Below are 52823 nucleotides of genomic sequence, written 5' to 3'. Positions count from 1 at the left end.
TACGCCGCGATCGCCGCGGTGCTGCTGTGGGCGGTCGCGCGGCGGGTGCGCACCCGCCGCGCGACCGCCCACAGCAGCACCGCGGCGATCGCGGCGTAGAAGGCGTAGTCGACGTAGTGCCCGTACTGCTCCACGAGCTCGTACTGGGTGCCCAGGGCCATCCCGAGGCCGATGAGCAGCGCGTTCCACAGACCGCTGCCGGCGACGGTGAACAGCGAGAACTTCAGCAGGCTCATCCGCGCCGCCCCGGCGGGCAGGGAGATGAGGCTGCGGACACCGGGCACGAACCGGCCGGTGAACACCGCCGCCCCCTCGTGGCGGTGGAACCACTCGGCGGACTTCGTGACGTCCGAGGCGTCCATCAGCGGGACGCGGCCGGCGATGCGCGCCGCCCGGTCCAGGCCGATCACCTTGCCCACCCAGTACAGGACGAGCGAGCCCAGGTACGACCCGAGGGTCGACAGCGCGAACACCGCCACCAGGTTGATCGACCCGGTCTGGACGAGGAAACCGGCCAGCGGCAGCACGATCTCGCTGGGGATGGGCGGGAAGACCACCTCCGCGAAGCTCAGCAGCCCGACCCCGGGGGCGCCCAGGGCGTCGACGGTGTCGAGGACGAACCCGGTCAGGCCGCCCGTCTCAGCGACAGCGGTCTCGGCCGTGGTGCTCATGCGGGGGAGTCCTCCGGTGGTGTGGGGGAAGGGGGCGGGAACGGCGGGCGCACGTCGACGTCCCGCAGAACGCTCGAGCCGGCGCAGAAGTGCCGCGCCTCGGCGTCCAGCACCAGCCGCGCCGGGGCCGCCCCGCCCGACAGCGCCCGCACGAGGGGCTGCTCGGGCAGCTCGGCCTGGGAGGCGACCAGCAGGGCGTTGCCGTAGCGGCGGCCGCGGAACACGCCCGGCTCGGCCAGCACCGCCGCGTGCGCGAACACCTCGAAGGCGGTGGCGAGCTCGGCGCGCGAGTTCGGCATCGGCGGCCGGTCGGCCAGGTTCGCGATCCACAGCCCGCCCGGGGCCAGGACGCGGTCGACCTCGCGCAGGAACTCCACCGTCCGCAGGTGCCCGGGCACCTGGTCGCCGGCGAAGGCGTCCCGGACCAGGACGTCCTGGGTGCCGTCGGGGACCGGCGCCAGCCCGGCGCGGGCGTCGGCCACCTTCAGCTTGAACCCGGCCGCGCCCGCCGCGCCGAAGCTGCGCCGGACCACCTCGACGAGCCGGGCGTCGACCTCCAGGACGAGCTGGCGCGAGCCGGGCCGGGTCGCGGCCAGGTAGCGGGGGAACGCGCACCCGGCCCCGCCGAGGTGGACGGCGCGCAGCGGCCCGTCGTCCCGGACGGCGTCCAGGACGGCCGCCGTCCACTGGTGGTACTCGAAGACCAGGTTCGTCGGGTCGGCCACGTCGACGTAGGAGCTCGGGACGCCGTTGACGACGACCGTCCAGCCGTCGGGGTCGTCCCGGTCCTGCTCCAGGCGCACCGTCCCGGTGGAGATGGCCTCCTCGCCCTCCACGGGCCGCGCGGCCGGGAGCGCGGGTCGGCGGCGGCGGGCGGGGGAGGAGCGGTCGGGCACCGGTCGATCCAACCAGGTGACGGCGTCCCCGGCCGCCCCGCGGCGGCCGTCCCGGGCGGGACTGAAGTTCCCGGGCCGGTCTGCCGAGGTACTGAGCATGTCCACCTTCCTGGAGATGTGCCTGCTCGCCCTGTTCGTGGTGCCCTTCCTGCGCGACCGCCGCGCCCTGCGCCGCAGCGTCGACGCGAACCGCTTCCCGCAGCTGGACCGCCCGCCGGTGGCCGCCGGGCAGCGCCTGCCGCGGCCGTGGGCGCGCCGCCGCTACGTCGACGCCGGGGTGGCCGAGGTCGCGCAGTACCTGAGCGAGCAGCGCAACGCCCGCTGACGCCGTCGTCCCCGTCGTCCCCGTCGTCCCCGTCGTCCCTGGGTGCGCGCGGCGGCGGAACGGTTAGCGTCGTGGTGTGAGCCCCGACCTCCCCCGCGACGACGCCACGTCCCCCGCCACGACCTCCGGCACCCCGGAGGGGTCCGCCCTGGACCGGCGCGCCGCCGACCTCGTCCAGCGCCTGCTGGCCGTCGGCATCGACGGTCTCGGCCCCTTCGACGGCGCGGCGGAGGTCGCCGCCGCCGCCCGGGAGCACCACCCCAGCGCCGAGTCGGCGATCCACGCGGTCCAGCGCCAGCACACCCGGCTCGTGGCCGGCAACGGGTTCGTCACGGGCCTGGGCGGGTTGCTGACCCTGCCGGTGGCCCTGCCCGCCAACGTCTTCGGGTTCCACGTCCTGGCGGTGCGCGCCGTGGCGGCGATGGCCGAGCTGCGCGGCTACGACACCAGCCGGCCCGAGGTGCGCTCGGCGATCCTGCTGACGCTCGTCGGCGCCGACGCCACCGACGTCCTCAAGGCGGCGGGTCTGCCCACCGGCGGCCGGCTGACCGGCCGGCTCACCGGCCTGCTGACCTCCCGCGTCCCCGCTCCGGTGCTGATGCTGGTCAACAAGGGCGTCGGGTTCCGGATCATCGCGCGCTTCGGCACCCAGGGCCTGCTGCGCCTGCCGCAGCGGGCGCTGCCGGTCGTCGGGGGAGCCGTCGGCGCGGGGGTCGACACCGTGATGTTCCGCCGCATCGCCAAGGCCGCCGAGCACGCGCTGCCGCCGCGCGCGGCGCAGACCCCGTGACCGGCCGCCGGTGAGACGGGCCCTGCGGGCGGTGCCCGCCGTGGACGCCCGCACCGCCGTCCGCCTGCGGCTGCTGCCCGCCATGGTGCGCGACGCCGCGGCCGGGCGCTGGACCGGTCCGGGGCGGCGACGGCTCGCCGCGGCGGCCCTGGGGACGGTGTACCTGCTCTCACCCGTCGACGCCGTCCCCGAGCTGTGGACCCCGCTGCTGGGTCTGGTGGACGACGGTCTCGTCGCGGCGTTCGTCGCCGCCTCCGTCCGCACCGCCACCCAGGACTACGCCCGGGCCCGCCGCGAGCACGGCGACCAGGCCCGGCGTCCCCGTCCCCACAGGGGACGCGCCGGCTGAGGACGGGCCCGGCCTGTGGACGGTGCGGGCCGGCGCGGACCGGGCCCGCCGAGGGTGGGGCCCGTGACCTCCCCGCACGAGCCGCCCACCGCGACCTCCCTCCGCGCCCACGGCCCGCAGGAGCTCGTCGCCCTCGTCCCGTACTGCCTCGGGTTCCACCCCGCCGACAGCCTCGTCGCCCTCGAGTTCGGGACCCCGGGCCCCGGCGGCGGGCGCCCGCTCAGCGGCGGGCTGCGCGTCGACCTGCCGGTCTCGCCGGCTCCCGGCGACGTCGCCGCCGCGACCGGCCCGCTGCTGGCCGTGCTGCGCCGGGACGTGCGGCCGGGCTCGCAGGTGCACCTGCTCGTCCTCGACCCCGACGCCCGGCTGCGCGAGGGCGTCCTGACCCCCGGGGACCGGGCCGCGGCGACCGTCCGCCACGTCCTGGCCGACCTCGGAGGCGGTCCGGCGGGCCCGGCCCCGGCGGAGGTCCTGCTCGTCACCGCCGACCGCTGGCGTTCCCTCACCTGCCACCGGCCCTGCTGCCCGCCGGGCGGCGCCCCGCGCGACGGCGCGGGAGCCGGGCGCGTGACCGCCGAGGCCGTCGGGCGCGGCCTGGCCCCCGCCGCCGACCGCGCCGGGGTCCTGCCGCCGACGGCGCCGCACGGGCCCGAGCGGCTGGCCGCGGCGGCCGCGGCCCGCCGCCGCGCCCGGCGCGCACCGGCCGGGCCCGCCCTCGTCGCCGCCTTCGACGCCGCCGTCGAGGCGCGGCTGGGCTCACGGGTGGCGCAGGTACCGGACGCGGCGTGGTGCGGGCGGGTGCTGGCGGGGCTGGCCGACACCGGCGTGCGGGACGCGGTGCTGCTCAGCGGTGCCCGCGGCCCGGTGACCGAGCGGGCCCGCGCCGCGGTGCTGCACCCCGGCCGGGCCCCGGGGGCCGCGGGCGGTGACGCCGTGGACCTGATCGACCGCGCCCTCGCCGAGGAGCTCGACCCGGTCCGGGCCTCGGCGGCGGCGGCCGTGGCCGTCGACGTCGCCCGGCACGCCGTGGACCGGTCCGCGGCGGGGGCCTGGGCCGTCGCGGCGTGGTTGCACTGGCAGTGCGGGGCGTCCGCGCCCGCCGGCGGGTGCGCGCAGCGGGCGCTGGAGCTCGACCCGTCGCACCGGCTGGCCGGTCTGGTCGGGCAGGCCGTCCGGCTCGGCCTCCGGCCGAGCCGGTGAGGTCGCCCTGGGTGGCGCGTAGTACGGTCACGCATCGTCTACGACGTTGGAGGTTTGCGGCATGGGGATCGTCGTCGGGTACGTGGCCAACCCCGAGGGGCGGGCCGCGCTGGAGCGGGCCGGTGAGGCCGCCGAGCAGCTCGCCACGTCGCTGGTCGTGGTGCACAGCCGGCGTCCGGGCCGGGAGGTCGACGCCGAGGACGCCGAGCAGCTGGCCGCGGTCCACGAGCGGGTGCGCGCCCGGCTGAGCGCCGCGGGCCTGGAGGCGCAGCTGCGGGAGGTCCCCGACTCCGACGACCCGGCCGACGACCTGATCACCGCGGCGGAGGAGACCGGGGCCTCGCTCATCGTCATCGGCCTGCGCCGGCGGACCCCGGTCGGCAAGCTCATCCTCGGGGCCAGCGCGCAGCGCATCCTGCTCGACGCCCCGTGCCCCGTGCTGGCCGTCAAGCCCGAGGACTGACCATCCCCACGACGCCGCGCGAGTGGTGTCGCGCCGCTCCGACCGCCGATCCGTGCAAGAATCGTGGTTTGTCTCCCACGTGGGCATAAGCTCGAGCCCGCCGGTGTTGACGTTGTCGGCTGCTGCCCGCGCAGCCCGTTCCGCCCACGACGAAAGGCAGTCCGTGTCGTCGGTACCGACCTCCCGGCCGCTCCCGCCAGAGTTCGCTTCCGCTCCCTTCCAGGAGCTCCTGCAGCACGGAACCACCCACGGCTACGTCGACGCGCAGTCGGTCCGGGTCGCCTGCGAGGACGCCCAGCTGCCCGTGCAGCGGATGAAGGCGGTCCTGCGCGCCCTCGACGACAACGGGATCACCGTCAAGGTGCCCGAAGCCGCTCCCAAGCGCGCCGTGGCGGCGGCCTCGGCGCGCCGCGCCACCTCCACGGCCACGGCCACCAAGACCGCCCGCCCGGCCGCCAAGCGCGCCGCCGCGCCGGTCGACGGTGAGGACGGTGCCGCCACGGCCAAGCCCGCCGTCAAGGCGGCCAAGGCCCCGGTCAAGGCGGCCGCCAAGAAGGCCGCCGCCAAGCCGGCGGTCAAGGCGACCGCCAAGACCGCCGCCAAGGCCAAGGACGACGAGGGCGACGAACCCGTCGAGGACCTCACCGAGGACCTCAAGGACGACCTCAAGGACGACGACCTCGCCGTCGAGGAGGACGCGGTCGCCGACCCGGCCGAGGCGTCGGAGACGACCGCCAAGAAGACCGGCGGCGCGTTCGTCCTGCGCGACGACGACGAGGACGACGCCCCGGCCCAGCAGGTGTCGACGGCGGGGGCCACGGCCGACCCGGTCAAGGACTACCTGAAGCAGATCGGCAAGGTCGCCCTCCTCAACGCCGAGCAGGAGGTCGAGCTCGCCAAGCGCATCGAGGCCGGCCTGTTCGCCGAGGAGAAGCTGCACTCCGGCGACGACATCGACCCCATCTTCAAGCGCGAGCTGTGGTGGATCAGCGAGGACGGCCGCCGGGCCAAGAACCACCTCCTCGAGGCCAACCTGCGTCTGGTCGTCTCGCTCGCCAAGCGCTACACCGGCCGCGGGATGCTGTTCCTGGACCTGATCCAGGAGGGCAACCTCGGCCTGATCCGCGCGGTCGAGAAGTTCGACTACACCAAGGGCTACAAGTTCTCGACGTACGCGACGTGGTGGATCCGCCAGGCCATCACCCGCGCGATGGCCGACCAGGCCCGCACCATCCGCATCCCGGTGCACATGGTCGAGGTCATCAACAAGCTCGCCCGCGTCCAGCGGCAGATGCTGCAGGACCTGGGCCGCGAGCCCACTCCGGAGGAGCTCGCCAAGGAGCTCGACATGACCCCGGAGAAGGTCGTCGAGGTCCAGAAGTACGGCCGCGAGCCCATCTCGCTGCACACGCCCCTGGGCGAGGACGGCGACTCCGAGTTCGGCGACCTGATCGAGGACTCCGAGGCGGTCGTCCCGGCCGACGCGGTGAGCTTCACCCTCCTGCAGGAGCAGCTGCACTCGGTCCTGGACACCCTGTCCGAGCGCGAGGCCGGCGTGGTCTCGATGCGCTTCGGCCTGACCGACGGCCAGCCCAAGACGCTCGACGAGATCGGCAAGGTCTACGGCGTGACCCGCGAGCGGATCCGCCAGATCGAGTCCAAGACGATGTCGAAGCTGCGTCACCCGTCGCGTTCGCAGGTCCTGCGCGACTACCTGGACTGACGGCACCACCGCGCGCGACGGCCCGGCCGGGGACGACCCCGGCTGGGCCGTCGCGCGTTCGTCACCCGGTGGCCCGCTGCCACCGGGCGGCGAGGGTGCCGAAGGCGGCCCGCAGCGGGGCGGGGGAGACGTCGCGGACCTCGGCGTCGAAGCGGGCGATCGCCCCGGCCAGGGAGATCCACGACCACGAGCCGAGGACGAGGCGGCAGGTCCGGTCGTCCAGCGGCTCGACCGTGCCGTCCCCGGCGAGCTCGGCGACCTCGGCCGCGGGCCGTGCGAGGACGACCCGGCCGGTGCAGGGCCAGGCGTCCCGGCTCGTCGAGCCCTTGAACCGGGCCTCGACGAAGGTCGCGGGGTCCCCGCCGGGGACCGGCCGGGGCGTGAACCGCGGCCCGGTGGGCACCTTGAGCGTGATCCGGTCCAGGCGGAAGGTCCGCCAGTCGTCGCGGTCGAGGTCCCAGGCGAGCAGGTACCAGCGGCCGGCGCGGTGCAGCAGGTGGTGCGGTTCGGCCCGCCGCGGCGCGTCGCGCAGGTCGAAGCGCAGGACCGCGCGGGCGCGGACGGCGTCCCCGACGGCCAGCAGGACGGCGGGGTCGACCCCGGTCCCGCCGCGACCGGCGAAGGTGGCCTCCGACAGCGCCTCGACGCGGTGCCGCAGCCGGGCCGGCAGCACCTGCCCGACGGTGGTCAGGGCCCGGGCCGCCCCGTCCCCGATCCCGCCGCCCTCGGCGGCCGCGATCCGCAGGGCCACGGTGAGGGCCACGGCCTGCTCGTCGTCGAACAGCAGGGGAGGCAGGTCCTCGCCGGCGTCCAGCCGGTAGCCGCCGTCCGGACCCTTCGTGGAGGTGACGGGGTAGCCGAGCTCACGCAGGCGCTCCACGTCGCGGCGGACGGTGCGCGGGCTGACCTCGAGGCGCTCGGCCAGGACCTGCCCGGGCCAGTCGCGGCGGGCCTGCAGCAGCGACAGCAGCGCCAGGAGACGTCCGGGGGGTGTGCTCACGAGGTCGAGCATCGCGCGAGAAGAGGTCAGGACCTGACCGCTGCACCCGGGATGGTCGTCGGTGTCCCCCGGGAGCACCCGGGGACACCCAGCGATCGGAGGAGCCACCGTGCCCATCACGACCACCACGCACCTCAACTTCCGCGGCCGGGCCGAGGAGGCCCTGCGGTTCTACGGCGCCGTCTTCGGGGCCGAGCCCGTGATCGTCACCTACGGTCAGGCGCACGACCCGCAGGGCGAGCCTGAGCACGTCGTGTGGGGTGAGGTGCGTGCCGCGAGCGGGTTCCACGTCATGGCCTACGACGTGCAGACCGACCGGGACTTCGACCCCGGCCGGCACGCCGTCTACGTCTCGCTGCGCTGCGACACCGCCGAGGAGGTCACCGCGGCCTACGAGGGCCTGGCCCGGGGAGCCGTCCACGTCCGGACGCCGCTGGGACCCTCGCCGTTCTCCCCGCTGTACGGGATGCTCACCGACCGGTTCGGCGTCACCTGGGTGGTGGACCAGCAGGTCGCGTTCAGCGCAGGCTGAGCGCCCCGGCGACCACGACCCCGGTCGCCACCAGCCCCGCGGCCCCCTCGATCGCCACGCTCAGGCCGACGTTCTTCAGCGCGACCACCGTCGAGCCCCAGGCCCGGCGGGCCCGGTCGGGGGTCGCGGTGGTGCCCAGGAGCTCGCCGAGGAACACCCCGAGCACGAACCCGAGGGGCAGTCCCAGCACCGGGACGACGAAGAACCCGACGACCCCGAGCAGGCCGCCGAGCAGGAGGGTGGTCCGCCGGATGCCCGCCCGGGTCATCCGGCGGCCGGGCAGCAGGTACATCGCGACCTGCCCGCCGGCCAGCAGGACGGCCGCGGCGGCGAAGAACCACCAGGCGGCACCGCCGGTGCCGATCGCCCACACCAGGGCGGCCACGGCGATGAGGACGGTCCCGGGCAGGACCGGGACGACGATCCCGACCAGCCCGACGGCCAGGGCGACCGCGACGACGACGAGCCCGGCGTCACCCACGGTGACTCCGGGCTCGTCGGCCGTGCGGCGTGATCGTGATCAGCGCTCGTCGGGGGCCGCGGTGGACGACGTGGTCGCGAGCTTCTGCGACTCGTCGTGGATGTCGGCGCCCGCGGCGCGCAGGGCCTGACCGTGCTCGCGGCCGTGGTGAGCGCAGAAGAGGAGCTCACCACCGGCGGAGAGCACGACCCTGACGTAGGCCTGCGCACCGCACCGGTCGCACCGGTCCGAGGCGGTCATCGGGGCGTTGCTGCTGAGGGTGGTCATGGCGGTGGTCATTCCGCGACTCCTTCCGGGTCGTGCACGCTGGCGGGCAGCTGCTGCTCCCACCGGACACTCTTCCCCAACCGTCGCCCGGGCGCGCGCGTTCCCACGCCGTCGGAGCAACGCGTTCGCTCGTAGCGGAGGTGGCGTCGCTCACACCGGCGCGACAGGCGCCTGCGCCGTCGTGTCGGTGCCCCCACGTACCCTGCCCGGGTGACTCCCCCCAGCTCCGCCTCGTCCAACGGGTCCGCCGGGACCTCCGGCGAGGAGAAGTACACCGCCGCCAACCTCCTCGTCCTCGAGGGGCTCGAGGCGGTCCGCAAGCGTCCCGGCATGTACATCGGCTCCACGGACTCCCGGGGCCTCATGCACTGCCTGTGGGAGATCATCGACAACTCCGTCGACGAGGCGCTGGGCGGTCACTGCTCCAACATCACCGTGATCCTGCACCCGGACGGGTCGGTGGAGGTCCACGACGACGGCCGCGGCATCCCGGTCGACGTGGAGAAGCGCACGGGCCTGTCGGGGGTGGAGGTCGTCTTCACGCACCTGCACGCCGGTGGGAAGTTCGGCGGCGGGTCCTACTCGGCCTCCGGCGGTCTGCACGGCGTCGGCGCCTCGGTCGTCAACGCCCTGTCGTCCCGGCTCGACGTCGAGGTCGACCGCGGCGGCAAGACGTACGCGGCGAGCTTCCGGCGCGGGACCCCGGGGCACTACGACGGCGACGGGCCGGACGCGCCGTTCACGCCCGCCACGGGGTTGCGGGTCGTGGGCCGCGCCAAGCGCGGGGTGACCGGGACCCGGGTGCGGTACTGGGCCGACGGCCAGGTGTTCCTCAAGGACGCGAGGTTCTCCCACGAGGACCTGACCGCGCGCGCCCGGCAGACGTCCTTCCTCGTGCCCGGCCTGCGCATCGTCATCCGCGACGAGCGGACGGGTGAGCCGAGCGAGGAGGTCTTCCAGCACGACGGCGGCATCAGCGAGTACGCCGACTTCCTCACCCCGGACGCGCCGGTCACCTCGGTGTGGCGCCTGCAGGGCGAGGACGTCTTCACCGAGACGGTTCCGGTCCTCGACGAGTCCGGCCACATGAGCATGCAGGACGTCGAGCGCCGCTGCGCCGTGGACATCGCGCTGCGCTGGGGGACCGGCTACGAGCCGACCGTCCGGACCTTCGTCAACATCATCGCCACGCCCAAGGGCGGCTCGCACCTGTCGGGCTTCGAGCAGGGGCTGTACGCCGCGGTGAAGAAGCAGGTGGACGCCCAGGCGCGCCGGCTGAAGGTCGGCCGGGACGAGAAGCTGGAGAAGGACGACATCCTGGCCGGGATGACGGCGGTGGTGACCGTCCGGCTGGCCGAGCCGCAGTTCGAGGGCCAGACCAAGGAGGTCCTGGGGACGGCGGCGGTGCGCGCGATCGTCCGCAAGGTCGTCGAGGTCCGCCTCGGGGAGTTCCTCACCAGCCCGCGCCGGGACGAGAAGGCGCAGGCCACGGCGGTGCTCGACAAGGTCGTCACGGAGATGAAGTCGCGCATCTCCGCGCGGCTGCACAAGGAGACCCAGCGCCGCAAGAACGCGCTGGAGAGCTCCTCGCTGCCGCCGAAGCTGAAGGATTGCCGGTCCGACGACGTCGCGAACACCGAGCTGTTCCTCGTCGAGGGCGACTCGGCGCTGGGCACGGCGATGGGGGCGCGGGACTCGGAGTACCAGGCGCTGCTGCCGCTGCGCGGCAAGATCCTGAACGTCCAGAAGGCCTCGGTCACGGACATGCTGAAGAACGCCGAGTGCGCCGCGATCATCCAGGTCGTCGGCGGGGGGTCGGGGCGCAGCTTCGACCTCGACGCGGTGCGCTACGGCAAGATCGTGCTGATGACGGACGCCGACGTCGACGGCGCGCACATCCGCACGCTGCTGCTGACGCTGTTCTTCCGCTACATGCGCCCGCTCATCGACGCCGGGCGGGTCTTCGCGGCCGTCCCGCCGCTGCACCGGCTGGAGGTGACGCAGTCCGGGCGCAAGGGCAAGGAGGTGATCTACACGTACTCCGACGCCGAGCTGCGGAGGGTGACCGCCGACCTGCAGAAGCGGGGCCGCACGTACAAGGAGCCCCAGCGGTACAAGGGGCTGGGGGAGATGGACGAGGACCAGCTCGCCGAGACCACGATGGAGCGCCAGCACCGGACGCTGCGCCGGGTCACGGTGTCCGACGGCGCCGTGGCCGAGCGGGTCTTCGAGCTGCTCATGGGCAACGACGTCGCCCCGCGCAAGGACTTCATCATCGCGGGGGCCGAGAAGCTGGACCGCGACCGCATCGACGCCTGACCCCTCGAACCCGCCGGGCCTCCCGCACCCGGTTGAACCCCCGGTCCGACCTCTCGGGCCGGGGGTTCCGCGTGTGCGGGCCCCGGATGTCCGTTCGTGTCCGTTGTGTTGACTTCGTGTCCGAATCGGGCGTACAACTGTCCCCAGCACGCGGAGACGACGACGTCGGTTCAGGAGTCAGACCATGTACGCACCGGAGCGGCACCAGGCCATCCTCGACGCGGCGCGCAGCGCCGGCCGGGTGGAGGTCACCGCCCTGGCGGACGTGTTCGACGTGACCCCCGAGACGATCCGCCGCGACCTGACCGTCCTGGAACGGCGCGGTGTCCTGCGCCGCGTGCACGGCGGCGCCATCCCCCTCGAGCGCCTCGGCGCCGAGCTCGCCGTGCCCGAGCGGCAGGACGTCGCCGGCGCCGAGAAGGACCGCATCGCCAAGACCGCGCTGGCCGAGCTGCCCGAGGCCGGGACCCTCCTCGTCGACGCCGGGACCACCACCGCCCGGTTCGCCGAGCTGCTGCCGACCGACCGCGAGCTCACCGTCGTCACGCACGCCCTGCCGGTCGCGCAGATCGTCGCGAACCGGCCCAACCTCACCCTGCACCTGGTCGGGGGCACCGTCCGCGGCCGGACGCTGGCCGCCGTCGGCGGCTGGGCCGAGCGCGCCCTCGCCGAGGTCTTCGCCGACGTCGCCTTCCTCGGCACCAACGCCCTGACCGTCGAGCGCGGGCTCACCACCCCCGACCTCGCCGAGGCCGCCGTCAAGCGCGCCCTCATCTCCTCGGCCCGGCGCACCGTCGTCCTGGCCGACCACACCAAGTTCGGCCGCGACGACTTCGCCCACGTCGCAGACCTGGAGGCCGTCGACACCGTGATCACCGACACCGCCACCGACCCCGACCTCCTCGGCGAGGTCGAGGCCGCCGGACCCCGGGTGGTGAGGGCGTGAGGTTCCTGACCGTCACCCCCAACCCCAGCGTCGACCACACGGTCGAGCTCACCGAGCTCACCCGCGGCGAGGTCCACCGCGCCCTCGCCGGTTCGGTCGAGGCCGGCGGCAAGGGCGTCAACGTCGCCCGCGTCCTGGCCCGGCACGGCCACGACACCACCGCCGTCCTGCCCTCGGGCGGGATCGACGGGAACCGGCTGGAGGCGCTGCTGGAACCGCAGCGGGTCCGCGCCGTGACCGTCGCCATCGCCGGGACGATCCGCACGAACACCACCGTCGTCGAGCGCGACGGGACGACGACCAAGCTCAACGAACCCGGCCCCGAACTCACTCCCGCCGACGTGGACGCGTTGCACCGCAGCGTGGTCGCCGAGCTGGCGACCCGCCCCGACTGGTTCGTCACCAGCGGGTCGCTGCCGCCCGGTGCCCCCGGCGACCTGCACGCGACGTTCGTGCGGGCCGCCCGGGCGGCCGGGGTCCGCACCGCCGTCGACACCAGCGGAACCGCGCTGGCCGCCGCCGTCGACGCCGCCCCGGACGTCCTCAAACCCAACGAGGACGAACTGGCCGAACTCCTCGGCCGCGAACTGCACACCGTCGGCGACGTCGTGGCCGCCGCCGGTGAACTGCGCGCCCGCGGGGTCGGCGAGGTGCTCGTCAGCCTCGGCGGCGCCGGTGCCCTGCTGGTCGGCGACGGGGGCACCGTGTGGGCCGGGGGGCCGACCCTCGTCCCGCTGAGCACCGTGGGAGCCGGCGACTGCACGCTCGCGGGTTTCCTGCACGCCCGGGGCGGCGCCGCGCAGCGGCTCGCCACGGCCGTGGCCTGGGGGCGCGCCGCCGTCCTGCTCCCCGGCAGCACCGTCCCCGGACCCCCGGGCACCACCACCGCGGCGCAGGCCGTGCGCACCCTGGAAGACCCCCACCCCGACACCCTCGTGAAGGACCTTCAGCGATGACCGATCTCACCGCCCCCGAACTCGTCCTCGTCGACCTGCGGGCCGCTGACCGCGTCGACGCGACGCGCCAGCTCGCGCAGACCCTGGTCGACGCCGGCCGGGTCACCGACCTGGAGGGTTTCCTCGCCGACGTCGCCGCCCGCGAGGAGCAGATGGCCACCGGGATCCCCGGCGGCATCGGCCTGCCGCACGCCCGCTCGGCGGCCGTCACGGTGCCGAGCCTGGCGATCGGCCGGGTCGTGAACGGGACGGGCATCGACTGGGGCGCCCCCGACGGCCCGGCCAACCTGGTGTTCCTCATCGCCGCGCCCGCCGAGGGCGAGGCCGACCACCTGACGATCCTGGCCGCCCTGGCCCGCAAGCTCGTGCACGTCTCCTTCCGCCAGTCCCTGCTCGAGGCCCCCGACGCCGCCGCCGTCGCCTCGACCGTCCTGGAAGAGGTGTACGGACGATGAAGTTCGTCGCGATCACCAGCTGCCCCACGGGCATCGCCCACACGTACATGGCCGCCGAGGCCCTCGAGGTCGCCGGCCGCGAGGCCGGGCACGAGGTCCAGGTCGAGACGCAGGGGGCGGCGGGATCCGCCCCGTTCGACCCGGCCGTCATCGCCGCCGCCGACGGCGTCATCTACGCCGCCGACCTCGAGGTCCGCGACAAGGACCGGTTCGCCGGGCTGCCGTTCGTCGACGTCGGGGTGAAGAAGGCCGTCGCCGACGCCCCCGGCGTCGTGGCCGCCGCGGTCGCCGCCGTCGAGGCCGCGCCGAAGGGGGCCACGCCGGCGCCGGCCGCCGGCCCGGCCCCGGCCACCAAGGTCACCTCGAACGCGGGCGTGGGCACCCGGGTCCGGCAGTGGCTCATGACCGGGGTCAGCTACATGATCCCGTTCGTCGCCGCCGGCGGGATCATGATCGCGCTCGCCTTCCTCATCGGGGGCTACACGATCAACACGGTCACCGCCGCCGACCTCATCGAGGGTTTCGACCCCGCCTCCGGCCACGACTGGGCCGGGCTCCTGTTCGTCCTGGGCGGTTCCGCCTTCGGGTTCCTCGTGCCGGTCCTGGCCGGGTTCATCGCCTTCGGCATCGCCGACCGGCCCGGCCTGGCGCCCGGTTTCGTCGGCGGCACCATCGCCGTCGCCGTCGGCGCGGGGTTCCTCGGCGGTCTGGTCGCCGGTTTCCTCGGCGGGTTCGTCGCCCTGGGCCTGGCCCGGCTGAAGGTCCCGAACGCCGTCCGCGGCATCATGCCCGTCGTCGTGATCCCGCTGGTGGCGACGTTCCTCACCGCCGGCGCGATGCTGGTCGTCCTGGGCCGGCCGATCGCCTGGCTCATGGACCAGCTCACCGACGGGCTGAACTCGTTGTCCGGCAGCGGGATCGTCCTGCTCGGCGTCATCCTCGGGGTCATGATGGCCGCCGACCTCGGCGGGCCGATCAACAAGGTCGCGTACACGTTCGCCACCACCGGCCTGGCCACCGTCGCCACCGCCTCCGGCAGCCCCGTCGAGCTGAAGGTCATGGCCGCGGTCATGGCGGCCGGCATGACCCCGCCGCTGGGCATCGCCCTGGCCACGTTCGTCCGCAAGACCCTGTTCACCGAGGCCGAGCGGCAGAACGGCAAGGCCGCGGTCCTGCTCGGGGCGTTCTTCATCACCGAGGGCGCGATCCCGTTCGCCGCGGCGGCCCCGCTGCGCATCATCCCCGCCGCGATGATCGGCTCGGGCGTCACCGGCGGCCTGGTGATGGCCTTCGGCAACACCCTGCGCGCCCCGCACGGCGGCGTCGTCGTCTTCGGCCTCGTCGGCCAGCCGCTGCTGTACCTGCTCGCCATCGTCCTCGGCACCGTCGTCACCGCCGCCGCCGTCGTCCTGCTCAAGGGTCTGCACCGCAAGGCCCCCCAGGTCCAGGACACCGCCGCCACCACCACCCAGCCCGCCACCGTCTGAGGAGAAACCCCGTGCCCGCCACCCGCACCGCCGTCGTCGCCTCCCGCGTCGGCCTGCACGCCCGCCCCGCCTCGCTGTTCGTCCAGGCCGCCGCGGCCACCGGGCTGCCCGTGACCATCGCCGTCGGTGACGGCGACCCGGTCGACGCCCGCAGCATCCTCATGGTCATGGGCCTGGGCGCCAAGCACGGCGACCAGGTCACCCTGACCGCCGAGGGGGAGGGCGCCGACGCGGCGCTGGAGTCCCTCGCGACGCTGGTCGAGACCGACCACGATGCCTGAGCTGTCCGGGGTCGGCGTCGGGACGGGCGCCGCGGTGGGGACGGCCGTCGTCCTCGCCCCGCCCGCCCGCCCGCCGGCCGCCGAGCCCGCCGACCCCGGCGCCGGGCCCCGGGTGCGCGAGGCGTTCGAGGCGGTGGCCGCGACCCTGCGTGAGCGCGCGGCCTCGGCCGGCGGCACGACGGCCGAGGTGCTGCAGGCCACCGCGCTGATGGCCGCCGACCCCGGGCTGCTCGCCGTCGTCGACCAGCGCCTGGCCGCCGGGTCGGGCCCGGCGACCGCGGTCGACGAGGCCGTCGAGCAGTTCTGCGCCGTCCTGGCCGCCTCCGGGCCCTACCTGGCCGAGCGCGTCACCGACCTGCGCGACGTCCGCGACCGCGTCGTCGCCCGGGTCCTGGGCCTGCCCGAACCGGGCGTGCCGCGCCTGAGCGAGCCGTCGGTCGTCGTGGCCCGCGACCTGGCCCCGGCCGACACCGCCGCGCTGGACCTGTCCCTGGTCGTCGGGATCGTCACCGAGCTCGGCGGCCCGACGAGCCACACCGCGATCATCGCGGCCCAGTTCGGCATCCCCTGCCTCGTGCGGGTGCCGGGGGCGACCGACGTCGCCGCGGGCACCACGGTGGCGCTGGACGCCCGGGCCGGGACGCTGGTCCCGGACCCGCCGGCGGACCTGCGCGAGGCCGTCGCCGCGCGCCGCGCCGCCCGCGAGGCGCTCGCGGCCTCCGCCGGGGGCCCCGGCCGCACGGCCGACGGCACCGCGGTGCAGCTGCTGGCCAACGTCGGGACCCTCGAGGACGCCGAACGCGCTGCGGCGCAGGACGTCGAGGGCGTCGGTTTGTTCCGCACCGAGGTCCTGTTCCTGGACCGGGCCGACGCCCCGACGCTGCAGGAGCAGACCGAGGCGTACGCCCGGGTGCTCACGGCGTTCGGCGACCGCAAGGTCGTCGTCCGCACGCTGGACGCCGGCGCCGACAAACCGCTCGCCTTCGTCGACGTCGCGGCCGAGGAGAACCCCGCCCTGGGCGTGCGCGGGCTGCGCACCGCCCGACGGCACCCGGACCTGCTGGACACCCAGCTGCGCGCCCTGGCCGCGGCCGCGGAGCGGACCGGGACGCAGCCGTGGGTCATGGCCCCGATGGTCTCCACGCCCGCCGAGGCCGCGCAGTTCGCGCAGCAGGCCCGGCGGGCCGGTCTGAGCACGGTCGGGGCGATGGTCGAGGTCCCCGCCGCGGCCCTGCGGGCGCAGCAGCTGGTGGCCGCCGGCCTGGACTTCGTGAGCCTGGGCACCAACGACCTCACCCAGTACACGATGGCCGCCGACCGCCTCGAGGGCGACCTCGCCGACCTGCTCGACCCGTGGCAGCCGGCGGTGCTGCAGCTCGTCGAGGCCACCGGGCGGGTGGACGTCCCGGTGGGGGTGTGCGGCGAGGCCGCGCGCGACCCGCTGCTGGCCCTCGTGCTCGTCGGCCTCGGGGTGCGGAGCCTGTCGATGGCCCCGGCGGCCGTCCCGGCGGTCCGCCACGCCCTGGCCCGGACCGACCTGGGGACGTGCCGGGAGATGGCGCGCGCGGCGCTGGCGGCCGACTCGGCCACCGCGGCGCGCGACGCGGCGGCGCGTTCGGCCGATCCCGAGGTCCTCGCGTTGTAACCTCGCAGCAGGATCCCTCGGCGGGACGTCCCCCCGGCCTCGCCGAGGGATCCGCAGGAACTACCCGGAGGTGCGCTGGTGGCCAGGGTCGTCGTGACCACCGCGGGCGGGGTGCGCGGCCGGGCCGCCGAGCGCGGGGTGGTGAGTTTCCGCGGCGTCCCCTACGCCGCACCGCCGACGGGGTTGCGCCGGTTCGCCGCCCCCGTCCCGCCGGAGCCGTGGCGCGGGGTGCGCGAGGCCCGCGACCCCTCGCCCGTCGCCCCCCAGGACCCCCGTTCCGGCTACGGCTGGACGCACACCGCCGGGGACGACCACCTCACCGTCGACGTCCACGTCCCCGCCGACCTCCCGCGCGGCCTGCCGGTCCTGGTGTGGATCCACGGCGGCGGCTGGGTCTCGGGGTCGGCGTCGGCCCCCGGGTACCACCCGGCCGCCTGGGTGCGGCGGGGTTTCGTCGTCGTCGCCATGAACTACCGCCTGGGGTTCGAGGGTTTCGGCGCGGTGCCCGGGGCCCCGGACAACCGGGGGATCCTCGACCAGATCGCGGCGCTGCGCTGGGTGGCGGAGAACGTCCGTGCCTTCGGCGGCGACCCCGACCGGGTCACGATCGCCGGGCAGTCCGCCGGGGCCGCCTCGGTGGCCGCGCTGATGTGCGCACCCGCGGCCCGCGGGCTGTTCTCGCGGGCCATCGCGGCGAGCATCACGGGGGAGACGTACACGCAGCGGCAGGCGGCCGACGTCGCCGCCCGCGTCGCCCGGGCGGCCCGGGTCCCGGCCACCCGGGAGGGTTTCGCCGGGCTGCCGCCGGTGCGCCTGCTCGCGGCCTCCGACGCCGTCGCCCAGGACCTCGCCGCCGACCCCGCGGCCGGGCCGCGCGGCGCGGTCCCGCTGCTGTACCACCCCGTCGTGGACGGGGAGGTCGTGCGGGGGCCGTTCATGCAGGGCCCGCACGCCGGGGGCGACCCGGGCGTCGACCTGCTCGTGCAGACCGTCGCCGACGAGTGGACGCTGTTCTCCCGCAGCGGTTTCGCGCCCGTCGCGCAGGACTTCGCGCAGGTCGCCGAGTTCGCCGCGGCCGTCGGCCTGCCGGCCGCGGCGGTCGACCGGTACCGCGAGCTGCTGCCCGGCGCCGACCCCGGTGCCCTCGGCGACGCGCTGCTGTCCGACGCCCTGTTCGCCGAACCGTCCCGCCGGTTCGCCCGCGCCCACACCGCCCGCGGCGGCCGCACCCACCTGGCCCGGTTCACCTGGCGCTCCCCGGTGCTCGGCGGCCGGTTCGGCGCCACCCACGGCCTCGACGTGCCGTTCGCGTTCGGGAACCCGCAGGCGATGGAGCTGTTCCTGCACGCCGTCCCGGTGCTGCCGCTGGCCCGCCGGGTCCCGGGCCTGGGGAGCCGGGTGCGGGGGCTGTTCCCGACCCCGGCCGCCGCGGCGTTGTCGCGCCGGGTCGTCGCGGCCTGGACGGGGTTCGCCGCCGACGGCGACCCCGGGTGGCCGCGGATCTCCGAGGCCGGGGTGCCCGTCCACGTCTGGGGTTCGCGCGACACCCTCGAACGGACCCCCGACGCGCGCGAGCGGATCTGGGCCGACGTGGAGTTCCGGCCCTTCGACGGGCCCGGGACCGGCCCGTAGAGCCCGTGGCGGGGACGTCGCCGCGGCCCGTCGAGCCGGTCGCCCTGGCTCGCGGACCCGGTACCCCGTAGCGTCGGCGGATGAGCGACACCGCGACCGGGCCCGACGAGGAACTGGCCCCCGCCCTGGCCCGGCGACTGTCCTCCGAGTCCGCCGAGGTGCGCCGCGCCGTCGCGGTGCTGGGGGAGCTGCTGTCCGGGGGCAGCCGCAGCACCTCGACGGCCAACGGGTTCGTCGAGACCCACCTGGGACTGCCGCACACCTCGCTGGTCTCCGAGCGCGTGGACCTGACCAACACCCGGGCCGTCTCCGTCGGGGCGGCGCTGGCCGACCTCGTCGAGGCCCACGACGCGGCCCTCGGACCCGTCGAGGACGACGAACCCCCCACGTGGCAACGGATCGACCTGCTCGACGAGCACGTCTCCGTGCCCACCTCGGCGGCCGCGTTCTTCCCCGCCGGCACGGCCAGCACCGCCGACGTCGTGGTGCAGCTGGCCGAGCACGAGTACGAACCGCAGCCGGCCTCGCTGCGTGTCCTGTCCCGCCCCGGCGACCACGGCGCGGCGCGGACCGTCGCGGACGCGCTGCTGGCCACCGCGCGCCGCGACAAGGGTTTCTACCGGGGCCGGGTCCTGCACGCCGACGCCCACCTGCCGCTGAAGCTCAAGCCCACCGCGCTGGGCCCCGGCGGCCGCGACGACCTCGTGCTCCCGGCGCACGTGTGGACGGAGATCGACGCCAACGTCGCGGCGCTGACCAGCCGCGCGGACCTGTTGCGGGACCTGGGGCTGGGCACGAACCGCGGGGTGCTGCTGGCCGGGCCGCCCGGGGTCGGGAAGTCCGCGCTGAGCCGGGTGGTGGCCCGGGAACTGGCGGGGGAGTTCACCGTCATCATCGTCGACGCGGCCGCGGCCTCGACCGTGCTGCGGCAGGTGTACCGGGAGACCACCGACCTCGGCCCCAGCGTCGTCGTGCTGGAGGACGTCGACCTGTACCTGGGGGACCGCAAGGCCGGGGCGCGCGGCACGGCGCTGGCCGACTTCCTCGCCGTCCTCGACGGCACCGAGGAGTACCGCGACGTGCTGACGATCGCGAGCACCAACGACCCCGCGGCCCTGGACGCCGCCGCCACCCGCTCGGCCCGCTTCGACGCCGTCGTCCACCTCGGCCCACCGGACCGGGAGGCCTGCGAGGCGATCCTGCGCCGGCTGCTGGGGCGCTTCGGGGACTCCGCCGTCGACTGCGCCGCCGTCGCCGCGCACCTGCCGCCGGCGGTCACGGGAGCCGACCTGCGGGAGGTCGTGCGCCGCACCGTCCTGGGGCGCGGGGCCGACCTGACGACGGAGGCGGTGCTGCAGGTGGTGCGCGAGGGCCGGTGGCAACCGGCCCCGCTGACCGGCAACTACCTCTGAGCCGCCCGCCCCGGGGGACCGGGCGACGTCAGCGCGCGGCCTCCGCGGCCTCGTCGTACCGGTCACCCACCTCGACCCGGTCGTACACCTCCTGCGCGACGCCGACCTCCACGGTGTCGCCGTCGTCCTCGGCGACGGTCAGCTCCCACTCCTCCGCCTCGTGGGTGGTCGTGGGGACGGTCTTGCACTTCGTCGTCTTCGTCCCCGTGGAGGAGGTGGACGTGGTGCAGTCCTTGCGGGTGCCGTGCTTGGTCTCGGCCGCGTCGTGCTCCTTGGCGGTGACCGTCCCCACGACCGGGTCCCCGCAGGCGGACAGCGTCAGGGCGGCGGCGGCCAGGACGACGGCGGTGAGCGAACGGGGGCGGTTCACGGGGAGTTCTTCCTCTCGTCGGCGGCGGTGCCTGCGGACTCTAACGGCGCCGACCCCCTGGGCGGGACCGGTTTTCGCAGACCCGTCCCCCGTGGTGACCCCAGCGGGACGGCCCACCACCGCAGCGTCACCGACGACGCCTCCCGGCCTCAGCCGAGGAAACCCTCCACGTCCATGACGCCGCCCGCGGCCTCGAACTCCGCCCGGACGGCGGCCAGCAGGCCGGGGTCGGCGAGCACGTCCAGGGCGGTCAGCGCCAGCCCGACCGCCCCGTCGAGCACGGCCGCGTCGGCGGCCGGGGACGCCGCGGCCGCCGCGAACGCGGCCGTGTGCAGGGACACGCCGGGGGAGGCGACGGCGAGCATCGGGTGGATGGCGGGCACCCGCACGCTCACGTTGCCCAGGTCGGTGGAGCCGGTCAGGGTCGTCGGGACGACCCCCGGCGGCAGCGACGTCCGCCCGCGCCGGGCCTGGTGGGCGGTCCAGCGCGCGGCCAGTCCCAGGTTCGCCCGGATCGGCAGGTACGCCGGCTGCCGGTCCCACTCCAGGTCCACCCCCGTGCCCGTCATCGCCGCCGCCGCCCGCAGGACCACGTCCACCCGCGCGCACAGGTCGGCCAGCGTCGCCGGTGCGGCCGAGCGCACGTAGTACTCCGCGACGGCCCGGTCGGGCACGACGTTGGGGCGCTGCCCGCCGTCCAGGACGATCCCGTGGACCCGGTCGTCGGGCGTGATGTGCTGGCGCAGCATCGCGATCCCGTTGTAGCCCGCGACGACGGCGTCCAGCGCGTTGCGGCCCATGAACGGCTGCGCCGCGGCGTGCGCGGCGACCCCGTGGTACGTCGCCCGCACCTGCCGCCGCCCCAGGAACGGCTGCGCGGCGACGTCGTAGGAGAACGGGTGCAGCATCACGACGGCGTCGACCCCCTCGAACGCCCCCGCGCGGGCCAGGAACTCCTTGCCGCCCCCGCCCTCCTCGGCCGGGGTGCCCAGCAGCACCGCCGTCCCGCCGACCGCGCCCGAGCGCAGGGCGTGGGCCAGGCCGAGGAACGCGCCGACGGCCGTGGCGCAGATGACGTTGTGCCCGCAGCCGTGCCCCAGGCCCGGCAGCGCGTCGTACTCGGCGAGCACCGCCACCGTCGGCCCGTCCCCGTGCGAGACCGACGCCCGCAGCGCGGTGCCCACGCCGTGCACCCCGACCTCGGCCTCGACCCCGTGCCGGGCCAGCAGGTCCGCGACGGCCCGCACCGACCGGTGCTCGGCGAACGCCTCCTCGGGGTGGGCGTGCAGGTCGTGGCTGAGGGCCAGCAGGTCGCCCGCCACGGCCTCCACCGCGGCCTCGGTGGCGTCCAGCACGGGTGCCGGCGCCCCGCGGTGCACCGACGTCAGCGGCGCCGCGGTGGCCGCGGCCCGCTCGATGCCCGCCCGGACGCCCTCCAGGTACGACCCGTCGGGGGTGGTGGGCCGGGCCGGGACCGGCGCGGTCAGGACGTCGCGGGCGCGGGTCCACAGCAGCGACCCGCCGGCGTCGGCGACGACGTGCCGCCGCGACCCCGGGACGCGGGCGTGCAGCCGTTCGCCGTGGTCGGGGGAGTGGACGCCGGAGGCGTCGTGCGCGCCGAACCACAGGTCCACCGGCAGGGTCAGGGAACCCACGTCGAACGGCCACGGCGCCATCGCCAGGAGGGTGTCGCGGGCGTACCCGGCGGCCGACTGCGCGAAACCCTCCGCCAGCGCCCCGGAGTACGCGGCGGCGAAACCCGGCTGCCGGTACACCCGCGCGTCCAGGTCCGACGACCCCTGGAGCACGAGGTCCCACATCGACGCGGCGTCCACCGCCTCCAGCTGCGCCCGCACGCCCCGCGGGTCGTCCCGGCAGGCGGCGCAGAACCGCAGCACGGCGGGGTCGGCGCGTTCGGCGGTCACCGGGTCCGCGAAGTCGTCGGTCCCCGACACGACGCTCAGACGCGACAGGAAACCCGCTGCGGCGCAAGCGAAGCCGAACACCGAACCCTGCGAGAACGCGACCCCGTGGACGTCGCTCAGCCCGCGGTCGGCGACGAGCGCGGCGACGTCGGCGGCCGCGTCGTCCAGCGTCCAGCCCGGCGCCGGGTCCGAGGCGCCCAGGCCCGGCCGGTCCCAGGAGACCAGCCGGACGCCCAGCCCGTCGAGCAGGTGGGTGCCGAAACCCAGCGACCGGCCGGTCGCCGCGCCGGGGAACAGCAGGACGGCCCGGCCCGTCGCCGGCCCCCACTCGCTCCACGCCAGCGACCGGCCGTCCGGCAGCGTCGTCGTGCCCAGCCGGTCCGGGGGAGCGGTGCCCAGGTCGTCCACCCGGGCACAGTACCGATCGCCCCGGTGCGCGCTGCGAGGTCCGCGGCGACCCCGCGACCGCGACCGCGACCCGTCCGCTCCCGGCCCGGCCCGGCCAGCCGGGCGCGAGCGGAGCCGCGTGCCTAGGGTGGCGCCGTGAGCGACCTCCCCGTCCCCGCCGGCACCGTCCCCGCCGCCCGCGCCCGCATCAGCCTGTGGGGCGGCGCCCCCTGGGCCGACCCCGACCGCCGCGACGAGGCCCGCGCCGCCGCGCGGGACGTGGAGGCCCTGGGGTACTCCCGCATCTGGGTCTCCGGCGGCTTCGACCCCGGGGTGCACCCGGTGTTCGGGCTGCTGCTGGGGGCCACCGAGGAGATCGGCGTGGCCAGCGGCATCATCAGCGTCTACGCCGCGACCCCCGAGGAGACCGGGCGGGGTTTCGCGGAACTGGAGCACGAGCACCCCGACCGCTTCCTGCTGGGGCTGGGCAACAGCCACGCCGCCATCGTCGAGCGGTCCGGGGCCGACTACGCCAAGCCGTACTCCCGCACCGTGGAGCACCTCGACGCGCTCGACGCCGCGGGGTCCGTCCCCGTCCGGCGCCGCGCGCTGGCCGCGCTGGGTCCGCGGATGCTGCGCCTGGCGCGCGATCGCGCCCTCGGCGCGCACCCGTACTTCACGACGCCCGCGCACACGTCGTCCGCGCGCCAGGTGCTGGGGCAGGGGCTCCTGCTGGCCCCCGAGGTCGCGGTCGTCCTGGAGGAGGACCCGGTCCGGGCCCGGGAGATCGCCCGCCGCCACACCACGGGGTACCTCGCCCTGCCGAACTACACGAACAACCTGCGCCGCTTCGGCTACGGCGACGAGGACTTCGCCGACGGCGGCAGCGACCGGCTGGTCGACGAGCTCGTCCCGTGGGGTTCCACGGCCACCGTCGTGGCCGGGATCGCCCGCCACGTCGACGCCGGCGCCGACGAGGTCGCCGTCCAGGTGCTCACCGCCACCGGGCAGGAGTTCCCCCTCGCGCAGTGGGGCGACCTCGCCCGCGCCCTCATCGGCTGACCCGGGCCCTCCCGGCGGCGGGGACGGGCGCTGGCGCGCCCGTCCCCGTCCCGTCCCCGGCCCGCGCGGTCTCAGGTCTGCGGCGGCCCCGCGATCGCGGCCACCGGGCGCTCCAGCGCCGTGCCCGACCCGTCGCGCCGGCCCCGCGCCTCCGGCAGCGCGACCGCCGTCCCGGTGGACGTGGCCGCCTCCGCCGGGCTCGCCCCGGCCCACGCCAGCAGCAGCGTGTCCTCCCCGCGGGCGAACCGGTGGCAGCGGACCCCGCCGGTGGCGCGGCCCTTGGGCGGGTACTCCGACAACGGGGTGACCTTCGCCGACCCGACCTGCGAGGCGCCGCCGGCGGAGTCCCCGGCGATCGTCACGACCACCGGGTCGGCCGCGTCCGGCGCCACCGCCGTCATCGTCACCACCCGCGCCCCGGCGGACAGCTTGACGCCCGCCATCCCCGCCGCGCCCCGGCCCTGCGGGCGCACCAGCGAGGCCGGGAACCGCAGGAGCTGCGCGTCGGTCGTGATGAAGACGAGTTCCTCCTCGCCGGTGGACAGCGCCACCGCCGCGACGACCTCGTCCTTCTGCCGCGCGGTGAGGTCCTTCAGCGCGATCACGTCGACCTCGGGCTTGTTGCCCAGGGGTTCGAGCACGACGCGCTTGACGACGCCGGTGGCCGTGGCCAGCGCGAACCCCGGGTCGTCGGGGTCCTCCACGCCGGCCACCGGCAACGGCACGATCGTCAGCGCGCGCTCGCCCTTGCCGAACGTCACGAACTCCTTCACCCCGGTGCCGCCGGACAGGTTCGGCCGCCCCGCCACCGGCGGCAGCGTCGGCAGTTCCAGCACCGACACCCTCACGAGCCGGCCGGCGGAGGTCAGCACCCCCACGTCACCGCGCGCCGTCGCCGGGGCCGCCGCCACCACCAGGTCGTGCCGCGACCGGCGCCCCTCGGTCCCCAGCGGTTCCACCGAGCTCGTCCGGGCCAGCAGGCCCGTGGAACTCATCAGGACCCAGCACGGGTCGTCCTCGATCTCCAGCTGGGTCGCCGACGCCGAGGGGGAGGGACCCGAGGACGTCAGCAGCACCGTGCGGCGCGGCGTCCCGTGCTCGGCGGCCACCTGCCCCAGCTCGTCGCTGACCAGCGTCCGCAGCTTCGTCTCGTCGGCCAGGATCGACTCCAGGCCGGCGATCACGGCGCGCAGCTCGGCCTGCTCGCGCTCCAGCTCCAGCCGGGAGAACCTCGTCAGCCGCCGCAGCTGCATGTCCAGGATGTACCGGCCCTGGTCCTCCGACAGCGAGAACCGCTCCACCAGGCGGGCCAGCGCGCTCGCCGCGTCGTCGGAGGACCGGACGATCGCGATGACCTCGTCGATGTCGACGATCGCCAGGAGCAGGCCGTCGACCAGGTGCAGCCGGTCGCGCGCCTTGTCGAGCCGGAACTGCGTCCGGCGGCGCACCACGTCCACGCGGTGCCCGATGAACACCTCGAGCAGTTCCTTCAGCCCCAGCGTGCGCGGCTGCCCCTCGACGAGGGCGACGTTGTTGATGCCGAACGTCTCCTCCATCGGCGTCAGCCGGTACAGGTGCTCCAGCACGGCCTCGGGGACGAAACCGTTCTTCACCTCGATGACCAGCCGCATGCCCTTGTGCCGGTCGGACAGGTCCGTGACGTCGGCGATGCCCTGCAGGCGCTTGTTCTTGACGTTGTCGGCGATCTTCTCGACGAGGCGCTCGGGGCCGACGCCGTAGGGCAGCTCGGTGACCACGATGCCCTGGCGGCGGCCGATCTTCTCGATCTTCACCGTCGCCCGGGTGCGGAACGTCCCGCGCCCGTTCGCGTACGCGTCCTTGATGCCCTCCAGGCCGACGACCCGCCCACCGGTCGGGAAGTCCGGGCCCGGCACGAAGCGCATCAGCGCGGGCAGGTCCGCGCCCGGGTGCTTGATCAGGTGGCGCGCCGCGTTGACGACCTCGACGAGGTTGTGCGGCGGCATGTTCGTCGCCATCCCGACCGCGATCCCGCTGGCCCCGTTGACGAGCAGGTTCGGGAACGCCGCGGGCAGGACCCCCGGTTCCTTCAGGCGGTCGTCGTAGTTCGGGACGAAGTCGACGACGTCCTCGTCCAGGCCCGTCGTCATGAGCAGCGCGGCCGGTGCCATCCGCGCCTCGGTGTACCGCTGCGCGGCCGGGCCGGCGTCCAGGGAACCGAAGTTCCCGTGCCCGTCGACCAGCGGCAGCCGCATCGTGAACGGCTGCGCCTGGCGGACCAGCGCGTCGTAGATCGCGACGTCGCCGTGCGGGTGCAGTTTCCCCATGACCTCGCCGACCACGCGGGCCGACTTCACGTGCGCCCGGGCCGGGACCAGCCCCATGTCCTGCATCATGTACAAGATCCGGCGCTGCACCGGTTTCAGCCCGTCCCGGGCGTCGGGCAGCGCCCGCGAGTAGATGACCGAGTAGGCGTACTCCAGGAACGCGCCCTGCATCTCCTGCTCGACGTCGATGTCGACGATCCGTTCGGGGACGTCGGACGGCGGAGGAGCGGATCGGCTGGGCATGCCGTCATTCTGCCGCCCCGCCGGGCCTCAGCCGTTCCAGGGCACGCCGAACCGCCCCTCGTGCACCGCGTCGGCCACCGTCCGGCGGTGCCGCCGCGAGGGCCGCGACGCCTCGTCCGGCGCCGCGTGCCCCACCGTCACCGCCGCCACGAACCGCCGGTCGCCCGGCACGCCGAAGGCCTCCCGCAGCGCCGGGAGCGCCGCCGACGGCACCCCGAACAGGCACGCGCCCAGACCCGCGTCGACGGCCGCCAGCAGCACCAGCAGCCCCGCCATCCCCGTGTCGACGTCGGGCCAGGACACCTCCCAGGTGGCCGCGTCCCGGTCCGGGCCCGGCTTGTCCGGCGCGGCGTACCGGCGCGCGTACGCCCCCGGGTCGGCCAGCAGCAGCACCACCACCGGCGCCGTCCGCATGCCGCTCAGCCAGGCGTCGGCCGGGCCCGGGCCCGCCGTGGCGGCCCAGAACCGCTCCCGGTCCGCGGCCGAGCGCAGCACCAGCAGGTCCCGGCCCTGGCTGTTGCCCGCGCTCGGGGCCCGCAGCCCCGCCGCCAGGACCCGGCGCAGCACGGCGTCCTCCACCGGCGCCCCGTCGTACCGCCGGACCATGCGCCGGCCCCGCAGGACCTCCCCGAACTCCACGGGCCCATCGTCCTAGGATCAAGGGCATGCCGCTGCCGCCCGTGGGCTACCCGACCCGGTGGGAGGCCGACGTGGCCCTGCGGGACGGCGGGACGGCCCACGTCCGCCCCATCCGCCCCGACGACGCCGACGCCGTCGCGGCCTTCCACGAGCGCCAGTCCGAGGAGTCGCGGTACTTCCGCTTCTTCGCCCCCATGCCGCGCCTGTCGCGCCGCGACCTGGCCCGCTTCACCCAGGTCGACCACGTCGACCGCGTCGCCCTCGTGGCCACCGTCGGGCAGGACATCGTCGGCATCGCCCGCTTCGACGCCGCCCCCGTCCGGCCCGGCCGCCCCCGCTCGGCCGAGGTCGCCTTCAACATCTCCGACGCCCACCAGGGCCGCGGCCTGGGCTCGGTCCTGCTCGAGCACCTGGCCGCCGCCGCCCGCGAGCGCGGCATCCGCCGCTTCACCGCCGACGTCCTGCCCACCAACGCCAAGATGATCGGCGTCTTCCGCGAAGCCGGGTTCGAGGTGCGGCAGGGCTACGTCGACGGCGTCCTGGACGTCTCCTTCGACATCGACGCCACCGAGCGCTCCGTCGACGTCATGCGCGCCCGCGAGCAGCGCGCCGAGGCCCGCAGCGTCACGGCCCTGCTCACGCCCAAGTCCGTCGTCGTCGTCGGCGCCCGGCGCACCCCCGGCACCGTCGGGCACCGGCTCCTGGCCGACCTGGTCTCCGGCGGCTTCACCGGCGCCGTGCACGCCGTGAACGCCGCCGGCGCCGGCGAGGAGCTCCTCGGCGTCCGGCTGCTGCCCTCGGTGCGCGACGTCGGCGAACCCGTCGACCTCGCCGTCATCGCCGTCGCCCCCGCCGCCACCCTGGCCGCCGTGCGCGACTGCGCCGCCGCCGGGGTGCGCGGCCTCGTCGTGGTCTCCAGCGGGTTCGCCGAGACCGGCCCCGAGGGCGTCGAGCTGCAGCGCGAGCTCGTCCGCATCGCCCGCGCCAACGGCATGCGCGTCATCGGGCCCAACTCCTTCGGCGTCGTCAACACCGCCCCCGACGTCCGGCTCAACGCCTCCCTGGCCCAGGAGGTCCCCCCGCCGGGCCGCTTCGGCCTGTTCAGCCAGTCCGGGGCGCTCGCCGTCACCGTCCTCAGCTCCGCGCACCGCCGCGGCCTGGGCATCTCCACCTTCGTCTCCGCCGGCAACCGCGCCGACGTCTCCGGCAACGACCTCATGCAGTTCTGGCACGACGACGAGGCCACCGCCGCCGTCGGCCTCTACCTCGAGAGCGTCGGCAACCCCCGCAAGTTCAGCCGCGTCGCCCGCGGCCTGGCCCGGCGCAAACCCGTCATCGTCGTGAAGTCCGGCGCCTCCGGCTTCGGCGTCCCGCCCGGGCACACCGTGCGGCGCTCGCAGGTGCCCTTCGAGGTCGTGGACTCGATGCTGCGCCAGGCCGGGGTCATCCGCGTCGAGAACGTCCACCAGCTCTTCGACGTCGCCCAGGTCGCCGTCGAGCAGCCCCTGCCCGCCGGGTCCCGCATCGCGATCGTCGGCAACTCCGACGCCCTGGGCACCCTGGCCGCCGACGCCTGCGTCAGCTGGGGCCTGCAGGTCGTGCACGGCCCCACCTCCGTGCACCCCGAGGCCGGCGTCGACGTCTTCACCGACGCGCTGCGCCGCGCCTTCGCCGACCCGCAGGTCGACGCCGTCGTCGCCAGCTGGGTCCCGCCGACGGCCACCGTCGACGCCGCCGTGGCCACCGCCGTGGCCCGCACCGCCGCCGAGGGCGGCAAGACGTGCGTCACCTGCTTCCTCGGCACCCGCTCGGTCTCCGCCGCCCGGGTGGGGGTCCTGGGCTCGGACGCCACCGAGGACGACTGCCCCACCGTCCCCAGCTTCCCCACCCCCGAGGACGCCGTCCGGGCGCTCGCGGCCGTCGTGCGGTACTCCGACTGGCGCCGCAAGGACCGCGGCCACCCCGTGGCCCCCGAGGGCGTCGACCTGCCGCTGGCCCGCGCGGTCGTGGAGCACGCGCTCGCCGAGCACCCCGAGGGCACCACGCTGGGCCGGGAGGCCCGGGCGGCGCTGCTGGAGGCCGTCGGGATCGCGCTGCTGCCGCGGGCCGAGGTGGGCGACGTCGAGGAGGCCGTCGAGGCCGCCGAGCGGTTCGGGTGGCCGGTGGCCCTCAAGACCGTCGGCGAGGAGCTCGCCGGCCGCCAGGACCTGCGCGGGGTGCGGCTGGGGCTGTCGAGCCCCGAGGCGCTGCGCGGGGCCGTGCGGGAGATGCGCGACGTCTTCGGCGCCGCGGCCCGGACCCTGGCGGTCCAGCCGATGGCGGCCCTGGGGGTGCCGTGCCTGGTGCGCAGCACCGAGGACCCTCTGTTCGGGCCGGTGCTCGCGTTCGGCGTCGAGGGCGACCCCATCGACCTGATGGGCGACGTCGCCTACCGGATCCCGCCGCTGACCGACGTCGACGTGGCCGACCTCGTCGGGTCGATCAAGGCGGCCCCCAAGCTGTTCGGGCACCGCGGCTCACCGCGGCTGGACGTCCCGGCCCTGCAGGACGTCATCGCCCGCGTCGCCGTGCTCGCCGACGCCGTCCCGGAGATCGCCGAGCTGCGGCTGACCCCGGTGCTGGTCGCCGAGCGGGGCGCGACCTGCCTGGACGTGGTGGTCCGGGTGGCCTCCCCGCAGGGCCGCGCCGACCCCGACCGCCGGACCCTGCCCCTCTAGCCGTGCGGGATGATGGGGGGATGCGCGACCGCACCGACACCCGTGCCGGGTCCGACCTCCCGGTCGCCCTGCTGAAGGACCTCGAGCGAGCCGGGTACTACCCCGACCTCGTGGCCGACTGCCTGCGGACCTCCGTGGCCGGCGAACCGGTCCAGGCCCACCTGGTCCACCCCGAGACGACCTTCGACGCCAACGAGGTGCGGCGGCACGTCACCGTGCTCGCCACGACCCCCACGCGCCTCGTCGTCGCGCACGCCGACGACCACGGCCCGGACGACACCGCCACCGAGCCGTACGCCGTCTGCTCGACCGAGTCGGTGCCGCTGTCGCGGGTCACCTCGGTCGTGGTCTCCCAGGTCGTCACCCGCCCCGCCGACCACCGCCCCGGCGGCACCCCCACCGAGGTCAGCCTGACGCTGGGCTGGGGCGCGCTGCACCGCGTCGACCTCGAGCCGGCGTCCTGCCCCGACCCGGACTGCGAGGCCGACCACGGCTACACGGGGTCGCTGACCGGCGACGACCTGACGGTGCGGATCGCCAGCGCGGCCGAGGGGGCCGCCGCGGTCACGGCCGCGCTGGACTTCGCCCGCGCGCTGTCGGCCGTCACCGCGCGCTGACCGTGCCCACCCCCGCCGGCCTGCCCGCCCCCGCGTACGGCCGGGACACCCTGGCCGACCTGCTGCCCGCCGTCGGCCGCGCGCTGGGGGTGGCCGAGCTCGACGACGCCGGCGCCGAGCTGCGGCTGCCCGCCGCCGACCGCGTGTGCCTGGTCCTGGTCGACGGGATGGGCGAGCTGCTGCTCGCCGCCCGCTCCGGGCACACCGGCACGATGCGGCGCTGGCGCTCGGACGGCCTGCACCGCGTCCTGACCGCCGGGTTCCCCACCACGACCGCCACGAGCATGGGCCTGCTGGGCACCGGGCTCGCCCCGGGCGGGCACGGGCTCGTGGGCTACGAGGTGCTCGACCCCGACCGCGACCGGCTCCTCAACGAGCTGCAGTGGGACGCCGACGTCGACCCCCGCCGCTGGCAGCCGCACCCGACGCTGTTCCAGCGGGTGGCCGCCGCCGGGGTCGACGTCGTCCGCGTCGCCCCGCCGCACTTCGACGGCTCGGGGCTGACCGAGGCCGCGCTGCGCGGCGGCCGGTTCGTGGGGACCCCCGAACGCCTCGAGGCCCGCGTCGACGCGGCCGTCACCGCGGTCCGCTCCGCGCCCCGGCAGCTCACCTACCTGTACTGGGGCAAGCTCGACCACACCGGGCACGGCGCCGGGGTGGACTCGGGGGAGTGGACCGCCGAGCTCGAACGGGTCGACGAGGCCCTGGCCGCCCTGGCCCGCCGGCTGCCGCGCGGCACCCTGCTGGTGGTCACCGCCGACCACGGCATGGTCGACGTCCACGCCCCGCGGCGCCTCGACCTGGCCGCCGAACCCGGGCTCCTGGCCGGGGTGCGGCACTGCGGCGGGGAACCGCGCACCGTGCAGCTGTACACCGAACCCGGTGCGGCGCAGCAGGTCGCCGAGCAGTGGGCGCGCCGGCTGGGCGCCTCGGCCGAGGTCCTGCTGCGGGAGCAGGCCGTCGCGGCCGGCTGGTTCGGCCCGGTCGAGGACCGCGTCGGCGGCCGCATCGGCGACGTCCTGGCCGTCATGCGCGACGACATCGCCGTGGTGAACTCGGCCACGATGCGCCCGGAGACCCTGCGGCTCATCGGTCAGCACGGCGCCCTGTCCGACGCCGAACGGCTCGTGCCGCTGTTCACCGTGCCCTGCTGACCTGCGGCTAGGTTGCCGGGGTGCGCCCCGTACCCCGTCCCGTCCCCGGCGACCGGACGCAGGGGCCGTCCCCGCACCGGGCCCGCGCCGCCGTCGTCGTCCTCTTCTTCACCGCCGGGGCGGTGATGGGCGGCTGGTCCGGGCGCATCCCCACCGTCAAGGCCCAGCTCGGGCTGGACGACGCCCGGTGGGGTCTGGTCGTCCTGGCGATGCCGCTGGGCACGCTGCTGGCGCTGCTCGTCCTGACCCGGGTCATCGCCCGCACCGGCCCGCGCGTCCTGGCCCTGCCCGGGGCCGCGCTGCTCCTGCTCACGGCCCCGCTGGCCGCCGGGTCGTCCTCGGTCGCGGTCCTCGCCGCGGCGCTGGCGGTGCAGGGCTGCGCCACCGGACTGCTCTTCGGTCCGATGAACGCGCTCGCGGTCACCGTCGAACGCCGCTACGGCCGCAGCATCATGTCCTCGTTCCACGCCTGGTTCAGCATCGGGCAGCTGGGCGGGGGACTGGCCGGGGTGCTCGCCGGCCGCCTGGGCACCGCGCCCTGGCAGCAGCTCGTCGTCTGCCACGTGGTGCTCGCGGTCGCCCTGTGCTGCACCGCCTCCGCCGTCCCCCGCGCACCGCGCCCGGCGGCCGCACCGGGCGGTGCCGGCGGGCGCCGGGCGCGGGGGCGCCCCACGCGGCAGATCGTCCTGCTCGCCGTCATCGCCCTGCTCGGGGCGGTGACCGAGGGGTCGGCCGTCCAGTGGAGCGCGCAGTACTCGGTCTCGATCGGCGCGAGCGTCGCCACCGGGTCGCTCACGCTGGTGTGCTTCTCGCTGTCCATCGCCCTGACCCGCACGGTCGGGGACCGGCTCGTCGACGTCCTGGGGCGGGTGCGGTTCCTGCGGATCTCCGCGCTCACGACCGCCGCCGGGGTCCTGCTGGCCGTCGCGGGCGGGTCCGTGCCCACCGCGCTGGCCGGGTTCGCCCTCGTCGGCGTCGGGTGCGGCTGCGTGTTCCCCACCGTGATGGGCCTGGCCGGGAACCAGCCGGGCATCGCCCCCGGCCGCGCCGTGACGTTCGTGAACCTCGGGGAGTGGCCGGCGTTCTTCGTCGGCCCACCCCTCGTCGGCTTCCTCGCCGAGGCGTTCTCGCTGCGGGCCGCCCTCGGGGCCCTCGTCGTGACGTCGCTGCTCGTGGCCGCGCTCGCCGGCCGGGTCCGCGTCCCCGCCGCGGACCCCGCCGTCGGCGGGCTCAGTCCTTCTTCGTCCCGAACATGATGTCGTCCCAGCTCGGGACGCTCGACCGCTTCGAGGCGGGGGAGCCGCGGCGGGCGGAACGGTTGCGGCGCTGCGGGTTCGGCGTGGGCACGGGGTCGGCGGGGGCCGGTCCGGCGGTGTCCTCGGCGGTGCCCTCGGCGGTGTCCTCGGCGGTCGTGCCCCCGGCGCCGGGGTCCTCGGCGGCGGGGACCGCGTCCGCGAGCGCCCGGTCGTCGGCCGGCGGCGTCCCGGTCCCGTCGACCTCGGCGGCGCCGCGGGCCCGGTCGAACCCGCCGCCCGCGCCGGTCGCCGCGTCGTCGTCCGCGTCGTCGTCCGCCTCGCCCGTGCCGTCGTCGGGTTCGAGGTGGGCGTCGGGCAGCACGGTGCGGTCGACCACGTCGCCGGGGGAGGAGGCCGCCGGGTGCGCCGGCGGCGGATCGGCCGTCAGGGCGTCGGTGCGCGGGGCCACGGCCGCGCTGCCCTGCCCGGGCGGGGCGGACTGCCCGGGCCGGACCCCGCGGGCGGACTCCAGGGCGTCGAGCAGGACGTCGGTCTGGCTGGTGCGCACCCCGCCGTCGGCCTCGACGTCGTAGACCCGCTCGGCCCCCGGGCGCGGGCCCTCACCGGGCACCGAGACCAGCCGCCGGGCCGGCAGCGGGCCCGGTTCGGCCGGTTCCTCCTCCGACAGCCAGCGCGCCTCGTCGTCGTGCGCGGACAGGACCCGGGCGGCCGGGTCGAAACCCCAGCGCGCCACCCGCCCGCGACCCCCGGCGACGAACTCGCACTGCACGATCCAGCCGCCCTCCTCGGTGCGCCACGCGTCCCAGCGGGCGCCCTCGGGGTCGACGGCCCGCGCGGACAGCCGCGCCACCACGACGTCGTCGAGGCTGCCCGCCAGGGAGGACCGGCCGTAGGGCGTGCGCCGCGCCAGGCCCGTGACGTGCGCGCGCTCGGCCAGCACGGGGCCCTCGTACCGGCGCACGTGCTCCACCGACAGGCCCCCGGCCAGGGCGACCTCCTCGGCCGTCTCCCCGGCACGGATGCGCGCCTGGATGTCCCGTGGCCGCAGCTGCGCCTCCATCTGGATCTGCAACTGCCCCAACCGCGCCCGGTCGCGCCGCACGGCGGCGCGCAGCGCCTCGTCCACCCGCAGTCGGTAGCGACTGCCGTCGGTCGCGACCAGCACGACGTGCTCACCGTCGTCGTGGACCCCGACGAGCCTCAGGTCCTGCATAGGGGGCGCCCTCCCGGAAACGTGATGCGGGCCATCATCGCGGATGCACTCTGCCACCTCCGACGCCGCCTCGGGTGGACCCGGGCGCGGCGACCTGCCCGGGCAGAGGATGATGAGGGCGTGAGCGACGCCACCCCGTACGACGCCGTCCTGCTGCTGTCCTTCGGCGGCCCCGAGGGTCCCGACGACGTCATGCCGTTCCTGGAGAACGTGACGCGCGGGCGGGGCATCCCCCGCGAGCGCCTGGAGGACGTCGCCGAGCACTACCTGCACTTCGGCGGCAAGAGCCCCATCAACGACCAGAACAAGGAGCTGCTGGCGCAGCTGCGCACCGAGCTCGACGCGCGCGGCCTGACCGGGCTGCCCCTGCTGTGGGGCAACCGCAACTGGGCCCCCTACGTCACCGACGTGCTGCGCGAGGCCCACGAGAGCGGCGTCCGCCGGGTGCTGACGGTCTTCACCAGCGCCTACTCGTCCTACTCCAGCTGCCGGCAGTACCGCGAGGACCTCGGCAAGGCCCTCGCCGCCCTCGCCGAGGAGGGCCGGTACCTGGCCGTCGACAAGATCCGGCACTACTTCAACCACCCGGCCTTCACCGACGTCAACGCCCGCGGCGTCGCGCAGGCGCTCGAGCAGCTGCCCGAGGCCGCCCGCGCCGGCGCCCGCGTCGTGTTCGTCACCCACAGCGTCCCCGACGCCATGAACGACGCCTCGGGTCCGCCGGCGGCCGGGGGCGGGGCGTACGTGCGCCAGCACCTCGACGTCGCGGCCGAGGTCGCGCGCCGCGCCTCGGCCCTGGCCGGGCGCGAGGTGGCCTGGGACCTCGCCTACTGCTCGCGCAGCGGCCCGCCGACCCAGCCCTGGCTCGAACCGGACGTGAACGACCACCTGCGCGCCCTGCACGCCGACGGCGTCCCCGGGGTCGTCGTGGCGCCCATCGGGTTCGTCAGCGACCACATGGAGGTCAAGTTCGACCTCGACACCGAGGCCCGGGAGACCGCGGAGGAGATCGGCCTGCCGTTCGCCCGCGCGGCGACCGTGGGCGCCCACGAGCAGTTCGTCGCCGGGCTGGTGGACCTGATCGAGGAGCGGGCCGCGCAGGCCCGCGGCGCGGCCCCCGAGCAGCCGGCGACCGGCGGCCTCGGCCCGTCGCACACCGTGTGCCCGGTGGACTGCTGCCGCAACCTGCGCGCGCAGGTGCCGGCCGCGACGGGCGAGGACTACCGCGCCCCGGCCCCGGCCTGAGCGGTGCCGACCCCCGAGCCCGCCGAGCTGCGGGACCTGGCCGTGCGGGTCGCGACCGCCGCGGGTGAGCTGATCTCCCACGGGCGGCCCGACCGGGTCGAGGTCGCCGCCACGAAGTCCAGCCCCACCGACGTCGTGACGGCCATGGACACCGCCTCCGAGCAGCTGCTGCGCCAGCACCTGCGCGACGCCCGCCCCGACGACGGGTTCCTCGGCGAGGAGGGCGGCCACGAGGCCGGTACGAGCGGCCTGACGTGGGTCGTCGACCCCATCGACGGCACGGTGAACTACCTCTACGGCCTGCGGTCGTACGCGGTGAGCGTCGCCGTCGTCCGCGCGCAGGGCCGCCCGGACCCGGCCACGTGGACCGTGCTGGCCGGGGCGGTGGTCGACCCCTCCGCGGGGGAGACCTGGACCGCCGCGCTCGGGGTGGGAGCGACCCTGTCCGACGCCCGGGGGACCCGGGAGCTGCGCTGCGGCGACGGTCCCGCGCTGGGGCAGGCGCTGGTGGCGACGGGCTTCAGCTACGACGCGCAGCGGCGCGCCGAGCAGGCCGCGGTGCTGGCGGGTCTGCTGCCGCGCGTGCGCGACCTGCGCCGGGTCGGGACGGCGTCGCTGGACCTGTGCTCGGTGGCCGCCGGCCGCGTCGACGCCTACTACGAGCGGGGCCTGAACCCGTGGGACTTCGCGGCGGGGTGGCTGATCGCCCGGGAGGCGGGCGCGGTCGTCACCGACTTCTCCGGGGCCGCCGCGGGCAGCCACGGCCTGCTGGCCGCGGGCCCGGGCCTGCACCCGGCGCTGCGGGCGGCGCTGGAGCTGGGCTGAGCGGACGCGGAAGAGCCTGACCCTCGGGTCGAGGGTCAGGCTCTCCGCGCTCAGCTGGTCGGGCGGGGTGTCACGCCGGGGCGCACGCGGCGGGCGTCGTGAGGTGCGTGGCGGTGAGGTCGATGACCCCGTGCTGGTTGCGGGCGAGGTACTCGACGGTGTCGGGCAGCGCCACGTCGTGGGCGCTGGCGAGCTCCACGAGCCCCTCGAGGTCGTCCAGGAGGGCCTGGGCGAGGTCGTCGTCGCCTGCGGCGGCGGCGGAGTCGATCGTGGCGCGGGTGCGCCGGACGCGATCGGAGAGCTCGGCCACGAACGCCGGTGACGTGTCGGTCGCGGCGGTCGTCGGCGTGGACGCCTCGGTGGACGTCGGGACGGACGTGGGGTCGACGGACGTGCTGGTTTCGGTCACGGGCACGGCACCTCCCTGCGGCTGTCGGGAGCTCCTCACGGCCTCGCGCTCGGGAACGGGCTCCGGGGAGCGCGGGTCGAACGGCCGGATCGGCGGGGACGTGAGCACACTACGTCGCCGGCGGCGCTCGTCCAACTCCTCGAGTGTCCGGTTGTGGACGGTCAAATGCGTTGCGTGAGCGGGGATGTGACCGCTGGGACGACAGTGCGCTCCCGTGGGTGGCGGCGCAGCGGCGCCGCGGCGGCGGTGGCGGCGCCCCCGGCCCGCGACCCGCCCCGGTTCGAACGTCGCACGCCGGTAGGTCATGATGCGTGCTCGCTCACGCTCGACACGGGCGTGGGAACGGGTGGGGACGAGCAGGGCCGGGCATGGAACGGGCGGTCGGGGCGTTGACCCCGCGGCACCGGGCACCCGGTGGCTGCACGACGAGACGGCATGGAGTGTGAGGCGAGGTCATGGCGACCGACTACGACGCACCGCGCAAGAACGACGACGAGCTGAACGAGGACTCCATCGAGGAGCTCAAGGCGCGTCGCACCGACAAGAGCTCGGGCGCCGTCGACGAGGACGAGACGGAGGCGGCCGAGGGCTTCGAGCTCCCGGGCGCGGACCTGTCGAACGAGGAGCTGTCGGTGCGGGTCCTGCCGCGCCAGCAGGACGAGTTCACGTGCACCAGCTGCTTCCTGGTGGTGCACCGCAGCCAGCTGCACGACTCCGGCGACGGCCGCATCATCTGCAACGACTGCGCCGCCTGATCTCGGCGGCCAGTCGCTGCGGACGGCGGGTCGAGACCACCCAGTAGGGCGTGGGGTCGGCCGGGTCGTCCAGGTGGATCCGCACGGCCGGGCCGATCCACGAACGCACCGCCAGGTGGGCCCGGGCGTCGAGCCCGGGCCCCAGGGCCTGCCGGCGCTCCCCGCGGGCGATGACGTCGACCTGCGAGACGACGTCCAGCGGCAGCCGCGCCCGGCCGACGCGGAACTCGCGGTCGGTCAGCTCGGTCCTCCAGGCCAGGCTCAGCAGGACGCCGGCGGCCAGCAGCGCCCCGGCCGCCGCGCCGACCGCCGCACCCGACCAGCCCCAGATCGGCAGGGCGACCAGCCCGCCGCCGACGACGGCGGGCAGCCACGACAGCCAGGACGTCACCGCGGGCCACCACCGCTCCCGCCCGTCCCAGCCCTGCTGCGGCTGCGGGTGGGGCCGGGAGGGGCGTGTCGCGCTCTGCACCCGCTCAGGGTCGCACGCGGACCGGGACGGGTAGGGTCGAGCCCCGTGACGGAACAGCCCCACGCACCCGCGGCGCCGGGAGCCACCTCGCCGGTGGACCTGGCGGTGGAGACCGTGCTCGCGGTCCCCGAGGCCCTGCCCACCTACGCCCACCCCGGCGACGCGGGGGCGGACCTGACCACGCGCGTGGACGTGGTCGTCGGACCGGGTGAGCGCGTCAACGTCCCCACCGGGGTGTCCATCGCCCTGCCCGAGGGCTACGCGGCCTTCGTGGTGCCCCGCTCGGGGCTGGCGGCCAAGCGGGGCCTGACCACGCTGAACGCGCCCGGCACGGTCGACGCCGGGTACCGCGGGGAGATCCGCGTCACGCTGCACAACACCGACCTGCGCGAGGCGGTGCACCTGCGGGCCGGCGACCGGATCGCCCAGCTCGTCGTCCAGCGCGTCGAGCGCGTCCGCTTCGTCCCCGTGCCGCAGTTGCCGGAGTCGGTGCGCGGCGCCGGGGGCCACGGCTCGACCGGCGGCTCCGACGCCCTCGTGCCGAGCCTGCCCGACCCCATCCCGACCCACCCCTCCGAGGAGCGACCGTGAGCCTGTTCCGCCGCCGCAAGGTCGCCGACACCGCCGGCACCTCCGACCCCGTCGCCGCCGTCTCCGAGTCGGTCACCACCGCCGAGTCCGGCGCCGAACCGGCCACGGCCGCCTCCGGGGTCGTCGACGACCCGCAGGCGCGCGCGGCCGCCGAGGCCGACGCCCCGCCGCGCGCGGTGGCCGTGGAGGCGTTCGACCGCTCCGGCGGCCCGTTCGACGTCTCCGAGGTCTCCGAGGACGACGACCGGCTGTCGCTGGGCGGGCTGCGCCTGGTGGGCCGCCAGGGCATGGAGCTGCGCTTCGAGGTCGAGGAGGCCACCGGCCGGGTCATCGCGGTGACGATCGGCCTGAACGGTTCCAGCGTGCAGCTGCAGGCGTTCGCCGCGCCGCGCTCCAGCGGGGTCTGGGACGAGATCCGCACCGAGATCGGCGAGGCCGTCGTGGCCCAGGGCGGTGCCTGCGAGGAGCAGGACGGGCCGCTGGGCCGGGAGCTGCTGTGCCGGCTGCCCGTGCGCACCGAGGACGGCCGCACCGCCCACCAGCCCACCCGCTTCGCCGGGATCGACGGCCCCCGCTGGTTCCTGCGGGCGGTGTTCACCGGCCCGGCCGCGCACGACGCGGCGGCGGCGCAGGAGCTGGAGTCGGTGGTGCGCGAGACCGTCGTGGTGCGCGGGCAGGAGGCGATGGCCCCGCGCGAGCTGATCCCGCTGGAGCTGCCGCAGCAGCCCGAGCAGGCCGCGCCGCAGCCCGAGCAGGCCGCGGCCGCCGACGACCTCAAGCCGTTCGAGCGGGGACCCGAGATCACCGAGGTGCGCTGACCGGGGCGGGACCCCGGGAACAACGACGGTCCGGGTGACGTTGCACCCTCGTCCGCTCCTGGAGGGCCTACTGTGGGTGCCGTGTCGAAGTCCTCAGTGCTGAGCACGCCGCTGTGGAGGCGTGCGCTCGCGCGTTTCACCGCCTCCGAGTCCGACCTGGCCGCCGAGGAGGCGCAGGAGGACGCCGTGCGCAACGGCGGGACTCCCTGCGACCAGATCCGCGACCGCACCAAGGCGTGCGTGTGTGGGACGCTGCGGTCGGTGACCCTGCGGCCGCGGGGCGGGGTGCCCGCCCTGGAGGCCGAGCTGTTCGACGGGTCGGGGTCCATCCACCTCGTGTGGCTGGGCCGCCGCCGGATCGCCGGGGTGGAGCCGGGCCGCCGGGTCAAGGCCCGGGGGCGTGTGGCGTGCGACGACGGTCAGCGGGTCATCTTCAACCCCGTGTACGAGCTCGTGTGCGCCGAGAAGGCGTAGGGGCCGCGTGAGCGCACCCCAGACCGTCGAGGAGCTCGTCCGTCAGCGGTTGTCGGCGGCCCTCGGCGGCTGGCGGGGGATGGTCGACTCGGCCGTCGCCCCGCTGGCGTTCCTCGTCGGCTGGCTGACGACCCGGGACCTGCTCGTCTCGGTCGGCGCCTCGATCGCGGTGATGCTCGTGGCGCTGGTCGTCCGCATCGCCCGGCGCGAGACCCTGCAGTTCGCGGTCGGGGGCATCCTCGTGACGGCCGTGGCCGCCTTCATCGCCTCCCGCACCGGCCGGGCGCAGGACGTCTTCCTGCCCGGCATCCTGCTGAACCTGGCGCTCTCGGTCGTGTTCGTCGTCTCGATGGTCACCCGCTGGCCCGTCGTGGGTTTCCTCGTGGGCGCGGTGACCGAGGAACCGACCGCGTGGCGCCGCGACCGGGGCATCGTGTCCCTGTGCCAGAAGCTGACCGGGCTGCTGCTGGCCGGGTACCTCGTGCGGGTGGCGGTGCAGCTGCCGCTGTACCTGGCGGGCAACACCACGGCGCTGGCCGTGACCAAGCTCGCGCTCGGCTGGCCGTTGCTGCTGCTGGGCATCGTGGTCGCCGGGGTGATGCTGCTCAAGGGGCGCACCCCCCTGCAGGCCCCCCACGCGGCGGCCGTCGAGGACTGAACGGCCCGCCGCCGGAGCCCTGTTAGGTTCCTGCGGTGTCGAAGAAGAAGGCCCTCACCCCGAAGTCGAAGTGCTGCGAGTCGAAGGACAAGTGCAAGCGCTGCCCCCTGCGGATGCTCAAGGAGGGGACGCTGCCTGAGGGCTACACCGTGAAGCGCCGCCGGCTCGTCAAGGTCGAGTCGTAGGGCGAGCCGAGGGTCCCTTCGTCGCCAGGACGTCGTTGACGACGTGCCCCAGCGCCAGGCCCCGGCGCTCGAACCGCGTCACCGGCCGCCACGACGGCCGGGAGCGGTCGGGGTCCAGGGTGAACCGCGCGGAGGCGCCGATCACCTCGACCATCTGCTCGGCGTACGGTTCCCAGTCGGTGGCGCAGTGCAGCGTCCCGCCCGGCACGAGGCGGTCGGCGACCAGTTCGACGAACTCCGGGCCGATCAGCCGGCGCTTGTGGTGGCGGGCCTTGGGCCACGGGTCGGGGAAGTAGACCCGCACCCCGGCCAGGCTGCGTGGCGCGATCCGCTCGGTCAGCAGCGTGCGGCCGTCGCCCTCGAGCAGCCGGACGTTCGTCAGCCCGTGCTCCACGACCCCCTGCAGCAGCGCCCCGATGCCCGGGGTGTGGACCTCGGCGGCCAGGACGTTGACGTCCGGGGTGGCCCGGGCCATGGCGAGGGTGGCGTCGCCCATCCCGGACCCGATCTCCAGGACCACCGGGTTCGCGTTCCCGAACAGCGCGGCGAGGTCCAGCACGCCCGTGCCCGCCGGGACCTCGTACCGCCCCAGGTGCTCGGCGAGCGCCTCCTGGCGGACGATCCCCATCCGGCCGCGGCGGAGCTTGTAGGACTGGACGGGGGCGTCGGGGAAGGGGGCGGAGGTCACCGCACCATCATCGGGCACTCCCGGCCCGCGGACGCACGACCGGCCGGGGCGGCGGGACCACCGGGCCCGCGTCCACGGCGTACCGTCGCCGGCACCCGTCCCGGAGGACCCGCCGTGCTCACGAACGACCTCGACCCGCCCGCCGCCGACCGCACGCACGCGGTGCGCACCTCGGACGGCCTGACCCTGGCCGTCCACGAGTGGAGCGGACCGGCCGCCGCCGGTGACCGCCCCGTGCTGCTGCACCACGGGTTCGGCGCCAGCGCCCACCTGGAGTGGCCCCGGTCCGGGTTGCCGCAGGCGCTGCTGGCCGCCGGGCGACGGGTCCTGGCGGTCGACGCGCGCGGTCACGGCCGGTCGCAGGCCCCGCACGACCCGGCCCGGTACGGCGAGGCGCGGATGGCCCGGGACGTGGTCGAGGTGCTCGACGCGCTCGGGGTGCCCGACGCCGACCTCGTGGGGTACTCGATGGGGGCCGTGGTCGCCTCCCTCGTCGCCGCGACCGGACCGGCCCGCGTGCACCGGCTGGTCCTCGGCGGCGTCGGAGCCGGCCTGGTCGAGCTCGGCGGGGTGGACACGCGCGTCCTGCCCGCCTCCCGGCTCGCCGTCGCGCTGCGCACCGGGGACCCCGGGGCGCTCACCGACCCGGTGGTCCGCGGGTTCCGGGACTTCGCCGCCTCCACCGGCAACGACCTGCTGGCGCTGGCGGCGCAGGCCGACGCGGTGCACGACCGCCCGATCGCCCTCGACGCCGTGCAGGCGCCCACGCTGGTGGTGGCCGGGGACGAGGACCTGCTGGCGGCGCGGCCGGAGGTGCTGGCGGCGGCCGTCCCCGGGGCGCGGCTGACCCTGGTCCGCGGCGACCACGGCACCGCCCTGCGCGACCCGCGGTTCGCGGCCGGGATCAGCGGGTTCCTCAGCCGCTGACGGTCCGCGCGACCGGCGCCCCGACGTACCGGGCCAGGTGCTGGGCCGTCAGCGTCGACCCCGCGGCGACGAGGTCGGCCGGGGTCCCCTCGAAGACGACGCGGCCCCCGTCGTGGCCGGCGCCCGGGCCCAGGTCGACGATCCAGTCGGCGTGCGCCATGACCGCCTGGTGGTGCTCGATGACGACGACGGACTTGCCGGAGTCGACGAGCCGGTCGAGCAGGCCGAGCAGCTGCCGGACGTCGGCCAGGTGCAGGCCCGTGGTGGGTTCGTCCAGGACGAGGACACCGCCGGCCTCGCCCATGTGCGTGGCGAGCTTGAGCCGTTGCCGTTCACCGCCGGACAGGGTCGTCAGCGGCTGGCCCAGGGTCAGGTAGCCCAGGCCCACGTCGGCCAGGCGCGCCAGGACGGTGTGCGCCGCCGGGGTCCGCGCTTCCCCGGCGCCGAAGAACGCCTCCGCCTCGGCCACCGGCATGGCCAGCACCTCGGCGATGTTCCGACCCCCCAGCCGGTGCTCCAGGACGGCGGCCTGGAACCGGCGTCCCTCGCACTCCTCGCAGGTGGTCGCCACCCCGGCCATGATCGCCAGGTCGGTGTAGACGACGCCGGCGCCGTTGCAGGTGGGGCAGGCCCCCTCGGAGTTCGCGCTGAACAGGGCGGGTTTGACGCCGTTGGCCTTCGCGAAGGCCTTGCGGACCGGTTCGAGCAGACCCGTGTACGTCGCGGGGTTGCTGCGCCGCGACCCGCGGATCGGGCTCTGGTCGACGGTCACGACGCCCTCGCGGGGGGACACCGCGCCGTGGATCAGCGAGCTCTTGCCCGACCCGGCGACCCCGGTGACGACCAGCAGCACCCCCAGCGGCAGGTCCACGTCGACGTCGCGCAGGTTGTGCGTGCGGGCGCCGCGGACCGGCAGGGTGCCGGTCGCCGCCCGCACCCGCGGTTTGAGGGCGGCACGGTCGTCGAAGTGCCGGCCGGTGACGGTGCCGCTGGCCCGCAGACCCGCCACCGTCCCCTCGTAGCAGACCGTCCCCCCGGCCGGCCCGGCCCCGGGCCCGAGGTCGACGACGTGGTCGGCGATGACGATGGCCTCGGGTTTGTGCTCCACCACCAGGACGGTGTTCCCCTTGTCCCGCAGGCGCAGCAGCAGGTCGTTCATGCGCTGGACGTCGTGCGGGTGCAGCCCGGTCGTGGGTTCGTCGAAGACGTACGTGGTGTCGGTGAGCGAGGACCCCAGGTGGCGGACCGTCTTGACCCGCTGCGCCTCCCCACCGGACAGCGTGCCCGAGGCGCGCTCCAGGGACAGGTACCCCAGGCCGATCTCGACGAACGCGTCCAGCAGGCCGCGCAGGTTCGCCAGCAGCGGCGCCACCGACGGCTCGTCCAGCCCCGCGACCCACGCGGCGAGGTCGGAGACCTGCAGGCGGCACGCGTCGGCGATGCTCACCCCGCCGATGCGGCAGTTCCGGGCGCCCTCGGCCAGCCGGGTCCCGTCGCAGTCCGGGCAGGTCGTGAACGTCGCGACGCGCTCGACGAAGGCCCGCACGTGCGGCTGCAGGGAGTCGACGTCCTTGGACAGCATCGACCGGCGGATCTTCGGGATCAGGCCCTCGTAGGTGACGTTGATGCCGTCGACCTCGATGCGCACCGGCTCGGCGTGCAGGAAGGCCCGCAGCTGCTCGGGCGTGAACTCCCCGACGGGCCGGTCGCAGGGGAAGAACCCGCAGCTGCGGTAGATGCGGCCGTACCAGCCGTCCATGGAGTACCCGGGCACCTTGATCGCGCCCTCGTCGATGCTCTTGGCCGCGTCGAACAGCTCCGTCAGGTCCAGGTCGTCGACCTGCCCGCGGCCCTCACAGCGCGGGCACATCCCCCCGGTCCGCGACCAGTCCGCGAGGACCTTCTTCTGCCCCGTCCCCTTGGCGACCGTCATGGCGCCCTTGGCGGTGACGGAGGCGACGTTGAAGGAGAACGCCTGCGGGCCGCCGATGCGCGGTTCCCCGAGCCGGCTGAACAGGATGCGCAGCATCGCGTGCGCGTCGGTGGCCGTCCCGACGGTCGAGCGGGCGTCACCGCCCATGCGCTGCTGGTCGACGATGATCGCCGTCGTCAGCCCGTCGAGGACGTCGACGTCGGGCCGGGCCAGGGACGGCATGAACCCCTGCACGAACGTCGAGTACGTCTCGTTGATCATCCGCTGGGACTCCGCGGCGATCGTGGCGAACACCAGCGAGCTCTTGCCCGACCCCGACACCCCGGTGAAGACCGTGAGCCGGCGCTTGGGCAGCTCGACGCTCACGTCCTTGAGGTTGTTCTCCCGCGCACCGTGCACGCGGATGCGGTCGTGGCTGTCGGCCACGTGCACCTCGGAGCGTGTACCTGGCCGGGCGGCGGCGCGCTGCGGGTCCATGACCCGATCCTGCCAGCGCGCCCGCCCGCCGTCAGGGGGCCGCGAGGATCGTCCGCAGGTCCGCCTCGGCGCCGGGCACGGACAGGAACAGCAGGTGGTCGCCGGGTTCCAGGACGTCGTCGGCGGTGGGCGGCAGCGGCCGCTCACCGCGCACGATCGCCACCAGCACGGTGTCCTGCGGCAGCTCGACCTCCCCGACGGTGCGCCCGAGCACGGGGCTGCCGTCCTCCAGGGTGTACTCGGACATGGACGTCCGGCCCTGCTGGAAGGTGAACAGCCGCACCAGCTCGCCGACGCTGACGGCCTCCTCGACCAGGGCGGTCATCAGGCGCGGGGTCGACACCGCGACGTCCACGCCCCAGGCCTCGTCGAACAGCCACTCGTTCTTCGGGTTGTTCACCCGGGCCACCGTGCGCGGGACGCCGTACTCGGTCTTGGCGAGCAGGGACACGACGAGGTTGGCCTTGTCGTCCCCGGTGGCGGCCACGACGACGTCGCAGTCGGCCAGCTCGGCCTCGTCCAGGCTGGCGATCTCGCACGCGTCGGCGAGCAGCCACTGCGCGTCGGGGACGCTGGTGATCTTCATGGCGGCCGGGCTGCGGTCGATGAGCAGCACGCGGTGCCCGTTGCCGAGCAGTTCCCGGGCGATGGAGCGCCCGACGATCCCGGCGCCGGCGATGACGACGCGCATCAGGCTCCCTCCTCCGGTGCGGCGGCCAGCACGGCCGAGGCCGCGCCCACCCGGCCGTCGGCGACGACCACGTGCAGGGCGTCGTCCTGCTGGTAGGCCATCCCGCGGGCGGGCACGACGCCCTGTCCCAGGCGCGTCAGGTACGCCACGCGCACCCCCGCCGCGGCCTCCAGCGCCGACAGCGGGCGTCCCACCCAGCCCTCGTGCACGGGCACCTCGACGAGCACGACCCGCCCGGAGGGGTCGCGGAACTCGCTCAGCGCCCCCTGCGGGACGAGGCGGCGCAGGACCTGGTCGGAGGTCCAGCGGACCGTCGCGATGGTGGGGATGCCCAGGCGCTCGTACACCTCCGCGCGGCCCGGGTCGTAGATGCGGGCCACGACGTTCTCGACGTCGAACTTCTCCCGCGCCACCCGCGCGGCCAGGATGTTGGAGTTGTCGCCGGAGGACACCGCGGCGAACGCACCCGCTTCGTGGATGCCCGCCTCGACGAGGGTGTCGTGGTCGAACCCGACCCCGGTCACGCGGCGGCCGGCGAAGCCGGGGCCCAGGCGGCGGAAGGCGTCGGCGTTCTGGTCCACGACCGCCACGCTGTGCCCGCGCTGCTCGACGGTGAGCGCCAAGCTCGAACCGACCCGGCCGCAGCCCATGATCACGAAGTGCACGTCCTGAACGCTACCCGGTGCCCCTGTGAGCGGCACCGGGGCACGGCGGACCCGCCCGGCAGCAGCACCCCGCCGGTGCACCTACCATCGGCAGACGTGCCCTCTGTGACCGATGCGGTCAAACGTGTCCTCGTCGGACGACCCTTCCGCAGCGAGAAGCTGTCCGAGACCCTGCTGCCCAAGCGCATCGCGCTGCCGGTCTTCGCCTCCGACGCCCTCAGCTCGGTCGCCTACGCCCCCGACGAGATCCTCCTGACCCTGTCCATCGCGGGGATCGCGGCGTACACGCTCTCGCCGTGGATCGCCCTGGCCGTCGTCGTCGTCATGTTCACCGTCGTGGCCTCCTACCGGCAGAACGTCCACGCCTACCCCTCCGGGGGCGGGGACTACGAGGTCGCGACCGTCAACCTGGGCCCCAACGCGGGCCTGACCGTCGGCAGCGCGCTGCTCGTCGACTACGTGCTGACCGTCGCGGTGTCGGTCTCCTCGGGGGCGCACTACGCCGCCACGGCCATCCCCGTCCTGCGCGGGCACGAGGCCGTGCTGGGCGTGGGCGTGGTCCTGCTGCTGATGGCGGCCAACCTGCGGGGGCTGCGCGAGAGCGGGGCCGCGTTCGCGATCCCCGTCTACGTGTTCATGCTCTCGGTCTTCGGGATGGCGGCGTGGGGCTTCGTCCGGCTGCTGGCCGGTGACCTGCCCCGGGCGGCGAGCGCGCAGTACGAGCTGACCGCCGAGCACGACATCTCCGGCGGGCTGACCACCGTGGCCGGGGTCTTCCTCCTGCTGAGGGCGTTCTCCTCCGGGGCGGCTGCGCTGACCGGGGTGGAGGCCATCAGCAACGGCGTCCCGGCCTTCCGCAAGCCCAAGAGCCGCAACGCGGCGACCACGCTGCTGCTGCTGGGCACCCTGAGCGTGACGATGCTGGTCAGCATCATCGCGCTGGCCAACGCGACCCACGTCCGGTTCGCGGAGGACCCCGCGACCCAGCTGCTGCGCGACGGGGTCCCGGTCGGCGACTCCTACGTGCAGGGCCCCGTCATCGGCCAGCTCGCCGCGACGATCTTCGACCACTTCCCGGTCGCCTTCTACGTGGTGACCGCCGCGACCGGCGTCATCCTCGTGCTCGCCGCGAACACGGCGTTCAACGGGTTCCCGGTGCTGGCCTCGATCCTGGCCCGCGACGGGTTCCTGCCCAAGCAGCTGCACACCCGCGGCGACCGGCTCGCCTTCTCCAACGGCATCATCGCCCTGGCGCTGGTCGCGATCGCGTTCATCGTGGCCTTCGACGCCGAGGTCACCCGGCTGATCCAGCTCTACGTCATCGGGGTCTTCGTCTCCTTCACGATGAGCCAGACGGGCATGATCCGGCACTGGAACCGCAACCTGCGGACGGTGCAGGACCCGGCCCGGCGCGCGCAGATGCGCCGCTCGCGCGTCATCAACTGCATCGGCCTGGCCCTGACCGGCCTCGTCCTGGTCATCGTGCTGCTGACGAAGTTCACCCAGGGCGCCTGGATCGCGATCCTGGCGATGCTGTTCGTCTTCGTGAACATGAAGCTCATCCGCCGCCACTACGCGAACGTGGCCCGCGAGATCGAGATCCCGGCCGAGCGGCAGGCCAAGGCGCTGCCGACGGGGGTGCGGGGGATCGTCCTCGTCTCCAAGATCCACAAGCCGACGATCCGGGCGCTGGCCTACGCGCGGGCGGCCCGGCTCACCGACCTGCAGGCCGTGACGGTCGCGGTCGACCCCGAGGAGGCCGCGGCGCTGCAGCGGCGCTGGGAGGAGATGGACCTGCCGGTGCCGCTGACGGTCCTGGACTCCCCGTACCGGGACGTGACCAAGCCCGTCCTGGAGTTCGTGCGGTCCATGCGGCAGCGGCACCCGCGCGACCTGGTCACCGTGTACGTGCCCGAGTACGTCGTGGGGCACTGGTGGGAGACGTTCCTGCACAACCAGTCCGCGCTGCGGCTGCGGGCGCGGTTGCGCTACCAGCCCGGCGTCATGGTCGCCAGCGTGCCCTGGCAGCTCAGCAGTTCCGCCGGGCTGGAGGACCGCGTCGAGCGCGCGGCCCCCGGCACCGTCCGCCGGGGCCAGCCCGGCCCGGTCCGCACCGACCACCAGGAGAACCCGTGACCAGCCCCACCCGCCGTCGTCGCACCCGCCAGGCCGCACCGGCCGGGCCGGACGCCCGCGGCACCGAGATCGAGGTCGAGGTCGGCCCGGTCGCCCACGGCGGCCACTGCGTGGCCCGGCACGAGGGCCGGGTCGTCTTCGTCCGGCACGCCCTGCCCGGCGAGCGGGTCGTGGCCCGGGTCACCGAGGGCGCCGAGGGGGCGCGGTTCTGGCGCGCCGACGCCGTGCGGGTCCTGACCGCCGACGCCGACCGGGTCGAACCGCCGTGCCCGGTGGCGCGGCCGGGGCTGTGCGGGGGGTGCGACTTCCAGCACGTCGCGCCGGCCCGCCAGCGCGGGCTCAAGGCGGCCGTGGTCGCCGAGCAGTTCCGGCGGCTGGCCGGCACCGAGCTCGAGGTCACGGTCGAGGAGGTGCCCGGGGCCGGGAGCGACGGCCTGCGCTGGCGCACCCGCACCCAGTTCGCCGTCGACGCCGAGGGGCGCACGGGGCTGCGCGGGCACCGGTCCCACCAGGTGGTCGCGGTGCAGGACTGCCCGATCAGCACGACCGGCGTGGTGGGCTCGGGGGTGCTGGCGTCCCGGTTCGGCAACGTGGAGACCGTGGAGGTCGCCACCGGCTCCGACGGGGCCGCGCCGCTGGTCGTGGTGACGCCCGAGCCGGGCACGCACGCGCACCTGCCGAAGCTGCCGGACGCCTCCGTCGCGGTCCGCACCGCCGAGGGGCTGCACCGGGTCTCCGGGCGGACCTGGGTGGGCGAGCGGGTCACCGTGCGCGGGCGCGAGCACACCTTCCGGGTCGGCGGCGCGGGCTTCTGGCAGGTGCACCCCGGTGCTCCCGCGGTCCTGGGCGAGGCCGTGCTGGCGGCGCTGGAGCCGCGGCCGGGCGAGCACGCCGTCGACCTGTACTCCGGGGTGGGGCTGTTCACCGCGCTGCTGGCCGACGCGGTCGGCGCCGAGGGCTCGGTGCTGGCCGTGGAGGGCGACGAGCGCGCGGTGCGGGACGCCCGCAAGTCGCTGCACGAGCTGGCCCAGGTGGAGCTGTGGGCGGGCGCGGTCGAGGAGGCGCTGCAGGACGGGGAGCTGACCGCCCGCCGCACCGACCTGGTGGTCCTGGACCCGCCGCGGTCCGGGGCCGGGCGCGCGGTCGTGGAGGCGATCGCGGCGCTGGCCCCGCGCGCGGTGGCCTACGTGGCGTGCGACCCGGCGGCGCTGGCCCGGGACACGGCCTCCTTCGCCGAGCGCGGGTACGTCCTGGACGGGCTGCGCGCCTTCGACCTGTTCCCGATGACGCACCACGTGGAGTGCGTGGCGCGCTTCGTGCGCGCCTAGACCGGCGCGTCCCGGCGGTCCTCGGCGGCGTCCAGGCCGCCGAGGGCGTCGAGCACGTCGCGCAGGACGTCGGTGGGGGAGGCGTCGGTGGTGGTCAGGTCGACGACCCGCCGCCCGTCCCAGGGGCGCAGCGGCTCGCGGGTGGAGTGGCGGGGGACGTAGCGCCGGGGACGGCGCTGCAGCGGGGGCACGGCGGGTCCCCGGTCAGCCGAGGCGGCCGACGCTGGACAGCCACAGCGCCAGGACGGCGGTGAGGACGAGCGCGGCCACGGCGCCGGCCTTGGCGACCAGCACCGTGCCGGGCAGGTCCAGGCGGGACCACACCGAGCGCGCCAGCTCCAGCAGCCGGGTGCGCAGGTCGACGGCGGGGACGTCGGGGACGGACCGCAGACCGGCCAGGACCGAGGTGAGGACCTCGGCGGCGCCGGCGTCGTCCAGCTCCACGGCGCGCGGGACGCGGCGGGCGGGCAGCCCGCGGCCGGGGGCGCGGTGCTGGGCCCGGCGCGTGCCGGCGGGTGCGGCCGGTGCCGGGGTGGGGCGGGCGATCGAGGGGTGCACGGGCTGCTCCAGTCCGTCGGGGGGCGGTGCTCCCACTGTGCTGACTGAGCGTCACCTGGTTCAAGCTGCCCGTAGTGCGTCCGAGTGCACCCGATCAGGTGGTCCGTCGCTGTGCGGCACGACCGGGGGATCGCCCCGGTTCCCGCCCACGACGGGCCCGCCGTGGTATCTTGACGTCGAGATAAATGAGCGTGAGGGTCCCCTCGACCCCGCGAGCGCTCCGGGCGCCACCGGTGGGACGATCGGTGGCGGCACGAGACGACACGGCAACGACGACGGAAGACGAGTGAGGAGCTCCCGGTGAGCAGCCACAACAGCTTCGAAGCCAAGGCTACCCTAACAGTAGCGGGGACGGATTACACGATCTTCCGTCTCGACAAGGTCGAGGGCTCGGCCAAGCTGCCGTTCAGCCTCAAGGTCCTCCTGGAGAACCTGCTGCGCACCGAGGACGGCGCCAACATCACGGCCGACCACATCCGCGCCCTCGGCGGGTGGGACCCCACCGCCGAACCGGACACCGAGATCCAGTTCACCCCCGCCCGCGTCCTCATGCAGGACTTCACCGGCGTCCCCTGCATCGTCGACCTCGCCACCATGCGCGAGGCCATCGGGGCCCTCGGCGGCGACCCGACCCGGGTGAACCCCCTCTCGCCGGCCGAGATGGTCATCGACCACTCCGTCATCGCCGACGTCTTCGGCCGCCCCGACGCGTTCGAGCAGAACGTCGACCTGGAGTACGGCCGCAACCGCGAGCGCTACCAGTTCCTGCGCTGGGGCCAGACGGCGTTCGACGACTTCAAGGTCGTCCCGCCGGGCACCGGCATCGTCCACCAGGTCAACATCGAGCACCTGGCCCGCGTCGTGTTCCCCCGCCAGGTCGGCTCCGAGCTGCAGGCCTACCCCGACACCCTCGTCGGCACCGACTCGCACACCACGATGGTCAACGGCCTGGGCGTCCTGGGCTGGGGCGTCGGCGGCATCGAGGCCGAGGCGGCCATGCTCGGCCAGCCCGTCTCGATGCTCATCCCGCGCGTCGTCGGCTTCAAGCTCAGCGGGTCCATCCCCGCCGGCGCGACCGCCACCGACGTCGTGCTGACCATCACCGAGATGCTGCGCAAGCACGGCGTCGTCGGCAAGTTCGTCGAGTTCTACGGCCAGGGCGTGGCCTCGGTGCCGCTGGCCAACCGCGCCACCATCGGCAACATGAGCCCGGAGTTCGGCTCCACCGCCGCGATCTTCCCCATCGACGACGTCACGCTCGACTACCTGCGCCTGACCGGCCGCAGCGACGACCAGGTCGCGCTCGTGGAGGCCTACTCCAAGGAGCAGGGCCTGTGGCACGACCCGAGCGTCGAACCGGTCTTCTCCGAGTACCTCGAGCTGGACCTGTCGACCGTCGTCCCCAGCATCGCCGGCCCCAAGCGCCCGCAGGACCGCATCGTGCTGACCGAGGCCAAGGAGGCGTTCCGCGCCGCCCTGGGCGACTACGTCACCGACGAGGTCACCGACGAGGTCACCGACGGGGTCACCGCGGGGAACGTCGCCTCCAGCGCGCACAGCGACGCGATCGACGCCGTCACCGGGTCCTCCCAGGACGAGGCCAGCGCCGAGAGCTTCCCGGCCTCCGACGCCCCCTCGGCCTCCAGCACCGACGAGCGCGACGAGCCCGCCGCCCCCGGCCACGCCACCGGCCGGCCCTCGAAGAAGGTCGCCGTCACGATGGCCGACGGCACGCGGACCGAGATCGACCACGGCGCCGTCGCGATCGCCTCGATCACCAGCTGCACCAACACCTCCAACCCCTCGGTCATGGTCGCCGCGGCGCTGCTGGCCAAGAACGCCGTCGAGAGGGGCCTGACCCGCAAGCCGTGGGTCAAGACCTCCCTGGCCCCCGGCTCCAAGGTCGTCACCGACTACTACGACAAGGCCGGGCTCACCCCGTACCTGGAGAAGCTCGGTTTCCACCTCGTCGGCTACGGCTGCGTCACCTGCATCGGGAACTCCGGGCCGCTGCCGGAGGAGATCTCCGCCGCGATCCAGGAGAACGACCTCGCGGTGACCGCGGTCCTGTCCGGCAACCGGAACTTCGAGGGCCGGATCAACCCCGACATCAAGATGAACTACCTGGCCTCCCCGCCGCTGGTCATCGCCTACGCCCTGGCCGGGACGATGGACTGGGACGTCGAGAACGACCCCATCGGCCAGGACGAGTCCGGCCAGGACGTCTACCTGAAGGACATCTGGCCCGACGCCGCCGAGGTCGAGCGGGTCATCGGCGAGGCCATCAGCAAGGACATGTTCGTCAAGGACTACGCCGACGTCTTCGCCGGCGACGAGCGCTGGCAGGGCCTGAACACCCCTGAGGGCGACACCTTCGAGTGGGACGCCGAGTCCACCTACGTGCGCAAGCCCCCGTACTTCGAGGGCATGCAGGCCGAGCCGGCCCCGGTCACCGACATCTCCGGCGCGCGCGTCCTGGCGCTGCTCGGCGACTCCGTCACGACCGACCACATCTCCCCGGCCGGTTCCATCAAGCCCGACTCCCCGGCGGGGGTGTACCTGTCCGAGCACGGCGTCGAGCGCAAGGACTTCAACTCCTACGGGTCCCGCCGCGGGAACCACGAGGTGATGATCCGCGGGACGTTCGCGAACATCCGGCTGAAGAACCAGCTGCTGGACGGCGTCTCCGGCGGGTTCACCCGCGACTTCACCAACGGCGGCGAGCAGACGTCGATCTACGACGCCGCGCAGAACTACGCTGCGCAGGGCGTCCCGCTGGTCGTCCTGGGCGGCAAGGAGTACGGCTCGGGGTCCTCCCGCGACTGGGCGGCCAAGGGCACCAAGCTCCTCGGCGTCCGGGCCGTCATCACCGAGAGCTTCGAGCGCATCCACCGCTCGAACCTCATCGGCATGGGCGTCATCCCGCTGCAGTTCCCGGCGGGGGAGTCGGCCGCGTCGCTGGGCCTGGACGGCACCGAGACGTTCGACGTCTCCGGCATCACCGAGCTCAACGAGGGCCGCACCCCCAGGACCGTGAAGGTCACGGCGACGAAGACCGACGGCGGTGTCGTCGAGTTCGACGCGGTCGTGCGCATCGACACCCCCGGCGAGGCGGACTACTACCGCAACGGCGGGATCCTGCAGTACGTGCTGCGGTCGCTGACCGGCGCGTGACGGTCCGCTGAGCGGCGTCCGGCGCCGCGGGTCGTCCCGACGGGCGTGCACCACCACCGCGGTGGGCGCCCGCCCCGCGGTCCCGCTGGCCACCG

51 protein-coding genes are annotated in these 52823 nt (G+C 75.4%); 33 read left to right on the top strand and 18 right to left on the bottom strand.

The annotated features are described in order from the left end of the window. A partial coding sequence (locus ACRYRX_RS17885) for a DedA family protein (protein ID WP_432513976.1) occupies positions 1–671 on the bottom strand: 671 nt, incomplete at its 3' end. Continuing rightward, positions 668–1567 carry a spermidine synthase gene (locus ACRYRX_RS17880; protein WP_432513974.1) on the bottom strand — a complete coding sequence of 300 codons (900 nt, stop codon included), beginning with the start codon at positions 1565–1567 and terminating at the stop codon, positions 668–670. The genes ACRYRX_RS17885 and ACRYRX_RS17880, both read right to left, overlap by 4 nt. A gap of 97 nt (positions 1568–1664) precedes the next feature. On the opposite strand from ACRYRX_RS17880, the gene ACRYRX_RS17875 reads away from it, so the two are divergent. The 6 genes from ACRYRX_RS17875 (at position 1665) to ACRYRX_RS17850 (ending at position 6417) form a co-directional block, all read left to right on the top strand. Further along, positions 1665–1892, top strand: coding sequence for a hypothetical protein (locus ACRYRX_RS17875; protein WP_432513972.1), 228 nt, complete (start codon positions 1665–1667; stop codon positions 1890–1892). 76 nt (positions 1893–1968) lie between these two features. Continuing rightward, positions 1969–2682: an EcsC family protein gene (locus tag ACRYRX_RS17870; protein WP_432513969.1), complete on the top strand. Its 714-nt coding sequence runs from the start codon at positions 1969–1971 to the stop codon at positions 2680–2682. A 40-nt stretch (positions 2683–2722) separates the two neighbouring features. Then, entirely contained in the window at positions 2723–3031 is a 309-nt protein-coding gene (locus tag ACRYRX_RS17865; protein WP_432513967.1) for a YkvA family protein, read from the top strand. Between the two features lie 63 nt (positions 3032–3094). Further along, positions 3095–4231 (top strand): DUF4192 family protein, encoded by a 1137-nt coding sequence (locus ACRYRX_RS17860; RefSeq protein ID WP_432513966.1) that lies wholly within the window; start codon positions 3095–3097, stop codon positions 4229–4231. Between the two features lie 61 nt (positions 4232–4292). Next, on the top strand, positions 4293–4694 hold the full coding sequence (locus ACRYRX_RS17855; RefSeq protein WP_432513963.1) for a universal stress protein: 402 nt from the start codon (positions 4293–4295) through the stop codon (positions 4692–4694). Positions 4695–4857: 163 nt separating this feature from the next. Continuing rightward, positions 4858–6417: an RNA polymerase sigma factor gene (locus tag ACRYRX_RS17850; RefSeq protein WP_432513962.1), complete on the top strand. Its 1560-nt coding sequence runs from the start codon at positions 4858–4860 to the stop codon at positions 6415–6417. Between the two features lie 61 nt (positions 6418–6478). On the opposite strand, the gene ACRYRX_RS17845 is transcribed toward ACRYRX_RS17850, so the two are convergent. Beyond that, positions 6479–7417, bottom strand: coding sequence for a helix-turn-helix transcriptional regulator (locus ACRYRX_RS17845; protein ID WP_432513961.1), 939 nt, complete (start codon positions 7415–7417; stop codon positions 6479–6481). 109 nt (positions 7418–7526) lie between these two features. Between ACRYRX_RS17845 and ACRYRX_RS17840 the strand changes: the two genes are divergently transcribed. Next, positions 7527–7949, top strand: coding sequence for a VOC family protein (locus ACRYRX_RS17840; RefSeq protein WP_432513960.1), 423 nt, complete (start codon positions 7527–7529; stop codon positions 7947–7949). Here the strand turns inward: ACRYRX_RS17840 and ACRYRX_RS17835 are convergent. After that, a complete protein-coding gene (locus ACRYRX_RS17835; protein WP_432513959.1) occupies positions 7936–8430 on the bottom strand; it encodes a DUF456 domain-containing protein in 495 nt (164 codons plus the stop codon). The two genes, ACRYRX_RS17840 and ACRYRX_RS17835, sit on opposite strands and share 14 nt — an antisense overlap. 39 nt (positions 8431–8469) lie before the next feature. Beyond that, entirely contained in the window at positions 8470–8709 is a 240-nt protein-coding gene (locus ACRYRX_RS17830; RefSeq protein ID WP_432513958.1) for a DUF7455 domain-containing protein, read from the bottom strand. Positions 8710–8907: 198 nt separating this feature from the next. Here ACRYRX_RS17830 and ACRYRX_RS17825 point away from each other — a divergent pair, with 198 nt between their 5' ends. The 9 genes from ACRYRX_RS17825 to ACRYRX_RS17785 all read left to right on the top strand — a co-directional run bounded on the left by ACRYRX_RS17825 (position 8908) and on the right by ACRYRX_RS17785 (position 19830). Then, positions 8908–11016: a DNA gyrase/topoisomerase IV subunit B gene (locus tag ACRYRX_RS17825; protein ID WP_432513956.1), complete on the top strand. Its 2109-nt coding sequence runs from the start codon at positions 8908–8910 to the stop codon at positions 11014–11016. 184 nt (positions 11017–11200) lie between these two features. Further along, positions 11201–11962, top strand: a complete 762-nt coding sequence (locus ACRYRX_RS17820) for a DeoR/GlpR family DNA-binding transcription regulator (protein ID WP_432513955.1) — start codon at positions 11201–11203, stop codon at positions 11960–11962. After that, the gene (gene pfkB, locus ACRYRX_RS17815; protein ID WP_432513954.1) at positions 11959–12918 is read left to right on the top strand and encodes a 1-phosphofructokinase; all 960 of its coding nucleotides are present in this window, start codon (positions 11959–11961) and stop codon (positions 12916–12918) included. Before ACRYRX_RS17820 ends, pfkB begins: the two co-directional genes overlap by 4 nt. After that, positions 12915–13373 carry a PTS sugar transporter subunit IIA gene (locus ACRYRX_RS17810; RefSeq protein WP_432513952.1) on the top strand — a complete coding sequence of 153 codons (459 nt, stop codon included), beginning with the start codon at positions 12915–12917 and terminating at the stop codon, positions 13371–13373. The genes pfkB and ACRYRX_RS17810 overlap by 4 nt, the downstream gene beginning before the upstream one ends. Next, positions 13370–14860, top strand: coding sequence for a PTS fructose transporter subunit IIC (locus ACRYRX_RS17805; protein WP_432513950.1), 1491 nt, complete (start codon positions 13370–13372; stop codon positions 14858–14860). The genes ACRYRX_RS17810 and ACRYRX_RS17805 overlap by 4 nt, the downstream gene beginning before the upstream one ends. 11 nt (positions 14861–14871) lie before the next feature. Continuing rightward, the gene (locus tag ACRYRX_RS17800; protein ID WP_432513948.1) at positions 14872–15141 is read left to right on the top strand and encodes an HPr family phosphocarrier protein; all 270 of its coding nucleotides are present in this window, start codon (positions 14872–14874) and stop codon (positions 15139–15141) included. Then, positions 15134–16786 (top strand): phosphoenolpyruvate--protein phosphotransferase, encoded by a 1653-nt coding sequence (gene ptsP, locus ACRYRX_RS17795; protein ID WP_432513946.1) that lies wholly within the window; start codon positions 15134–15136, stop codon positions 16784–16786. Before ACRYRX_RS17800 ends, ptsP begins: the two co-directional genes overlap by 8 nt. A 78-nt stretch (positions 16787–16864) precedes the next feature. Continuing rightward, entirely contained in the window at positions 16865–18418 is a 1554-nt protein-coding gene (locus tag ACRYRX_RS17790; RefSeq protein WP_432513944.1) for a carboxylesterase/lipase family protein, read from the top strand. An 80-nt stretch (positions 18419–18498) separates the two neighbouring features. Then, on the top strand, positions 18499–19830 hold the full coding sequence (locus ACRYRX_RS17785) for an ATP-binding protein (protein WP_432513941.1): 1332 nt from the start codon (positions 18499–18501) through the stop codon (positions 19828–19830). A 28-nt stretch (positions 19831–19858) separates the two neighbouring features. On the opposite strand, the gene ACRYRX_RS17780 is transcribed toward ACRYRX_RS17785, so the two are convergent. Together ACRYRX_RS17780 and ACRYRX_RS17775 are read right to left on the bottom strand one after the other, a co-directional pair. Further along, entirely contained in the window at positions 19859–20200 is a 342-nt protein-coding gene (locus tag ACRYRX_RS17780; RefSeq protein ID WP_432513940.1) for a hypothetical protein, read from the bottom strand. 149 nt (positions 20201–20349) lie between these two features. Continuing rightward, positions 20350–21687, bottom strand: coding sequence for a M20 family metallopeptidase (locus tag ACRYRX_RS17775; RefSeq protein WP_432513980.1), 1338 nt, complete (start codon positions 21685–21687; stop codon positions 20350–20352). A gap of 981 nt (positions 21688–22668) precedes the next feature. On the opposite strand from ACRYRX_RS17775, the gene ACRYRX_RS17770 reads away from it, so the two are divergent. Then, on the top strand, positions 22669–23574 hold the full coding sequence (locus ACRYRX_RS17770; RefSeq protein WP_432513938.1) for a TIGR03620 family F420-dependent LLM class oxidoreductase: 906 nt from the start codon (positions 22669–22671) through the stop codon (positions 23572–23574). Between the two features lie 71 nt (positions 23575–23645). On the opposite strand, the gene ACRYRX_RS17765 is transcribed toward ACRYRX_RS17770, so the two are convergent. Both ACRYRX_RS17765 and ACRYRX_RS17760 read right to left on the bottom strand, forming a co-directional pair. Beyond that, positions 23646–26123: a DNA gyrase/topoisomerase IV subunit A gene (locus ACRYRX_RS17765; RefSeq protein ID WP_432513936.1), complete on the bottom strand. Its 2478-nt coding sequence runs from the start codon at positions 26121–26123 to the stop codon at positions 23646–23648. 27 nt (positions 26124–26150) lie between these two features. After that, entirely contained in the window at positions 26151–26762 is a 612-nt protein-coding gene (locus ACRYRX_RS17760; protein WP_432513933.1) for a nitroreductase family protein, read from the bottom strand. A 26-nt stretch (positions 26763–26788) separates the two neighbouring features. Between ACRYRX_RS17760 and ACRYRX_RS17755 the strand changes: the two genes are divergently transcribed. The 4 genes from ACRYRX_RS17755 to ACRYRX_RS17740 are packed head-to-tail and all read left to right on the top strand — an operon-like array spanning position 26789 to position 32506. Then, entirely contained in the window at positions 26789–29479 is a 2691-nt protein-coding gene (locus ACRYRX_RS17755; protein WP_432513931.1) for a bifunctional acetate--CoA ligase family protein/GNAT family N-acetyltransferase, read from the top strand. Positions 29480–29499: 20 nt separating this feature from the next. Further along, complete coding sequence (locus tag ACRYRX_RS17750) at positions 29500–30096, top strand: DUF5998 family protein (protein ID WP_432513929.1); 597 nt, start codon at positions 29500–29502, stop codon at positions 30094–30096. 2 nt (positions 30097–30098) lie between these two features. Next, on the top strand, positions 30099–31250 hold the full coding sequence (locus tag ACRYRX_RS17745; protein WP_432513928.1) for an alkaline phosphatase family protein: 1152 nt from the start codon (positions 30099–30101) through the stop codon (positions 31248–31250). Positions 31251–31270: 20 nt separating this feature from the next. Continuing rightward, a complete protein-coding gene (locus tag ACRYRX_RS17740) occupies positions 31271–32506 on the top strand; it encodes an MFS transporter (RefSeq protein ID WP_432513926.1) in 1236 nt (411 codons plus the stop codon). On the opposite strand, the gene sepH is transcribed toward ACRYRX_RS17740, so the two are convergent. Further along, positions 32481–33719, bottom strand: coding sequence for a septation protein SepH (sepH, locus tag ACRYRX_RS17735; RefSeq protein WP_432513925.1), 1239 nt, complete (start codon positions 33717–33719; stop codon positions 32481–32483). The genes ACRYRX_RS17740 and sepH overlap by 26 nt on opposite strands. A gap of 120 nt (positions 33720–33839) precedes the next feature. On the opposite strand from sepH, the gene ACRYRX_RS17730 reads away from it, so the two are divergent. Both ACRYRX_RS17730 and ACRYRX_RS17725 read left to right on the top strand, forming a co-directional pair. Continuing rightward, entirely contained in the window at positions 33840–34964 is a 1125-nt protein-coding gene (locus tag ACRYRX_RS17730; protein ID WP_432513923.1) for a ferrochelatase, read from the top strand. Between the two features lie 3 nt (positions 34965–34967). Further along, positions 34968–35789 (top strand): inositol monophosphatase family protein, encoded by an 822-nt coding sequence (locus ACRYRX_RS17725; protein WP_432513921.1) that lies wholly within the window; start codon positions 34968–34970, stop codon positions 35787–35789. Between the two features lie 70 nt (positions 35790–35859). Here ACRYRX_RS17725 and ACRYRX_RS17720 read toward each other — a convergent pair whose 3' ends face one another. Then, entirely contained in the window at positions 35860–36198 is a 339-nt protein-coding gene (locus tag ACRYRX_RS17720) for a hypothetical protein (protein ID WP_432513919.1), read from the bottom strand. A 455-nt stretch (positions 36199–36653) separates the two neighbouring features. Between ACRYRX_RS17720 and ACRYRX_RS17715 the strand changes: the two genes are divergently transcribed. Further along, the gene (locus ACRYRX_RS17715) at positions 36654–36953 is read left to right on the top strand and encodes a DUF4193 domain-containing protein (protein ID WP_106206830.1); all 300 of its coding nucleotides are present in this window, start codon (positions 36654–36656) and stop codon (positions 36951–36953) included. Here ACRYRX_RS17715 and ACRYRX_RS17710 read toward each other — a convergent pair. Then, on the bottom strand, positions 36928–37425 hold the full coding sequence (locus tag ACRYRX_RS17710; protein WP_432513917.1) for a DUF3093 domain-containing protein: 498 nt from the start codon (positions 37423–37425) through the stop codon (positions 36928–36930). The genes ACRYRX_RS17715 and ACRYRX_RS17710 overlap by 26 nt on opposite strands. A gap of 93 nt (positions 37426–37518) precedes the next feature. On the opposite strand from ACRYRX_RS17710, the gene dut reads away from it, so the two are divergent. The 5 genes from dut (at position 37519) to ACRYRX_RS17685 (ending at position 40151) form a co-directional block, all read left to right on the top strand. Continuing rightward, a complete protein-coding gene (gene dut / locus ACRYRX_RS17705) occupies positions 37519–38016 on the top strand; it encodes a dUTP diphosphatase (protein WP_432513977.1) in 498 nt (165 codons plus the stop codon). Then, positions 38013–38834: a DUF3710 domain-containing protein gene (locus tag ACRYRX_RS17700; RefSeq protein WP_432513915.1), complete on the top strand. Its 822-nt coding sequence runs from the start codon at positions 38013–38015 to the stop codon at positions 38832–38834. Before dut ends, ACRYRX_RS17700 begins: the two co-directional genes overlap by 4 nt. Positions 38835–38906: 72 nt before the next feature. Further along, a complete protein-coding gene (locus ACRYRX_RS17695) occupies positions 38907–39308 on the top strand; it encodes an OB-fold nucleic acid binding domain-containing protein (protein WP_432513913.1) in 402 nt (133 codons plus the stop codon). Between the two features lie 7 nt (positions 39309–39315). Further along, entirely contained in the window at positions 39316–39966 is a 651-nt protein-coding gene (locus ACRYRX_RS17690; protein ID WP_432513911.1) for a DUF3159 domain-containing protein, read from the top strand. A gap of 35 nt (positions 39967–40001) precedes the next feature. Then, positions 40002–40151 carry a hypothetical protein gene (locus ACRYRX_RS17685; RefSeq protein ID WP_432513909.1) on the top strand — a complete coding sequence of 50 codons (150 nt, stop codon included), beginning with the start codon at positions 40002–40004 and terminating at the stop codon, positions 40149–40151. Here the strand turns inward: ACRYRX_RS17685 and trmB are convergent. Further along, entirely contained in the window at positions 40135–40839 is a 705-nt protein-coding gene (gene trmB / locus ACRYRX_RS17680; protein WP_432513907.1) for a tRNA (guanosine(46)-N7)-methyltransferase TrmB, read from the bottom strand. The genes ACRYRX_RS17685 and trmB overlap by 17 nt on opposite strands. A 114-nt stretch (positions 40840–40953) precedes the next feature. Between trmB and ACRYRX_RS17675 the strand changes: the two genes are divergently transcribed. Further along, positions 40954–41766, top strand: coding sequence for an alpha/beta fold hydrolase (locus ACRYRX_RS17675; RefSeq protein WP_432513905.1), 813 nt, complete (start codon positions 40954–40956; stop codon positions 41764–41766). Here the strand turns inward: ACRYRX_RS17675 and ACRYRX_RS17670 are convergent. Genes ACRYRX_RS17670 through ACRYRX_RS17660 form a run of 3 tightly spaced genes read right to left on the bottom strand, consistent with a single transcriptional unit; the run spans position 41756 to position 45532 of the window. Continuing rightward, entirely contained in the window at positions 41756–44176 is a 2421-nt protein-coding gene (locus tag ACRYRX_RS17670) for an ATP-binding cassette domain-containing protein (RefSeq protein WP_432513904.1), read from the bottom strand. The genes ACRYRX_RS17675 and ACRYRX_RS17670 overlap by 11 nt on opposite strands. 31 nt (positions 44177–44207) lie before the next feature. After that, entirely contained in the window at positions 44208–44867 is a 660-nt protein-coding gene (locus ACRYRX_RS17665; protein WP_432513901.1) for a potassium channel family protein, read from the bottom strand. Beyond that, positions 44867–45532, bottom strand: coding sequence for a potassium channel family protein (locus tag ACRYRX_RS17660; RefSeq protein WP_432513900.1), 666 nt, complete (start codon positions 45530–45532; stop codon positions 44867–44869). Before ACRYRX_RS17660 ends, ACRYRX_RS17665 begins: the two co-directional genes overlap by 1 nt. A 96-nt stretch (positions 45533–45628) precedes the next feature. Here ACRYRX_RS17660 and ACRYRX_RS17655 point away from each other — a divergent pair, with 96 nt between their 5' ends. Then, complete coding sequence (locus ACRYRX_RS17655) at positions 45629–47668, top strand: APC family permease (RefSeq protein WP_432513898.1); 2040 nt, start codon at positions 45629–45631, stop codon at positions 47666–47668. Continuing rightward, positions 47665–48996 carry a class I SAM-dependent RNA methyltransferase gene (locus ACRYRX_RS17650; protein WP_432513896.1) on the top strand — a complete coding sequence of 444 codons (1332 nt, stop codon included), beginning with the start codon at positions 47665–47667 and terminating at the stop codon, positions 48994–48996. Before ACRYRX_RS17655 ends, ACRYRX_RS17650 begins: the two co-directional genes overlap by 4 nt. Here ACRYRX_RS17650 and ACRYRX_RS17645 read toward each other — a convergent pair. Together ACRYRX_RS17645 and ACRYRX_RS17640 are read right to left on the bottom strand one after the other, a co-directional pair. Then, a complete protein-coding gene (locus ACRYRX_RS17645) occupies positions 48993–49187 on the bottom strand; it encodes a hypothetical protein (protein WP_432513894.1) in 195 nt (64 codons plus the stop codon). The two genes, ACRYRX_RS17650 and ACRYRX_RS17645, sit on opposite strands and share 4 nt — an antisense overlap. Before the next feature lie 13 nt (positions 49188–49200). Then, positions 49201–49554 carry a hypothetical protein gene (locus ACRYRX_RS17640; RefSeq protein ID WP_432513893.1) on the bottom strand — a complete coding sequence of 118 codons (354 nt, stop codon included), beginning with the start codon at positions 49552–49554 and terminating at the stop codon, positions 49201–49203. 300 nt (positions 49555–49854) lie between these two features. Here ACRYRX_RS17640 and ACRYRX_RS17635 point away from each other — a divergent pair, with 300 nt between their 5' ends. Then, positions 49855–52728, top strand: coding sequence for an aconitate hydratase (locus ACRYRX_RS17635; RefSeq protein ID WP_432513891.1), 2874 nt, complete (start codon positions 49855–49857; stop codon positions 52726–52728). Positions 52729–52823: the final 95 nt, after the last annotated feature.

Source organism: Kineococcus lubricus, from assembly GCF_050871965.1.
Taxonomy (GTDB): domain Bacteria; phylum Actinomycetota; class Actinomycetes; order Actinomycetales; family Kineococcaceae; genus Kineococcus.
This window is presented reverse-complemented; position numbering and strand designations above follow the sequence as displayed.

Coding starts and splice junctions, on each gene's coding strand:
- ACRYRX_RS17875 (WP_432513972.1), top strand. CDS start 1,665: ATGTCCACCTTCCTGGAGATGTGCCTGCTCGCCCTGTTCGTGGTGCCC.
- ACRYRX_RS17855 (WP_432513963.1), top strand. CDS start 4,293: ATGGGGATCGTCGTCGGGTACGTGGCCAACCCCGAGGGGCGGGCCGCG.
- ACRYRX_RS17830 (WP_432513958.1), bottom strand. CDS start 8,709: ATGACCACCGCCATGACCACCCTCAGCAGCAACGCCCCGATGACCGCC.
- ACRYRX_RS17820 (WP_432513955.1), top strand. CDS start 11,201: ATGTACGCACCGGAGCGGCACCAGGCCATCCTCGACGCGGCGCGCAGC.
- ACRYRX_RS17810 (WP_432513952.1), top strand. CDS start 12,915: ATGACCGATCTCACCGCCCCCGAACTCGTCCTCGTCGACCTGCGGGCC.
- ACRYRX_RS17805 (WP_432513950.1), top strand. CDS start 13,370: ATGAAGTTCGTCGCGATCACCAGCTGCCCCACGGGCATCGCCCACACG.
- ptsP (WP_432513946.1), top strand. CDS start 15,134: ATGCCTGAGCTGTCCGGGGTCGGCGTCGGGACGGGCGCCGCGGTGGGG.
- ACRYRX_RS17785 (WP_432513941.1), top strand. CDS start 18,499: ATGAGCGACACCGCGACCGGGCCCGACGAGGAACTGGCCCCCGCCCTG.
- ACRYRX_RS17765 (WP_432513936.1), bottom strand. CDS start 26,123: ATGCCCAGCCGATCCGCTCCTCCGCCGTCCGACGTCCCCGAACGGATC.
- ACRYRX_RS17755 (WP_432513931.1), top strand. CDS start 26,789: ATGCCGCTGCCGCCCGTGGGCTACCCGACCCGGTGGGAGGCCGACGTG.
- ACRYRX_RS17750 (WP_432513929.1), top strand. CDS start 29,500: ATGCGCGACCGCACCGACACCCGTGCCGGGTCCGACCTCCCGGTCGCC.
- sepH (WP_432513925.1), bottom strand. CDS start 33,719: ATGCAGGACCTGAGGCTCGTCGGGGTCCACGACGACGGTGAGCACGTC.
- ACRYRX_RS17715 (WP_106206830.1), top strand. CDS start 36,654: ATGGCGACCGACTACGACGCACCGCGCAAGAACGACGACGAGCTGAAC.
- ACRYRX_RS17670 (WP_432513904.1), bottom strand. CDS start 44,176: ATGGACCCGCAGCGCGCCGCCGCCCGGCCAGGTACACGCTCCGAGGTG.
- ACRYRX_RS17665 (WP_432513901.1), bottom strand. CDS start 44,867: ATGCGCGTCGTCATCGCCGGCGCCGGGATCGTCGGGCGCTCCATCGCC.